This window comes from Pontixanthobacter gangjinensis, assembly GCF_009827545.1.
GTDB lineage: Bacteria > Pseudomonadota > Alphaproteobacteria > Sphingomonadales > Sphingomonadaceae > Pontixanthobacter > Pontixanthobacter gangjinensis.
In genome coordinates this window covers 2,549,526-2,607,196 of sequence record NZ_WTYS01000001.1, presented here as the reverse complement: position 1 = coordinate 2,607,196, position 57,671 = coordinate 2,549,526, and the positions used below count along the sequence as shown (strand labels likewise).

Annotated in this window: 53 protein-coding genes and 1 pseudogene (2 of these 54 cut by a window edge); 25 read left to right on the top strand and 29 right to left on the bottom strand. The window is 52.3% G+C overall.

The genetic code is table 11. The features are described from left to right. The 4 genes from GRI36_RS12385 to GRI36_RS12370 all read left to right on the top strand — a co-directional run. Window positions 1–613, top strand: partial view of a hypothetical protein gene (locus GRI36_RS12385; RefSeq protein WP_160598735.1) — the 3' portion only. The gene continues 11 nt to the left of window position 1, outside the view; only the last 613 of its 624 coding nucleotides appear in the window; its start codon lies off the left edge, out of view; its stop codon occupies window positions 611–613. Next, window positions 610–870, top strand: coding sequence for a helix-turn-helix transcriptional regulator (locus GRI36_RS12380; protein ID WP_160598734.1), 261 nt, complete (start codon window positions 610–612; stop codon window positions 868–870). The genes GRI36_RS12385 and GRI36_RS12380 overlap by 4 nt, the downstream gene beginning before the upstream one ends. Next, window positions 870–1,784 carry an acyl-CoA thioester hydrolase/BAAT C-terminal domain-containing protein gene (locus GRI36_RS12375; RefSeq protein ID WP_160598733.1) on the top strand — a complete coding sequence of 305 codons (915 nt, stop codon included), beginning with the start codon at window positions 870–872 and terminating at the stop codon, window positions 1,782–1,784. Before GRI36_RS12380 ends, GRI36_RS12375 begins: the two co-directional genes overlap by 1 nt. A gap of 68 nt (window positions 1,785–1,852) precedes the next feature. Beyond that, a complete protein-coding gene (locus GRI36_RS12370) occupies window positions 1,853–2,569 on the top strand; it encodes an IS6 family transposase (RefSeq protein ID WP_160598732.1) in 717 nt (238 codons plus the stop codon). A 112-nt stretch (window positions 2,570–2,681) separates the two neighbouring features. On the opposite strand, the gene GRI36_RS12365 is transcribed toward GRI36_RS12370, so the two are convergent. Next, the gene (locus GRI36_RS12365; RefSeq protein ID WP_160598731.1) at window positions 2,682–3,239 is read right to left on the bottom strand and encodes a TetR/AcrR family transcriptional regulator; all 558 of its coding nucleotides are present in this window, start codon (window positions 3,237–3,239) and stop codon (window positions 2,682–2,684) included. A 157-nt stretch (window positions 3,240–3,396) separates the two neighbouring features. Here GRI36_RS12365 and GRI36_RS12360 point away from each other — a divergent pair, with 157 nt between their 5' ends. The 5 genes from GRI36_RS12360 to GRI36_RS12340 all read left to right on the top strand — a co-directional run bounded on the left by GRI36_RS12360 (window position 3,397) and on the right by GRI36_RS12340 (window position 5,719). Further along, window positions 3,397–3,828: a hypothetical protein gene (locus tag GRI36_RS12360; protein WP_160598730.1), complete on the top strand. Its 432-nt coding sequence runs from the start codon at window positions 3,397–3,399 to the stop codon at window positions 3,826–3,828. Window positions 3,829–3,865: 37 nt separating this feature from the next. After that, complete coding sequence (locus tag GRI36_RS12355; protein ID WP_160598729.1) at window positions 3,866–4,345, top strand: hypothetical protein; 480 nt, start codon at window positions 3,866–3,868, stop codon at window positions 4,343–4,345. A gap of 105 nt (window positions 4,346–4,450) precedes the next feature. Continuing rightward, on the top strand, window positions 4,451–4,891 hold the full coding sequence (gloA, locus tag GRI36_RS12350) for a lactoylglutathione lyase (protein WP_160598728.1): 441 nt from the start codon (window positions 4,451–4,453) through the stop codon (window positions 4,889–4,891). Window positions 4,892–5,020: 129 nt separating this feature from the next. Next, entirely contained in the window at window positions 5,021–5,233 is a 213-nt protein-coding gene (locus tag GRI36_RS12345; protein ID WP_160598727.1) for a hypothetical protein, read from the top strand. A 69-nt stretch (window positions 5,234–5,302) separates the two neighbouring features. Further along, window positions 5,303–5,719, top strand: coding sequence for a GFA family protein (locus tag GRI36_RS12340; protein ID WP_235902480.1), 417 nt, complete (start codon window positions 5,303–5,305; stop codon window positions 5,717–5,719). A gap of 22 nt (window positions 5,720–5,741) precedes the next feature. Here the strand turns inward: GRI36_RS12340 and GRI36_RS12335 are convergent, their stop codons facing one another. Then, window positions 5,742–6,437 (bottom strand): glutathione S-transferase family protein, encoded by a 696-nt coding sequence (locus GRI36_RS12335; RefSeq protein WP_160598725.1) that lies wholly within the window; start codon window positions 6,435–6,437, stop codon window positions 5,742–5,744. Further along, on the bottom strand, window positions 6,434–6,847 hold the full coding sequence (locus GRI36_RS12330) for a hypothetical protein (RefSeq protein WP_160598724.1): 414 nt from the start codon (window positions 6,845–6,847) through the stop codon (window positions 6,434–6,436). Before GRI36_RS12330 ends, GRI36_RS12335 begins: the two co-directional genes overlap by 4 nt. A 73-nt stretch (window positions 6,848–6,920) precedes the next feature. Between GRI36_RS12330 and GRI36_RS12325 the strand changes: the two genes are divergently transcribed. Both GRI36_RS12325 and GRI36_RS12320 read left to right on the top strand, forming a co-directional pair. Next, window positions 6,921–7,526 (top strand): TetR/AcrR family transcriptional regulator, encoded by a 606-nt coding sequence (locus GRI36_RS12325; RefSeq protein WP_160598723.1) that lies wholly within the window; start codon window positions 6,921–6,923, stop codon window positions 7,524–7,526. 197 nt (window positions 7,527–7,723) lie between these two features. Next, a complete protein-coding gene (locus tag GRI36_RS12320; RefSeq protein WP_160598722.1) occupies window positions 7,724–8,440 on the top strand; it encodes an IS6 family transposase in 717 nt (238 codons plus the stop codon). Between the two features lie 286 nt (window positions 8,441–8,726). Here the strand turns inward: GRI36_RS12320 and GRI36_RS12315 are convergent, their stop codons facing one another. From GRI36_RS12315 to GRI36_RS12290, 7 genes are all read right to left on the bottom strand, one after another. Next, a complete protein-coding gene (locus GRI36_RS12315) occupies window positions 8,727–9,974 on the bottom strand; it encodes an RHS repeat domain-containing protein (protein ID WP_328598391.1) in 1,248 nt (415 codons plus the stop codon). Between the two features lie 97 nt (window positions 9,975–10,071). After that, window positions 10,072–10,260, bottom strand: a complete 189-nt coding sequence (locus tag GRI36_RS12310; protein ID WP_160598721.1) for a hypothetical protein — start codon at window positions 10,258–10,260, stop codon at window positions 10,072–10,074. Further along, the gene (locus GRI36_RS12305) at window positions 10,251–10,958 is read right to left on the bottom strand and encodes an RHS repeat-associated core domain-containing protein (RefSeq protein WP_235902259.1); all 708 of its coding nucleotides are present in this window, start codon (window positions 10,956–10,958) and stop codon (window positions 10,251–10,253) included. Before GRI36_RS12305 ends, GRI36_RS12310 begins: the two co-directional genes overlap by 10 nt. A gap of 208 nt (window positions 10,959–11,166) precedes the next feature. Then, window positions 11,167–11,295, bottom strand: a complete 129-nt coding sequence (locus tag GRI36_RS13975; RefSeq protein WP_268893859.1) for a hypothetical protein — start codon at window positions 11,293–11,295, stop codon at window positions 11,167–11,169. A gap of 303 nt (window positions 11,296–11,598) precedes the next feature. Continuing rightward, entirely contained in the window at window positions 11,599–12,555 is a 957-nt protein-coding gene (locus tag GRI36_RS12300; protein ID WP_328598390.1) for an RHS repeat-associated core domain-containing protein, read from the bottom strand. A gap of 127 nt (window positions 12,556–12,682) precedes the next feature. Next, a complete protein-coding gene (locus tag GRI36_RS12295) occupies window positions 12,683–13,210 on the bottom strand; it encodes a hypothetical protein (protein ID WP_160598720.1) in 528 nt (175 codons plus the stop codon). Next, the gene (locus GRI36_RS12290; RefSeq protein ID WP_202392170.1) at window positions 13,177–13,953 is read right to left on the bottom strand and encodes an RHS repeat-associated core domain-containing protein; all 777 of its coding nucleotides are present in this window, start codon (window positions 13,951–13,953) and stop codon (window positions 13,177–13,179) included. The genes GRI36_RS12295 and GRI36_RS12290 overlap by 34 nt, the downstream gene beginning before the upstream one ends. On the opposite strand from GRI36_RS12290, the gene GRI36_RS12285 reads away from it, so the two are divergent. Continuing rightward, a complete protein-coding gene (locus tag GRI36_RS12285; protein ID WP_160598719.1) occupies window positions 13,940–14,656 on the top strand; it encodes an IS6 family transposase in 717 nt (238 codons plus the stop codon). The genes GRI36_RS12290 and GRI36_RS12285 overlap by 14 nt on opposite strands. 1,163 nt (window positions 14,657–15,819) lie before the next feature. Further along, window positions 15,820–16,536 carry an IS6 family transposase gene (locus tag GRI36_RS12280; protein WP_160598718.1) on the top strand — a complete coding sequence of 239 codons (717 nt, stop codon included), beginning with the start codon at window positions 15,820–15,822 and terminating at the stop codon, window positions 16,534–16,536. 628 nt (window positions 16,537–17,164) lie between these two features. Here the strand turns inward: GRI36_RS12280 and GRI36_RS12275 are convergent. Beyond that, window positions 17,165–17,563 (bottom strand): VOC family protein, encoded by a 399-nt coding sequence (locus tag GRI36_RS12275; protein ID WP_160598717.1) that lies wholly within the window; start codon window positions 17,561–17,563, stop codon window positions 17,165–17,167. 993 nt (window positions 17,564–18,556) lie between these two features. After that, window positions 18,557–20,032, bottom strand: a complete 1,476-nt coding sequence (locus GRI36_RS12270) for an alpha/beta fold hydrolase (RefSeq protein WP_202392169.1) — start codon at window positions 20,030–20,032, stop codon at window positions 18,557–18,559. Between the two features lie 141 nt (window positions 20,033–20,173). On the opposite strand from GRI36_RS12270, the gene GRI36_RS12265 reads away from it, so the two are divergent. The 3 genes and pseudogenes from GRI36_RS12265 (at window position 20,174) to GRI36_RS12255 (ending at window position 23,885) form a co-directional block, all read left to right on the top strand. Beyond that, window positions 20,174–21,682: a LytTR family DNA-binding domain-containing protein gene (locus GRI36_RS12265; RefSeq protein ID WP_160598716.1), complete on the top strand. Its 1,509-nt coding sequence runs from the start codon at window positions 20,174–20,176 to the stop codon at window positions 21,680–21,682. A 61-nt stretch (window positions 21,683–21,743) separates the two neighbouring features. Further along, a pseudogene (locus GRI36_RS13900) lies at window positions 21,744–22,247 on the top strand (IS6 family transposase); the annotation flags it as partial. Window positions 22,248–22,364: 117 nt separating this feature from the next. Then, window positions 22,365–23,885 carry a tetratricopeptide repeat protein gene (locus GRI36_RS12255; RefSeq protein WP_160598715.1) on the top strand — a complete coding sequence of 507 codons (1,521 nt, stop codon included), beginning with the start codon at window positions 22,365–22,367 and terminating at the stop codon, window positions 23,883–23,885. A gap of 51 nt (window positions 23,886–23,936) precedes the next feature. Here GRI36_RS12255 and GRI36_RS12250 read toward each other — a convergent pair whose 3' ends face one another. The 6 genes from GRI36_RS12250 to GRI36_RS12225 all read right to left on the bottom strand — a co-directional run bounded on the left by GRI36_RS12250 (window position 23,937) and on the right by GRI36_RS12225 (window position 29,942). Continuing rightward, window positions 23,937–24,629 (bottom strand): cistern family PEP-CTERM protein, encoded by a 693-nt coding sequence (locus tag GRI36_RS12250; protein ID WP_160598714.1) that lies wholly within the window; start codon window positions 24,627–24,629, stop codon window positions 23,937–23,939. 320 nt (window positions 24,630–24,949) lie between these two features. Then, window positions 24,950–26,869, bottom strand: a complete 1,920-nt coding sequence (locus GRI36_RS12245) for an asparagine synthase-related protein (RefSeq protein WP_160598713.1) — start codon at window positions 26,867–26,869, stop codon at window positions 24,950–24,952. Then, a complete protein-coding gene (locus GRI36_RS12240) occupies window positions 26,866–27,831 on the bottom strand; it encodes a hypothetical protein (protein WP_160598712.1) in 966 nt (321 codons plus the stop codon). Before GRI36_RS12240 ends, GRI36_RS12245 begins: the two co-directional genes overlap by 4 nt. After that, window positions 27,828–28,721 (bottom strand): 2OG-Fe(II) oxygenase, encoded by an 894-nt coding sequence (locus GRI36_RS12235; RefSeq protein WP_160598711.1) that lies wholly within the window; start codon window positions 28,719–28,721, stop codon window positions 27,828–27,830. The genes GRI36_RS12240 and GRI36_RS12235 overlap by 4 nt, the downstream gene beginning before the upstream one ends. A 14-nt stretch (window positions 28,722–28,735) precedes the next feature. Then, entirely contained in the window at window positions 28,736–29,023 is a 288-nt protein-coding gene (locus GRI36_RS12230; RefSeq protein ID WP_160598710.1) for a PqqD family protein, read from the bottom strand. Window positions 29,024–29,036: 13 nt separating this feature from the next. Continuing rightward, window positions 29,037–29,942, bottom strand: coding sequence for a hypothetical protein (locus GRI36_RS12225; protein ID WP_160598709.1), 906 nt, complete (start codon window positions 29,940–29,942; stop codon window positions 29,037–29,039). Between the two features lie 156 nt (window positions 29,943–30,098). Here GRI36_RS12225 and GRI36_RS12220 point away from each other — a divergent pair, with 156 nt between their 5' ends. The 7 genes from GRI36_RS12220 to GRI36_RS12190 all read left to right on the top strand — a co-directional run bounded on the left by GRI36_RS12220 (window position 30,099) and on the right by GRI36_RS12190 (window position 39,364). Then, entirely contained in the window at window positions 30,099–30,248 is a 150-nt protein-coding gene (locus GRI36_RS12220; RefSeq protein ID WP_160598708.1) for a hypothetical protein, read from the top strand. A gap of 157 nt (window positions 30,249–30,405) precedes the next feature. Beyond that, window positions 30,406–33,702, top strand: a complete 3,297-nt coding sequence (locus tag GRI36_RS12215) for an FG-GAP-like repeat-containing protein (protein ID WP_160598707.1) — start codon at window positions 30,406–30,408, stop codon at window positions 33,700–33,702. 131 nt (window positions 33,703–33,833) lie between these two features. Beyond that, the gene (locus GRI36_RS12210) at window positions 33,834–35,048 is read left to right on the top strand and encodes an RHS repeat-associated core domain-containing protein (protein ID WP_328598389.1); all 1,215 of its coding nucleotides are present in this window, start codon (window positions 33,834–33,836) and stop codon (window positions 35,046–35,048) included. Between the two features lie 573 nt (window positions 35,049–35,621). Beyond that, window positions 35,622–36,662, top strand: coding sequence for an RHS repeat-associated core domain-containing protein (locus GRI36_RS12205; protein ID WP_235902257.1), 1,041 nt, complete (start codon window positions 35,622–35,624; stop codon window positions 36,660–36,662). Window positions 36,663–36,667: 5 nt separating this feature from the next. After that, window positions 36,668–37,126, top strand: coding sequence for a hypothetical protein (locus GRI36_RS12200; RefSeq protein WP_160598704.1), 459 nt, complete (start codon window positions 36,668–36,670; stop codon window positions 37,124–37,126). A 223-nt stretch (window positions 37,127–37,349) separates the two neighbouring features. Then, entirely contained in the window at window positions 37,350–38,222 is an 873-nt protein-coding gene (locus tag GRI36_RS12195; protein ID WP_235902255.1) for an RHS repeat-associated core domain-containing protein, read from the top strand. A gap of 947 nt (window positions 38,223–39,169) precedes the next feature. After that, window positions 39,170–39,364, top strand: coding sequence for a cyclic nucleotide-binding domain-containing protein (locus tag GRI36_RS12190; RefSeq protein WP_160598703.1), 195 nt, complete (start codon window positions 39,170–39,172; stop codon window positions 39,362–39,364). Window positions 39,365–39,439: 75 nt separating this feature from the next. On the opposite strand, the gene GRI36_RS12185 is transcribed toward GRI36_RS12190, so the two are convergent. Then, entirely contained in the window at window positions 39,440–40,567 is a 1,128-nt protein-coding gene (locus GRI36_RS12185; protein ID WP_160598702.1) for a site-2 protease family protein, read from the bottom strand. A gap of 229 nt (window positions 40,568–40,796) precedes the next feature. On the opposite strand from GRI36_RS12185, the gene GRI36_RS12180 reads away from it, so the two are divergent. Further along, window positions 40,797–41,153 carry a hypothetical protein gene (locus tag GRI36_RS12180; protein WP_160598701.1) on the top strand — a complete coding sequence of 119 codons (357 nt, stop codon included), beginning with the start codon at window positions 40,797–40,799 and terminating at the stop codon, window positions 41,151–41,153. Between the two features lie 210 nt (window positions 41,154–41,363). Here GRI36_RS12180 and GRI36_RS12175 read toward each other — a convergent pair whose 3' ends face one another. The 8 genes from GRI36_RS12175 to GRI36_RS12140 all read right to left on the bottom strand — a co-directional run bounded on the left by GRI36_RS12175 (window position 41,364) and on the right by GRI36_RS12140 (window position 48,165). Further along, window positions 41,364–42,722 (bottom strand): hypothetical protein, encoded by a 1,359-nt coding sequence (locus tag GRI36_RS12175; RefSeq protein WP_160598700.1) that lies wholly within the window; start codon window positions 42,720–42,722, stop codon window positions 41,364–41,366. Window positions 42,723–42,778: 56 nt separating this feature from the next. Further along, a complete protein-coding gene (locus GRI36_RS12170) occupies window positions 42,779–43,387 on the bottom strand; it encodes a peptidoglycan-binding domain-containing protein (protein WP_160598699.1) in 609 nt (202 codons plus the stop codon). A gap of 30 nt (window positions 43,388–43,417) precedes the next feature. Next, a complete protein-coding gene (locus tag GRI36_RS12165) occupies window positions 43,418–44,245 on the bottom strand; it encodes a hypothetical protein (RefSeq protein ID WP_160598698.1) in 828 nt (275 codons plus the stop codon). Between the two features lie 12 nt (window positions 44,246–44,257). Beyond that, window positions 44,258–44,995: a C39 family peptidase gene (locus GRI36_RS12160; RefSeq protein ID WP_160598697.1), complete on the bottom strand. Its 738-nt coding sequence runs from the start codon at window positions 44,993–44,995 to the stop codon at window positions 44,258–44,260. Window positions 44,996–45,090: 95 nt separating this feature from the next. Then, window positions 45,091–46,128, bottom strand: a complete 1,038-nt coding sequence (locus GRI36_RS12155) for a hypothetical protein (RefSeq protein ID WP_160598696.1) — start codon at window positions 46,126–46,128, stop codon at window positions 45,091–45,093. Between the two features lie 27 nt (window positions 46,129–46,155). Continuing rightward, on the bottom strand, window positions 46,156–46,779 hold the full coding sequence (locus tag GRI36_RS12150; RefSeq protein WP_160598695.1) for a hypothetical protein: 624 nt from the start codon (window positions 46,777–46,779) through the stop codon (window positions 46,156–46,158). Beyond that, window positions 46,776–47,315 (bottom strand): hypothetical protein, encoded by a 540-nt coding sequence (locus GRI36_RS12145; RefSeq protein WP_160598694.1) that lies wholly within the window; start codon window positions 47,313–47,315, stop codon window positions 46,776–46,778. Before GRI36_RS12145 ends, GRI36_RS12150 begins: the two co-directional genes overlap by 4 nt. 214 nt (window positions 47,316–47,529) lie before the next feature. After that, window positions 47,530–48,165, bottom strand: coding sequence for a helix-turn-helix transcriptional regulator (locus tag GRI36_RS12140; RefSeq protein WP_160598693.1), 636 nt, complete (start codon window positions 48,163–48,165; stop codon window positions 47,530–47,532). A gap of 803 nt (window positions 48,166–48,968) precedes the next feature. Here GRI36_RS12140 and GRI36_RS12135 point away from each other — a divergent pair. Further along, window positions 48,969–52,997 (top strand): chemotaxis protein CheB, encoded by a 4,029-nt coding sequence (locus GRI36_RS12135; protein WP_160598692.1) that lies wholly within the window; start codon window positions 48,969–48,971, stop codon window positions 52,995–52,997. A gap of 141 nt (window positions 52,998–53,138) precedes the next feature. Here GRI36_RS12135 and GRI36_RS12130 read toward each other — a convergent pair whose 3' ends face one another. Continuing rightward, entirely contained in the window at window positions 53,139–54,473 is a 1,335-nt protein-coding gene (locus GRI36_RS12130; protein ID WP_160598691.1) for a DUF11 domain-containing protein, read from the bottom strand. A gap of 80 nt (window positions 54,474–54,553) precedes the next feature. Then, window positions 54,554–57,671 carry the 3' portion of a hypothetical protein gene (locus tag GRI36_RS12125; protein ID WP_160598690.1) on the bottom strand. It continues 404 nt past the right edge of the window, so the window shows 3,118 of its 3,522 coding nt (coding positions 405–3,522); the start codon falls outside the window, past its right edge; its stop codon occupies window positions 54,554–54,556.

The window sequence follows — 57,671 nt, the reverse complement described above, 5'->3', positions numbered from 1 at the left end:
TATCATTGCCATATGCGGTGCGTTAGTAATCGGATCTCTGCTTGCACTAGCGTCCCTCCAGTTGAATTTCCCGACTGGCTGGATCGGCGCGCTGGTTCTCGTCGCATGGACTATGTGGGCATGGCGGCGATGGGCAAAACTAGAAAAAACAACCGGATTGGAGCCGAGTGCCCCTGAGAGAAATGTGCGTTTTTATGCTATTGGGACTGCGCTGCTTTTTGGGCATCAGGTCGTGACGCTCGCCTATCCGGACATAGACTTCCACGTCGGCCAAGGGACTTATCTCGCGATAGATTCATGGACAATACTAGCGGCGATGATTGGCGTGAGCTTTGTAGTGAGCAAGGCAGGCAGTAACCGCGATGAGCGCGACGAAACGATTATCGCGCGTGGGACAAAAGCGGGCTTTGTATCCTTGATCGCAGGTCTGGTCGTATTTTCGTTTGTTATGGGATTTCTCCCGCCAATTCAGGGAAAATCGCTGACACTCTTCATGGCCGCCAATATCCAGATTGCGATAATCGTCGCGTCTTTATTGATCAAATATGTAGTCCAATTGATTGAATATGCCCGAGATACCGATGCCAATAACGCCATAGGTCCTGTCGAATGACTACCCTTCAGATAGGCAATAACATTCGGCGGTGCCGCTTTGACCAAGCCGAAATGACCCAGGCGCAACTCGCCCAAATCGTGGGCGTCACACGCCAAACAATTGTGGCCCTAGAAACGGGCCGATATGCCCCATCTCTGGAACTGGCCATGAAATTGGCAGCTGCATTTGGATGTAGTGTCGATGAGCTGTTTTTCTGGAAAGATATGGAATTGGGTCACGCTGCTGCTCAGGCCCGAACCGAAAAGGATTCATGATGACCAAGTCAATCAAGTTGTTAAAATGGGTAGGTATTTCGATATCTGCGCTAGTCGTGCTGGCAATTGGTTCCTACGCCTATTTGCTGCTCAGCTTTGATGATCAGACGCTGCCAGAAAACCATGGCAAAGTTAATACAGAGCTCTTTCTGGGAGAGGGCGACAACCAACCTCTGATCGTCGGTTTCGGCGGGTCCGAAGGCGGCAATGCCTGGGCAAGCGACTTTTGGAAGGGGCAGCGCGACGAGTTCATCGCGCAGGGGTACTCATTCCTGTCGGTGGCGTATTTTGGTGAGACGGGGACGCCGCAAAACCTAGACCGCATCGCTTTGGAGGGCGTCCACCAAGCAATCCGGGAAGCCGCCAAAAATCCCAAGATTAACGGGAAATGCGTCGCACTGATTGGCGGTTCCAAGGGCGCAGAGTTGGCTCTGCTGCTTGGAAGCTACTATCCCGACATCGATGCTGTCGTGGCGATAGTGCCTGGAAATGCAGTGTATCCAGCACTCACCATTGCGATGAACACTCCTTCATTCACCTTGGACGGGAATAACCTGCCGTTTGTGCCAGTCCCGTCAAGCGCGACATGGCCGCTAATTAAGGGTGATCTAAGGGCCACTTGGGAAGAGATGCTAAAAGATCAAAAGGCCGTGGACAGAGCTTCGATCGCGGTCGAGAAAATCAATGGCCCGGTTTTTTTCTTATCGGCGACTAAAGATGAAGCTTGGCCTTCAACAGAGATGTCTGCCTCGATGGAGCAGCGCCTCCAGAAGAACGGATTTGCACACCATTTCGAACATCTTGCAATCGAAGGCGGGCATACTGCGCCGCTTGATCACTTCGATGCGGTCGAGCGTTTTCTTGCCACCAACTTTCTGCAAGGTAACTCAGCTGATTGTTCGAAATCGTCATAAGTCCCAAAGGCACTGTCAGAGCAAATGCACCGGCTAGCGTATCGCGCCTGATCAGCTAGGGCAGGGCGATGCCCAGACCCAAGAAGCCAGCGAGCCCATTTCGCTATTTCAACTCCTCGCCCGAGATTATCCGGTTGGTCGTGATGATGTACGTCCGTTTCCCGCTGAGCTTGCGGAATGTCGAGGATCTGTTGTCGGAGCGCGGTATCGACATCTGCCACGAGACGGTCCGGCATTGGTGGAACCGGTTCGGCCCTCTGTTCGCTGCCGATGTGAAGCGTCAACGGATCAGCCGAATGCGGGGTTTTCGCCAATGGAAATGGCACCTCGATGAGGTCTATGTGAAGATCAATGGTGAGATGCATTACCTGTGGCGAGCGGTCGACCAAGAGGGCGAGATCCTCGAGAGCTACGTCACCAAGAGACGAGACAAGAAGGCGGCGCTGCGCTTCCTGAGGAAGGCGATGAAGCGGCATGGTCAAGTGGAGCGGATCGTTACCGACGGGCTCAAATCATACCCTGCAGCGATGCGTGATCTTGGCAATCTCGATCGCCAAGAAGTAGGGCGGTGGAAGAACAACCGAGTCGAAAACTCGCACCAACCGTTTCGACGACGAGAGCGAGCGATGTTACGGTTTCGACAAATGAAATCGTTACAGAAGTTCGCTTCGCTCCACGCCAACCTCCACAACCACTTCGACTCGCAGCGCCACCTCGTCGATAGACAAACTTACAAGTCCGCCCGTTCAGCCGCCCTGGCTGAGTGGCAAAATCTTATGGCCTGATCCATGTCGGGGAAGGGGAGAGCTTTGCAAATCGGAGACAAGTTGCAGTTAGACTGACAGCACCATTTCACACCACCTGTCTTGAAATACAATTCGCCTTGCTAGGAGCTGCTCAAGTTCGCTTCGCAGCGTCCAATATTTTGTCTGATAATGAAGGGCTGTTCACAGCGCGTGCCAGTGTGACACCGCCAATCAAACTGCTGAGATAGGACCATGCATTTGCGAGTCGTTCCGGTTTGCTTGCCCCATCCATCTTATCCGCGACCAAACCAGCAATTGCTTGCATCTTCTGTTCGTAGAGCGCGCGTGTTTTTTCGCTAGCGCGAACAACTTCTGGAGAAAACGCTGCCATAGCGCATCCGCCGGACAGATTATCGCGGTGCGCTTTGCCAAGATAATAGTTTGAAAATTCCGTCGTCCAATCATCGCCATGCTTCAATTGAAACTCGGGAACGGCTGCAATGACTTCGTCAAGGCCAGCTATAAGCGCGGCCTCAAATGCCGCCGCCTTCGAGCCAAAGTGTGCGTAGAACGCCCCGGATGTAACGCCAGCCCCCTTTGCAAGCCCGTCAACTCCGATCCCATCGTATCCCTTACTGCGGAAACCACGACCTGCCGCGTCCAGGATCCGGCGCCTTGTTTCCAGCTTACGCTCATCCTGCTTCGTCAAACTCAATTCCTTATCGGTTCCAAAAATATATATAACGATCGTTATATATGTCTTGACGGCATAGCGATCGCTATATATCTGATCCTCACGGATTTTATATAACGATCATTATATAAATGCAAGGCTTAGGCGCTTTGCTGACCGATCAAGGAAAAATATGCCTTACCTTCAGATTATTACTTCACAAGATTCGCTGGACAAAACAGCGCAGGGAGCGCTGGTTTCTCGTATTTCCAATGCGATTCTAGAAGCCGAGTGCGCCGAAATTGATGATGCCGCTGCGCAAGCACTTGTCTGGGCGCATTACTTTGAGCTTCCGCAAGACGCTATTTATGTTGGTGGGAAAGTCATCGACGCACCGCCTTTACGCATCGCCATACACACTCCTGAAGGCGCGCTCACTGATATCACCCGAGGGAGGCTTATCAGCGCAATTGGCAAGATTGTCGATGATATCGTCGGGCCAGTGGAGGGGCGTCTGAACCACTGGACGATGCTCTACGAAATTACCGACGGCAACTGGGGGGCGGGGCAGGTTCTGCGTTTGCCCGATATCCAGTCTGCAATGAACATTAAGCAAGCCGCTTAATCCAAGCGGACTCTCACAAAGATAAAAAGGAAGACCAATGCTCAAGAAAACTACAATCGCACTAGTTGCCGCGTCCATTTTGGCTGCCAGCTTTACCTCAACCGCCCATGCAAAAAGCTGCATGGCTATTGGCGGCGTCGCGATCCCTCACTTCTACGCCGAAGGAGAAGGTAAACCGATGATTATTTCTGCTGCCCTTACAGGGAGTGTCCAAAATGCTGCTGGCAAAATTACGGCGCAAAGGGAGACAGCCACCGGCCTCGAAATGGATATGGAACATTATTTCGGCCGGGATGACGGCGGCGCGTTTCAGACCAAGGACTTGGGCGTGCTCACGGCCATTCCGGGAAAACCAGGTCGGTATATGATCGAGATTACCTACCATATCCAAGACGACGTAACCCGCGGAACGCTTGAGGGTTATACTGGCCAGTTCAGCAGTTACGGACTCGTCGATCTGCGAGACCCCGACAATCTCGTTGGTCTTGTCCGCTACACCGGCTCGATTTGTAAATAGCTCTGCTGGCCCGCCCACCCCCATTGGGCCACGTAGAAGCTATCGCTGGCGGGTGGCCTGGTGCCGCTCGCCAGTTTTTGGCCCCCTCGCACACTGAGAAAATTCATGAACACTTCAATCGAACCTTCCGCTCTCCCGTCATCAATCCTGTATACAATGGTCCGAGTCAGCGACTTAGACCAATCCATTGCGTTTTACCGGGATGCGCTTGGCATGCGCGAACTGCGGAGGGAAACGTTCACTAACGGCCGCTTCACATTGGTATTTATGGGGTACGCTAACGATTGCAATGGACCTATGATCGAGCTGACCTGGAATTGGGATGCCGAAGAATACTCCCATGGAAGCGGATTTGGGCATGTGGCTCTGGGGGTCGCTGACATTTATGGGGCCTGCGAACGGCTGAAGGGCATGGGAATTGCGATAACACGCGATGCCGGGCCCATGACGCACGCAGTGGATGAAACTGGATACCGCGAGGACATCGCATTTCTTGCAGACCCGGACGGATACAAGATCGAGTTAATAGGGATACCCGCTGCATAGCTAGTGGGCGGAGGCATCCACTGCTGCGCTCGCAGACAATCCGGTTCAAATGTTTGTACGCCCAGGGAAAGCACCCGTCCTAGATTTTCGCTCGTAAAGTCGCCGAAGTAGATATCGAAGGAGAGGCTGATGCGGTTTGATCTGGCTGACAAGCCCGTAACCGATTCACGTGGTTTTTCTTGGGAAAACGGCGGCAAAAAACCGCATTTCAGAGTGGTAAGTATAAATCACGAGGAAGGTCATATCGCCAAACGGCACCATACCCTCCTGGTTTTGCTTCATTGGATACTAGATCTAATGATTATCGCAGAGATTGGTCGGGTTCCAAATTTCTATCATTGACCCCTAGATGGCGATTGCAGGAATGGGCGTCAAAGTGATCGCCGATTTAGTGAATGGAGCCAATTGAATATGAACGATAAGTCGAACAAAATTAAAGGGAATTGTCTATGCGGGTCAATCTTGTTCGAGATCGTTAATGATTTTGCCAAACTTTATTTTTGCAACTGCAATCAGTGCAGAAAAATAACTGGTTCGGCTTTCGCATCGAACCTTTTCATTGATGTTGAAAGCTTCGATTGGCTGGCTGGTTCTGATGGTATCGCAATCTACAAAGTGCCGAACAGAGACATCGCGAAATCGTTTTGCCGAAAATGTGGTTCCGGTGTTCCGTGGCCCAGCAGTGACGGGGCAATGATGATCGTGCCAGCGGGCTGCCTCAATGGAGAGCCGGAGGTGAAGGGTAAGTTCAGGATATTCACAGCTGAAGAACCGCGTTGGTCAACAGATTTTGAACTGGCAAGGGCGCATCAGGAATTTCTCGATTAGATGCATCTTACCTTCTCAATATTTAAGCTGAACCATCAACCGATAACGATGACTTCAACTGACTTAACATGAATTTCAGATACCGACTTTCTTGGGAGGATAGAGCCTTTGACGTCTCTCGCGCCTTCATCTGGGAGTAGTGCCCCATCAAGTAGGGATAGCTCACTTGTTCTGGTAGTTGCCCAGCATGGTCGAGGTTGGCGAGTTGTGCGTAGACTGCAATATCTGCAACTGTCAGCCGGTTCTCAGAGAAATACTTTTTACCGGAGATCTCGCTTTCAAGATATTGGAATCGAACGGGCAGTTTGTTTCTGACCGCCTCTTCGATCATTTGAGTATCGATTGGCTCGCCGCGCATCTGATTGATAAATGTCGGTCGGAAAACACCTTGGCTAATGTCTCCAAACAGTGCGGTATCGGCATATTCCTCAATCCATAGGGCATAACCAAGTGCTTTCGGTTCGGTCGGAATAATTGTGCCGTTGGGACTAGGGAATGCCGCATCGAGATATGCTGCGATTGCGGAGCTATCGTTGAGCCGGAATGCACCATCTGTCAGAATCGGAATGCGTTTCAGCGGGCTTATCGATTCAAAATGATCCGGTGGATTGTAGGGGTTTATGTCCTTGCTCTCGAAAGAAATCCCTTTCTCCATTGCGACGAGTGTTACCTTGCGCGTGAAAGGTGACAGTGGCGATCCGTGAACAACCACACTCATTTTGATACGCCGCCATTCTGTGAAAGCGCACGCCATCCGAGCAGCAGAAGCCCTGCAATGATCGTAACTCCGACCACCACAACGCTTATGCCGCCAATTGTGAAATTGGTGCCGTCAGAATGAACCATCGACCCTCCATAAAGAGGCCCAGCAGCCCATGCGGTCAAGAAGGATGCGCTCAAAATCAATCCAAGGACAATCCCCAGCCGTGGAGCGATGCGTTTCCAAACCAATATAAATGCCAAGATGGAAATCGCAGCGTTCGCGATAAGTTGCCAAGCCTCATGAAGACGCGCGTGGCTAGGCCATTCGGGATTGAATAGATGCGAGTTACTGATTTCCATAAACGGTATCACGGCAGACAGCACGAATGCACAAAGAGCGACGGACAAGAGTGTGATCTTCGGCATTCGGTGGCCTCTTTTCGCTGTGACATTGACAGTGTCTATATTGACTATCGAATTGACGGCGTCAATATGAGTTATGCCTAAAGAGAAACCCTTCCATCACGGCGACCTGAAACGCGTTCTATTTGAAGTAGCCCTGAAGCTTCTTGACAGGGATGGAGTGGAAGGCGTGACTATCAGAGCGGTAGCTCGCGAAGCCGGGGTCTCCCATGGAGCTCCCGTCAATCATTATCGGGACCGGAGGGCGTTGTTGACTGCGCTTGCGCAGAGACAATTTGAAACAATCCGGAGCTCCGTTGAAGACGGTCTCACCGCGGCAACTGTAGGTTCCAATGCTTGGATTGAGGTGTTCGGCAATACATTATTGGATTTCGGCTTCGAATATCCACACCGCTACAAGCTGTTGTGGCGCGGTGATTTGATCGATCTAAACGATCCCGACCTTTCAAGAATTATGGATCAAATCTATGCCCAACTCTGTGATCAAATCGAGCGATCTATGCCACAGGTGGAGTTTGATCGGGACACCGTGGCTGTAGCCTTCTGGTCTATGATACATGGATATCTGGACATGAGGCTTTCAGGGATGTTCGTCCCGCTTGATGATAAAGTGACAGGCAAGCCGCGAGAAACAGCACTTCTCGACCTTTTTAAAATGCTCGCGCCTCGAAACGGCTCTTGATGCTTCCTTCGGGCACTGTCAGAGCAAATGCACTTAATTGACGGCTGAGGCACTTAGGGTAGGGCAGGGCATGCCTAGACCCTGGAAACCAGCCAGCCGGTTTCGTTATTTCAACTCTTCGCCGGAGATTATCCGCCGGTGCTGTCAAAGCAAATGCACCTGATTGAAAATCGCCGCTATTTGGGTAGGGCAGGGCGATGCCCAGACCCAACAAATCAGCCAGTCCGTTCCGCTATTTCAACTCTTCGCCAGAGATCATCCGGCTCGTAGTGATGATGTATGTCCGCTTTCCTCTGAGTTTGCGGAACGTTGAAGATCTACTCTTCGAGCGCGGGATTGACGTTTGCCACGAGACGGTGAGGCTGTGGTGGAACCGTTTTGGTCCGATGTTTGCTGCCGATATCCGGCGGCAACGGGTAAGCCGAATGAAAGGCTTTCGTCATTGGCGCTGGCACCTCGACGAGGTGTTTGTAAAGATCAATGGCGAAACCCATTACTTGTGGCGGGCGGTCGATCAAGAAGGCGAAATCATCGAAAGCTACGTCACGAAGAAGCGGGACAAGAAGGCGGCTCTGAAGTTCCTTCGCAAGGCGTTGAAGCGGCACGGTCAGGCGGAAAAGATCGTGACCGACGGGCTCAGATCCTACCCCGCTGCAATGCGAGATCTAGGAAATCTAGACCGGCGCGAGATGGGGAGATGGAAGAACAATCGGGTTGAGAACTCGCACCTACCATTTCGACGACGAGAACGAGCGATGCTGAGATTTCGGCAGATGAAATCGTTACAAAAGTTCGCATCGCTCCACGCCAACATCCACAATCACTTCAACTCGCAGCGCCACCTCATCGATAGACAAACTTACAAGACCGCTCGCTCAGCCGCATTGGCTGAGTGGCAAAACCTTATGGCCTGAAGAATGTTGGGGAAGGGGAGAGCTTTGCAAATTGGAGACAAGTTGCAGTTAGACTGACAGCACCGCTCCGGTGGTTGCCATGCCGCCGCAATCGCAGGACCTTGGGCCGAGGGAGGAATTGCCCCGGTCGGATTACAACCCCTATGGCGGGGCTTCGCTCAGGGATGATCGAGAGGGGCGTTAGCCCTGACATTCAGGATCCAATTAATACTACAACTTGCAACACGATCTATTTCTAAAAATCAAGCCATCCAATTTGACAAAATCTTTGTTCGTCATCATCCCGCTATTTTTTTGAAATCTCACCCATCAAGCGCCATACAACATTGGCAAGAATCATCACCATCATAAACCAAACAATTATATTTACAACTTTCTCATAATTATCAAATCCTCCGAATGTGAAGCAGATGAAACAGCCGTGGCTAATCGAATAAAGCAAAATGAAAGCGCCTACGGCCAAAATAAATAGATAAATAGTAGCTTTCATATTATTGCCCTTTTTGTGCCTTATTATACGCATCTCTAGACGGGCCATCAAAAAATGAGGGCGTACATGCGCCACTTGCAGGAGGGGGGCGCAGAGGCGAATTTCAAATCCCATGAGAATTAGTCCTGTTGCAAAAACCGGACCGAGCATGCCACAATACACGCTGAGTGGAAATTCTACGTTCTTTTGACATTCATTCCACAGATCTCCTGCCAATTTTGCATCACAGGCTTCCTTACTTTTATCAGACCTCGTGTAGCACTCGTCATGCTTTCTACACGCCTCAGCCCAAGCACCATCGGGAACCCACTCTGACCCTTTGGAACCACAATAATCTTTAGGGTTAGCGTCACCGCCTCCACCTCTTCCCAGTCCATCTCCTCCCAAACCAGCGAGCCCAGCAGCGTCATCCACGCCGCAACCAGCACTATACTCTACAAACTCGCTGCCAGGAATTTTCTCAATATCTCCGTTACTGTAGTGCCATTCCCAAAACCCCGTTTGTTTAGTGCACCCGGCCCCGCCAAGACCTGCCATCCCAGTCGGATCCACCATATTCACTGGATCATTGCCGACATAGGCATAGATATTCATCCCATTGGAATACCCAATCAGATCGGTCTGCATAAACCGGCCCAGCGTCGGTGAGTACATGCGGGCTTTGTAATAATACATTCCCAGCTCCGGTATCCAAGTCTGCCCTGTATAGCGGAACCGGCCAAGATTGTTAATTCCACTGCTTGAGCCCGGTATGCCGTAGGCATCGTAGCTGCCCAATGCAGTGACCGTGCCGTCGCGCTTCACCTCTTGCACAATCGAGCCAAGCCGGTCGGCATAGAGGTAATGCGCGTCGTTTCTGGCGGTGCTGCTGCCGGGATAGCGGATCAGCGGATCATCGCCTGCGCCGGGACCGTGGATGTAACGCTGCAGCTGAGTGCCGGTGGCATTGTATTCGCCAATCAGCGCATCGCCATCATATCGACGATACGTGAGCATCCGGGGGATGATTGCAAGCGAGGAGACAGCGAGTAATTTTGCTGCCACTGTCAGTCAATCAATCAAATAATCGTAATATTCGAATATTCATACCGAATTTCGAACATTGTTATTTTACAAATCAACTAAATCAATCTTCAAAGATTTAATCTAATTCTTTCTTTTGTATAAAATACAAAATTAAATTCATCACCGCAATCGCAACCATCCATATACGATAAACATCTATGGCAGGATCAAGGCTATAGCCCATCACATCGAACAAAACCAAAAGCATGCCTGGCAACGTCAGGCACAACAAAATCGCTAGATAGTTTCTTTGCTTCATTTGCATATATTTGCCTTTTTCAATTTTATGAATTCAAGGCGATCGTCAATGGCAGATACGTATTCAACATAATGCTGCTGCCACGCAGCAAGCGAAAAACCGACACCAATGTCACCCCCAATTATACCACTAATTGCCAATGCCGAGCCTCCAGATGCAAACCCAGCAACCGCAGTACCAAATGCAGCAAGTGGCACGCCAACACGAACCATGTCGTCAGCATTATTTTGATAGGTCCCACGATAAAGCTTTAGATTTGCTACATCATCCCAACCACCGCGATCAGACACCCTTCCAGGAAGCTTTCGCCTCGCAGCAGCTGATGCAGCCCTTTTCCTATTGCAATATTCTTCTTGTTCGGGAGAGATATACTCCCCACTAGTACCTTGCCCAGTTCCTGTCGGTTGCCTCCCATCCTGCAACCCTACGAAATCCGGCAAACAGATCTCAAGTTGGTGTCTATCTATTCGGTCTATTTTCTCTCCACTGTCATGCCTCCCATTACCATTGGAATCATAAATCCAGTAGATCTTGGTCGTGTGAGTTTTGCAGTTGGTCGCGATCGTCCCAGTCGGATCCACCATGTTCACAGGATCATTGCCCACATAGGCATAGATATTCATCCCGTCGGAATACCCAATCGGATCGGTCTGCATAAACCGGCCCAGCGTCGGTGAGTACATGCGGGCTTTGTAATAATACATTCCCAGCTCCGGTATCCAAGTCTGCCTGTATAGCGGAACCGGCCCTGATTGTTAATTCCGCTGCTTGCGCCGGGAATACCATAAGCATCGTAGCTGTTGATTGCGGTGACCGTGCCGTCACGCTTCACCTCTTGCACAATCGAGCCAAGCCGGTCGGCATAAAGGTAATGCGCATCATTTCTAGCTACGCTGCTGCCGGGATAGCGGATCAGTGGATCAGTGGATCATCGCCTGCGCCGGGGCCGTGGATGTAACGCTGCAGCTGGGTGCCGGAGGCATTGCCAGTCGCGCCTATGGTAAGCGCCGAAAGCCTATCAGCTATGCCCAAAATAGCCAATTGCCCGTCCGATAACGCGGAAGCAGTTGCTACACCTGCAGGCGGAATTGCAGTAGCAGCACTTAATCATCTTCCTGCCCTGCTCACGTCGCGACTCAAAGAAACTAATCAGCGTCAAGCATTCTCATTTCGATCGGGAATCGAGTAAATCGAGCCTCAGCGAAAAAGACAACAGCGCGACAAATGTGATTATAAAAAATATATCAGAACCACGAAAATTGCCATCCTCTAAGTACAAAAATATCAAACCTCCAAAATTCACCGTAGCCAACGAGATGATCGCGAATTTCAATTTTTCCATTATCATTCAACACTATGGGAGGCTGTACAGCCTCTAACTTGATACGATACTTGTGTTATTGCCGAGATTGCTGTCCACTTTCCAGAATCAAGGAGCAAGAACGGTCGTGCGGCTTTGACCACACTTGGTAGTTTTATGCTAGTTTTGGAAGAAATATCCAGGCCAAAAGCTGCCGCAGCTTCTGTCGCCGCGATTGCACTCGCGCCCGAAGACGCTTCAGCACTGGCGTCGCATTTTTCTTCTTCAGTAATCTGCTCCTGTAGGCATGCTCTGCCACCACAACCTGGCAACCCAGAATCAACTTTTGCTCTAGCTCGCGCTTTCAGCTCGTCAGCCCTACTCAAAAACCCTCCGTACCTTCTGTTCTTGTCGGACGCATTTAATGGGTCGTAAACGCACCTCCATTCTGTTCTAGAGATATTCTTACCTACCGTAACTCTAACTTTAAAACAGATGTGATCGCCCACTACTGTGCCAGCAAGGCCGCTCGGATCCACCATATTCAAAGGATCATTGCCAACATAGGTATAGATGTTCATCCCGTCGCTATACCCGATCGGATCGGTCTGCATAAACCGGCCCAGCGTCGGTGAGTACATGCGGGCTTTGTAATAATACATTCCCAGCTCCGGTATCCAGGTCTGCCCAGTATAACGGAACCGGCCCAGATTGTTAATCCCGCTGCTTGCGCCCGGTATGCCATAAGCATCGTAGGTGTTTATCGCGGTGACCGTGCCGTCGCGCTTCACCTCTTGCACGATCGAGCCAAGTCGGTCGGCATAAAGGTAATGCGCATCGGTTCTGGCGGTGCTGTTGCCGGGATAACGGATCAGCGGATCATCGCCTGCGCCGGGGCCGTGAATGTAACGCTGCAGCTGGTTGCCCGAAGCATTATATTCGCCAATCAGCGCGTCGCGATCATAATGGAAACGGGTGATGTTGCTGCCGCTGTCGGTCACCTGATACAGGCGGCCAAAGGGATCATAACGGCGGAATGCCAGAAAGAAGGAAACGAGCGAGACGGCTCACGCGAGCAATATCGTCAAAACGGCTAGCGGTGTCAAATTAGTTCACTGTCACGCTAATTCAATAATTCGCTGTCATCGTAGCCCCTGTTAATCGATCCAACTCAACGATATTTAGAGCTTTGTTTGACGATCGCCAATAAGAAATTTCGTAATCGGGGAATGGCGCGCCATCCATACTATCGCATTCAAATGATGACACGCCATTTAATTTGGGATCGTATGAAAATAGACAATCATATTCAGAATTTCTTGATTGTATCTTAAAATTCTCACCCAATTCTGTCGCGTTTTTCAATACCTTTCTACTAACTTCGAGAAAAAATGGACCCGCGAAGCAGATCTTATCGTGATTTGAACAGTTTACCAATTTCCCGTCAATCTCCGATTCTGCGTCCATATCATCCACCCAGTAAGATGCGTCACTGGTTCGAATACCTATGCCAAGTGATCCTCGCTTTGCCTCAAAAACAGTCCAGCCCTGATCGACTCGAGAATAAGACGTGCATCCCGATAATAATACAATACATGATACCGCAAATAAATTCAGCATAATCAACACTTCTTGAACACCATATATGCGATACATCCGTCGCCTCCTAACCCACCTTCTTTGAGCAATCCTTTAGCTTTACCGTCTAACCAAGAATGATTCCAATACAGGCGCCAGGGGGCGTTGCTCGCTCCCCAATAACTATAATTCGTATGTAACGATTCGTGTAGTATCAATCGAGCTGCGTCAGATGCGTTCTTCTTCCAAAATGAAAATTTAGTATTGAGCGCTATCCTACTGCCATCACTCCAAGCTGCAGGCTCGTCCTTCTTATAACCAACCCAAATCCCTTTCACTTTACTCCAATCATATCCCGCGTCAGAAAATACAGCGCCGGCGAATTGGCCAATTATGTAAGCCCAATTCCGAGAGTTTTCACTTCCCTGTCCGCTAGCAGGCTTTGCAAAGCCAGTGATATCTTTATGTCTAGTCCCGAGTATAAACCCACGAAAAGCTCTGCCCAATGCAATCTTATCGGCGCCGGAAATGTCGTCTTCGTCGGCGTCTCCATCCCCGTCTCCGTCAACCAAAATGCATTTCCGAATGCGGCTGCCCGGGGGAATAACACAGACTTTTGCCAAACCCGTTGGATCGTTAAAGTTTAATGGATCATTCCCGACATAAGCAAGTTGATTCATCCCATCAGAATACCCAATCGGATCGGTTTGCATAAACCGGCCCAGCGTCGGTGAGTACATGCGGGCTGGTGCTGTCAAAGCAAATGCACCTGATTGAAAATCGCCGCTATTTGGGTAGGGCAGGGCGATGCCCAGACCCAACAAATCAGCCAGTCCGTTCCGCTATTTCAACTCTTCGCCAGAGATCATCCGGCTCGTAGTGATGATGTATGTCCGCTTTCCTCTGAGTTTGCGGAACGTTGAAGATCTACTCTTCGAGCGCGGGATTGATGTATGCCACGAGACGGTGCGGCTTTGGTGGAACCGGTTCGGTCCGCTGTTCGCTGCAGACATTCGCCGACAACGGGTTAGCCGGATGAAGGGCTTCCGGAACTGGCGCTGGCACCTCGATGAGGTCTTTGTAAAGATCAACGGCGAGACGCATTACTTGTGGCGGGCGGTGGATCAGGAAGGCGAGATCCTCGAGAGCTACGTCACGAAGAAGCGAGATAAGAAGGCTGCATTGCGGTTTCTGAAGAAGGCACTGAAGCGGCATGGTCAGGCGGAGAAAATCGTGACCGACGGGCTTCGGTCCTATCCAGCTGCGATGCGTGATCTCGGGAATGAAAACCGCCGCGAGATGGGAAGATGGAAGAACAATCGGGTCGAGAACTCGCACTTACCGTTCCGGCGACGAGAGCGCGCAATGCTCAGATTTCGGCAGATGAAGTCGTTACAGAAGTTCGCTTCGCTCCACGCAAATGTTCACAACCATTTCAACTCCCAACGCCATCTAATCGACAGACAGACTTACAAGACCGCCCGCTCTGCCGCATTGGCTGAGTGGCAAAACCTTATGGCCTGAAATATGTTCGGGAAAGGGAAGTGCTATGCCAATCGGAGACAAGTTGCGATTAGACTGACAGCACCCGCATAATCATTCTCCTCAAAGAATGTCTGCTGCCGCCCATTCCCGCGCTGTGTCACATGGTGCGGAATTCCTGGAAGGACAACTCGGGGTAGACGGGCCATGAGCGATCTTTCAACACAATTGGTGAAGCTGCCACCATGAGTAGAAATTAGGGGTTAAGTAAAGTGTCACCGTAATTCCACCGTAATCCTTAATTTCTAAGGTTTTTTCGGCGCTGACTTAAGATAATATACGCTCCAATAATATTAGATGCATAAAGTCCCGCTAACGCAACAGAAAATAGAATGTCGCTCAAGAATGCATTAGCCATAAGTTGCGAAAGATTACTTGGATGACCTGCAGAAGACCAAATTTCATATACTCCGAAAGTGATTACGATAGATATTATCAAAGAACTTACAATGATATATAAAGGTCTTATTCTAGAGTTCACAAAAACTGATAAAATGAAAGCAACATACAAGAAAAGATACAAAACCACTCTATATGGATAACCGTTTTCGGGAATTCCTTCCCTGATTCTACCTATATACCCAAATATTGATACAGCAGCTATGGCGATAGATGCTAGATAGAATATGCGGAAAATAATTTTTATAGATGTGTTCAGCATAATGACCTTTAGTATGAAAACTCTTCCCAAGCAGATAACTTGTGCCCGCCTAAGTAACGCCTTTGGAAAAACACAAAACGGCCTCTTGATCCGCTTGCCCTTTTTGCTGCTTTATCCTCTGGACTAGCCTCGGACCTGAGCGGAGTGTAGCTTGGGCGGAGCCCAAGCAGCACTCGAGCTTCCGAGGCCATTGTATCATCAGCCCCCATTCCACTATGAGTATGCGCTGATCTATAATGAGTCATGCCGAATTTTTTAGATGTCATTTCAACCGACCCATGTTTCCCCTTGTGCACAAAGGCCCATATCGAGTCATCTTGATCTGAAAAAAATATGTTAGCGCCGAATTCTATCTCAAGGCCTGACTCGTCTGTTTTAGATTGAATCATTCGATCCGTTAGCTTTTCAATTGAAGCCACTTGATGGCATTGTCAGAGCAAATGCACCGGCTAGCGTATCGCGCCTGATCAGCTAGGTTAGGGCGATGGCCAGACCCAAGAAACCAGCTAGTCCGTTCCGATATTTCAACTCATCGCCTGAGATCATCCGCCTGGTCGTGATGATGTACGTCCGCTTCCCTCTGTCGCTGAGAAACGTGGAAGATCTGTTGTCCGAGCGTGGAATCGACATCTGCCACGAGACGGTCCGGAACTGGTGGAACCGATTTGGTCCGCTGTTCGCCGCCGATGTGAAACGCCAGCGGATCAGCCGGATGCGCGGTTTCCGCCAATGGAAATGGCACCTCGATGAGGTCTATGTGAAGATCAATGGTGAGATGCACTACCTGTGGCGAGCGGTCGACCAAGAGGGCGAGATCCTCGAGAGCTACGTCACCAAGAAACGAGATAAGAAGGCGGCGCTGCGCTTCATGAAGAAGGCGATGAAGCGCCACGGCTCGCCTGCTGAGATCGTCACCGACGGACTGCGTTCCTACAAAGCTGCGATGGATGATCTTGGTAATGACGATAAGCAGGAGATCGGCCGCTGGGCCAATAACAGGGTGGAGAATAGCCACCTGCCGTTTCGACGACGAGAGCGCGCGATGCTCAGATTCCGACAGATGAAATCGTTACAAAAGTTCGCTTCGGTTCACGCCAATGTCCACAACCACTTCAACTCCCAGCGCCACTTCGTCGACAGACAAACCTACAAGACCGCCCGCTCAGCCGCATTGGCCGAGTGGCAAAATCTAATGGCCTGACTATTGTTGGGGCAGGGGAGAGCTTTGCAAATCGGAGACAAGTTGCGATTAGACTGACAGCACCCTGCCACGCAACGCGAATGGAAAAATTCTCAAGAAAGATTTGAAGACAAAGTTCGAGTAGCACTGAAGGAGCAGCCTCACGCCAAAGCGTCTCCGATCGATCACGGTGACGCTTATAATTTGGTGAGAAACAGACGTTCACAAAATTATTTTGGGTCATTCGGGCCGGCCCTTAATTGACGCTTTCCATACGAGTGTCCACTTTGATTTTCGTTGGACTTAGCCTCAACTAGATGCTCGACTTCAATCTAAGAGGGCCTTTACATAAACCGCTTTACGATTATTGGTTGGCTGCTTTACGACCCAATCGAAGACATTTGGTGCCGTGCGCGAGACGCCCAATAGCGGACCGTTAGTAATCCAACTCCAAGCCGCTTTCTGAATGTCCGACTATGGGTCGTTAGCTGACCAGCCGCTTTTGTCTGAAACGTAGGGTTCGCCGCCGGTCCGCTTCTAGCAAAATCCTAGGCGCTCTGAATGTCAGCTTATGGGGTGGAAAGCGGACATTCGCGGGATCGCATGATCGAGGTCCGCTAGGTTTAGAAGCAGACCCGTGCCGGACGGATCAGGCAGGAAAATGAATTCCGCACAGTTTGTTGCCGTCGGGATCACGAAAATAGGCCAGTTCGATGGTGCCCATGGAGGCAGTTGCGCGCGGTCCTGGCGGAGCTTCGATCGAGGTTCCGCCAGCGGCAACGGCGGTATCGTGAAGCTGCTTCACCTGCTCGGACGAGTCGCAGGAAAAGGCGACTGTGCTGCCGTTGGCGACGCTTGCCGGTTCGTCGTTGATCGGCTGGCTGACGATGAAGTTGGTTCCGTTGCCGTTATTGTAGATCAGACGGGTATGGCCGCTGTCGGCGATGTTCCGCGTCCCTTCCCCTGCACCCAAGGTGCCGAGCACTGTGTCGTAGAAGCGCTTGGATCGTTCAATGTCGTTCGATCCGACCATGGTGTGAAAAAGCACGCATACTCTCCTGAAGGCTGATCGACTTCCGATCGCCATTACCGGTCTCACCTAACAGGCACGTAACCCGCAGTCACCCCCGGCCCTCGGAATGTCCGCAATTGGGTCGTTAGCAGAATGTCGGCTTTTATCTGAAACGTAGGGTTCGCCGCCAGTCCGCTTTTGACAAAATACAAGGTCGTGCTGAATGTCCGTTATTGGGGTGGGAAGCGGACATTAGCTTTTTCGCCTACTCCTCCAGTCATTGCAGACAGCTACAGTGGCACTGAGCGCAACCAACACAACGAAAAATAAAGTAAGCCGCCACCACTCCACCTCACCTGAAAATAGCATCGCTAAACGAGATGGACGGGTGGAAATAGCTGCGCCGAGACCGAGAATGGCCCATCCAAGCGTGGGGAATGCAATGCGATGAACTAGCGAGGGCGACACATCACGCGGGCGCGACGCTTTAGTTCTCCGCTTCTTCGACTTGCGAGGCATCCCCCATGTCTAGGTCAGCAATACAAAATCCGCAACTGGGTCATTGGCCGACGGGCCGCTCTCAGTGCCGAAACCTAACTAGCTGCCAGTCCGATAGCGGCACGCGCTATATGACCGTACAGCGGCTGTTTCTGGGGTGGAAAGCGGACTATTCCATCGGACCGAAAATAGCGCCAGTGCAGTAGCTACCTCTTGTTTCCCAGCGTCCGCCAGCGTCTAGGCATGCATCAATGTCTGACTGGCCTCTAAGCCACCATCCAACGTATACTGCGGCGATTGTTATGACCACAACCGCCAAATATTGTCTCATCCGCATACATAGAGATTACACGTAGAAGCAAAGGCCGCAAATGGGTCGTTAGCTGACCAGCCGCTTTTGTCTGAAAAGTCGGATTAACGGCCAGTCCGCTCTTGGTTCAATGTCCAGCGCTACTGAATAACTGCAATTTGAGTGGAAAGCGGACGCTTGACCTCCCGTCTCGTCAAGCGGCGACGGTAGCTGGCGCTCCGTTATCTCAGCATGCTGAAGCCAGCAGTCATTAGATCTGTAAGCGAGAAATCAATTTCGCAACCATCTACATTCTTGCCTCGCATAAACTCCTGAATGGTCTCGGTTACTTCAGGCGATGCCATAAACAGATTGTGGCCAACATTGTGAATTGTCACTGCTTGCGCGTTTGAAAACCCTGCCACAGCTTCGCGCTGACTTTCCAGATACGTGCGACCATCCAGAGTGCCACTCAATAGAAGGAGGGGCACGTCAGAAACGGGATTGGTACGAAATTCAGCTTCGAGAACGAGCGAAGGATCGACATCTTCGAGTTCGACCGGCTGGTTCAAAAATGGGCCCAGTAATGATGTTCTCGCTTGGGACTGGATTAGCGCCCGCCGGTTCGAATCTGTGCCAGACGCAATGTCCATGAGCACAGACATCGGTCGCATTGAAACCTGATCCGAGCTGTCAACGAAATATGGCGCCACCGCGCTGAGTATCGAAGTATCACCTTTGTCCAGTCCGGCGTAGATCTGCAAGAGCAGGCTAAGCGGGACCGGATCGGAAATGGCACCAGACGCAGCCTGCTGCATATCACGACGCTGCCACAAGTAGTCTTTCACCGTCCCATTACGCAGCGAGACTGAAAGCATGATCGGTTCGCGATCTAGCTGGTCGTGCACGCGGCGTATCATGGCGATGATGTCCGGAAATGCCTCGCGGGTCTGTGGTTGGGTGTTGATGGCCTGCTGCACGCGAGTAAAATATTCGTCGGTGCGTGCTGGCAGTTTGATGGTTTGATCGAGTCCCTCCGCGCTTGCGATTACGACTCTTTCGATGCGATCTTCCATCTCTTTGACCGCAGCCAGCGCTAAGTGGGATCCATAAGAAATGCCCCACAGAGTAAGCTTTTCCGCTCCAAGATGGACCCTGAGCGCTTTGAGATCTGCAACGCTCTCAAGAGTGTTGTAGCCGCCGACATCGACACCTTCTTCCGACCAAAAGCCCAAGCACTCCCGCAGTGCTGCTTTTTGAATCGTAAGGTAGGCTTCGTCCGGGATCACAGTCGTTGCAGGCAGCGTCTGCGAGGAAACACAAGTGGGCAGATCGTTGGACGCGCCTGTGCCACGTTGATCAAAGGCGATCACATCTCCAAATTCGAGCATGGCCATGAAGAGGTCGAACCTTCGACCTTTGGCAGTAGCGATACCTGATCCTCCGGGGCCACCAGCAAGATAGACGATCGGGGAACCCGGTTTGTCCCCTGTCGCCGCGAACCGAACATACCGCAGCGTCAATGTCCTGCTATCTGGGTCAGTACGGTTTTCTGGCACACTGAAACTGCCTTCTAACGCCTCAACAGTTTGCCCGGCATCGGATGTGAAACTTACGGCTTTCTCCTGAAGCGGGAAAGAGTGAGCATCAGACTGCGCCAAGAGCGGAGTTGAGCATCCAAGAAGAAGCATAGGCAAGAGCGCAGTCCTGAGTTTCATAATCACTACCAATTATTGTCAGAGAAGGTGCCAGAGATCTAAGGCCTTGGGCCAGCTTCCGCAGGGGGTTTCGCCTGAGTGGTCGCCTATTTCCCTTAAGCGGTTATGTGCGGCGGCGTGCACTTGTTCTATGGAGGGGTCATGCTGATCATGACCCTTCGAACGATCATTGCCGGAATTCTGTGTCTGAGCTTTCTCTCCGCGAGCGCTCATGCGAGATCCTTTATGGACTACGAGGAGGTCGCCGTTTGTCCGGCTCTTTCTGACGAACATTCCCCTCCCGATTTCTCAGGCCCCAATTGCGAAACAGTTTCGGCGTTCGAAGTCGATCCGCAAGAAGCACAGATTTGGATCAGGGGTAACATTCGGCTGGAGAATAGGACCGGTCCTGAAAACCAGCCACTCGCGCTGTTCGTATCGGGAAAAATGGCTAGCGAGGTTTACCTCAACGGCGAGTTCATTGGACGAAATGGCAGGCCAGGGATCGATGCCAATGACGAAATTCCGGGACTTATGGATGCGACCTTCTACCTGGATCAATCGCTACTGAGGGTGGGAAACAACGAGGTTTTGATCAAGGCGTCTTCACATCGAGGATACCTGCACCTTGAGAACCCCATTCACATGATCGCGATCGGAGTTTCGCGTCCGCTGACCGATGATTTTTTGCGGCATTACGTACCGTCTCTCCTGACGCTGGGAATTTTCATCCTTGGCGCGGTATTCTTCGGAGTTATGGGCCTAATCGGACCAGCGCGCAGACAAGCGATCACATTCAGTCTAATGTGCCTTTTTACCGCCGGGCAGCTGGTCGCAGAAGTGTACCGCGGGATTGATCCTTACCTATATCCGACTCACGATTTCCGCTTGGCAATGATTGTCCTGTTCTCCGCCAGTTTCGGCCTGACAGTAGCCTTTCATGTGCTTAGCACATTCAGGACAAGTTTCCTTTTCGGAGCACTCGTCGTGACCTCAGCGCTTACAACAATGACCGTCTACTTGGCGCCCGGATTTGACCAGAAGGCAGAGTTTGGCATGCTGGTCCCCATGATGGTTAGCCTGATTGCGACTGGCTTCTGGACATATCAGCGCATAAATCGAGCATTCGTTTACTTCCTGATTCTGGCCACTTTCGTGACAGCCATCCTGGTGTTCCCGTCGCTATTCCTTGATCGCATATTCTATTATCTTGTTGCTGCATTCCTGCTGTTGCTTTTTGTTGAAAAGGGCTTCGCACTGGCGCGCGAAACGCGCGAACACGCTTTGGAGGCGCGGCGTGCCGACCGGCTTGCGCTTGCGCTCGAGCAGGCAAATGAACGCGACGACGGCAGCGAGATCGCGGTTTCCAGCGCAGGCAGGATCGATCGTATTAAGACGAACGAAATTCTCTTCTGCCGGAGTGCTGGCGGCTATGCCGAAATGGTTTTGGTTGATGGTCGTGTGATCTTGCATTCCGCCACATTGTCGGAACTGGAAGAGACGTTGCCGCAGACATTTCTGCGCGTGCACCGGTCATTTTTGGTCAACTCCAAATTCGTGCAAAAGCTTGACCGCGACGCAGCAGGGACGGGGACGTTGACGCTGGAAGATGGCGCCGCAGTTCCGGTTAGCCGCCGCATAATGCCGCAAGTAAGGCAGGCCTTGAGTTGATGGCCGATGCGTTTCTCGAAAATGATGCGTCGGCCTTCTGTTCGCTGCCGATGTGAAACCCCAGCGGATCAGCCGCATGTGGGGTTTTCGCGAATGGAAATGGCACTTCGATGAGGTCTATGTGAAGATCAATGGTAAGATGCATTACCTTTGGCGAGCGGTCGACTAAGAGAGTGAGATCCTCGAGAGCTACGTCACGAAGAAGCGGGACAAAAAGGCGGCGCTAGGCTTTATGAAGAAGGCCCTGAAGCGGCATGGTCCAGTGGAGCGGATCGTTTCCGACGGGCTCAAATCATACCCTGCAGCAATGCGTGATCTTGGTAATCTCGATCGCCAGAAAGTAGGGCGGTGGAAGAACAATCGGGTCGAGAATTCGCACTTACCGTTTCGACGACGAGAGCGAGCGATGCTCAGATTTCGACAGATAAAATCGCTATAGAAGTTCGCTTCCGTCCACGCCAATGTCCATAAACACTTTAATTCCCAACGCCATCTAATCGACAGACAAACTTACAAGACCGCCCGCTCGGCTGCCCTGGCTGAGTGGCAAAACCTTATGGTCTGACGAATGTTGGGGAAGGGGAAAGATTTGCCAATCGGAGACAAGTTGCGGTTAGACTGACAGCAGCAGCAAAAGGCTAGCTTCACAGAATTTTTAGAGGCGCTTGGTATTAAGCAGCCTATGAAAAAGCAAATTCACTATTTCGCACCCTTGCTGGTGCTCGCTTCTCTGTCCGCTTGCGGTCTTGAGCCTCAGGAACGGTATGAGAGAGCTCAGGAGAGCTTTGCCCAAAGTAACTTTGAGGCAGCGCGTCTTGATCTTGTCTCGGCGCTTAAAGAACAGGCGGGAGATAGCAGATTACTGACGCTATTGGCCCGAACCCAAATTGCGATGGGAGACGGTGAGGGTGCGCTGCTCACACTTGATACCCTTGGAAAAAGCAGTTCGAAACCAGATGATTTTTTGGCGTTGCTCGCAGAAGCAGAGGTCCTGCGCGGACAATTTGATCAAGCCCTCGAAATAGTGGCTGGGGAGCAAAGCACATCTGCGTATAGGGCTGCGGCACTTGCCCATATCGGACTTAAGAACGTAGAATCGGCTCGGGAAGCAATCGATTCCGGTCTGGCGATCAACGCTGAAGATGCCGCGCTCTTGGCAACCAGCGCTCGGTTCGAACTGGCTACTGGTAACAGCGACTTGGCCCGTCAGCGCGCCGATCTCGCGCTGAAAGTTGCGCCAAGAATGCATGATGCGCTGTTGGTTGCGGCCCAAATTTCCGCATCCACCAACCGTCTATCGGCAGCTCTGGCCGCTTATGATCAAGGGCTGAAGGCCCACCCGGCAAGTATCGAGATACGGATGGGAAAAATTGCGACGCTGGGCGACCTTGACCGGATTGAGGAAGCATCGGGATTGCTTGACGAAACAGTCAAAATGGCTCCCGAGAATGACAAATTGCTATTCCTTCAGGCCCGCCTCGCAATCGAGAACTCCGATTGGAATAAAGCGCGCTCGCTTCTTCAAGACAAAGAGAGCCTCCTGCGAAATAATCCCAACATGCAGATTATCTATGCTCAGGCTCTGTTGGAACTGGGCCAAGTTGAACAGGCACGAACATGGCTTTTGCCAATTGTTCGTAGATATCCCGGCCAGCGATTTGCGCGCCAGTTGCTAGGCGATTCCCAATTACGCAGCGGGGACGCGAGGGATGCCTTTGCAACTCTCAGAATCTTGGCGCAGCGGCCCGATGCGTCACCACAAGAGTTAGGTCTTGCAGCTAAGGCGGCGCAATTGATCGGAGATCCGCTCGCAAAAGACTTTAGCGACCGCGCCAAACTTCCCGCACCCGAATGGTTTGGTGGCGAGATGGCTAAGGCCGACGCCGCGCTCCGCAATGGCAATTGGGCCCTCGCATCGAAAAGCTATCAACGCATTGCCGATCGTCTTGCGCGCCCAAATGCGATGGTGCTCAATAATCTCGCTTACGCCAAAGGTAAGCAAGGCAAGCAGCAAGAAGCCGTCAAACTCGCACTGCGCGCCGTCGCAGTTGACCCGGAGAATGCATCGGTACTCGATACTGCTGGCGTACTTTTGATTGAATCAGGAACCGATCGCCAGCGTGGGAAGGCATTTCTCATGAAGGCTGCAAACCTTGCACCGGAGAACCGCGCAATCGCGCGGCATCTCGCACAAGCACAATAGCTCTGGTGACAAAAAAGCCCCGCCAATTCAGGGCGAGGCTTCTCGATAATACTAGTTAGGTGTCAGGGCGTTACGGCGACGGCGACGTATCAAGCCAAGCCCCATGAGTGATGCTGCAAACAAGCCCAACATTCCCGGCTCTGGAACCGGAGTTCCGCCGCTGGTGGACGTGCTGGAGATCTGTTTGCCGCTTGCAGAACCAATCCCGTCAACGCCAGTAATTGACTGATAGCGAACGAAAAAGTCATCCAGTGTCAGGGAGCTAATTGGACCTGTGAATGAAAGGCTGAGCGAGCCTGTTCCGGTTCCGCCCGCGGTGACACCGCCTTGATTGCCTGCGCAAGAATTGCTTGCGCCTCCTTTGAAACAAACATCAACGGTACCGATACCATTCGGGTAAGTTGAATCTAGAACCGTAAAATTGTATGTTCCGCTCGACGAAGCGCCGATGATGTCAGGGTTGGTATTAAACGCGAAGCTCGAAATGCGTGAACCAACGGCCCCATCCGTGGTGTTATTGACGACATAGTCAAATGTATATGTGTCAGATGACGCGCCTGTGAGAGTGAAGGTCGTTGACGCTGTCAGATCGTCGATCACGATGCCGTCGGCGAAACCATCATAATCGATCGTAAAGCTTTCGCCGATGTCGTTTTCATCAAGCATGATCGGCTCGGCAAGAGCCGGGCTAGCCAAGGTAGCAGCCAAGGCGGCAAAGACGCTGAGTGCAAAGTTCTTCTTCATCGCAAACCCCGAGTGGAAAGACAAAAATTGGTTTACAGAAAATATAGCAATAGGTGTGCCAAGTGAGGTTTTCCGCAGGTGATGATGGTTAAGGTCGTTCCCAAGGTGCCGGCTTTGTAAGTTTTCCCGACACTCTCAAAGGCGCTGTCAGAGCAAATGCCTGTGCTGGCGGAGCGAGGTATCGTCATCTGCCACGAGACAGTGCGGCACTAGTGGAACCGGTTACAGACCCTCAAACCTAGAAAACCGCCCACTCAGCCGTACTGGCTGAGTGGCAATTTCTTGCTGCTGAACTCAGCTCAACCTTACCACACGACTTGCTAAACGGCCTTGTTTTCGTTCTCGTAACCAGAGCTCATGGCCGCGAGCATGCAGGTTCGGAGAATGAATTTAGGGGAAATAACGCGATGAGGAGGAGCGCTCAATTCCATATCAATCAAATGATCGCAAATTGGTTCTTTGTGAACGAACGAACCTAAAATGCCCTTGTCGAATGCCAAATTCAGATCATCGATCAATTCCATCCGGTCACGGAATATTTTTTGATGTATGGTCGGTACCGTGGCACCCGCTTTATCATGCCTGAGCCGGACGATATCAGGTAACAAGCCGATCATAGCTTGCCTTATCATGCGGCGCTCTGAACCGCCTCGCAGTTTCTGCTCGACTGGTAAATTCAAGCAAAACTGCAGTAGCCTGATATCCAGAAGAGGGTATCTATAATCTACGCCATAGCTCGCAGCGCCCACCGCTGAGTCTTCGAGCCTATAGACGACATGCGGAGACTGGATGACATCGAGCTCCCGCTCGGCAACAGTCCCCTTTAACTGTCTTGTCGGATTGACGAACGCTCGCTGCGGATATCCTGTTCGTCGCGCAAAATCACTTCTTAATCCAGATGCCATCAACGCGATTTTGCGGTTTGGCTTTGGTCGTCTGAAACCACTGATGATCCTGTCTAACAATCCCAATCTTTGCCTGAGATATGTTGCCCAACGTCTGGTAAGACTTGCTTTCCTTATCCAAATTTCGTGCCGTAAGGTCTGCCAATCTTTCTTAGCTTTGCAATCCTGCTCCCAGCCGCTGCCATGAGAGGTGACAAGTTGATCGCCGCCGAAGCCTGACAGCAGAACCCGAATATCGTTTGCTTTGAGAGCATCGAAGATTTCCTCGCTCCCCAAAGAGAGATCGCTTCGCGCTGGGCCGGAATGGACCTTCGATGCTCGCCGTAGGGAAGCGGCAATTCCCATTCCTCGCCCGTCAGCCCATCGGTGATTTATGAGAGGATTCATCTCACAAACACTACGGATAAAAGTGCTCTCGTCGGCATATGGGTAGGCTTGGCCAATATTGTCGGCTGGCATAACATGTGACCATGCCTCAATTTGATCACCGCTTGGCTCAACCAATTTCGAAGCGATCACAGCAATTGATGTCGAGTCTAGGCCTCCGCTCATCTCGGTTGCCAAGCCAGAAATCCTCCTCATACGGCAGCGCACGGCATCAAACAGAAGGTCACGAAACTCGGCTATATACTCTGCATCGGTCCGCTCGACATGTTCATGCTTCAGTTCCAATTGCCAATACCGCTGGGGTTCGTGGACATTGATTTCGATGGCCATCCAATGCGCCGCCGGAAGCATCGCTATCCCGCGATAGGCTGTGCTCGTAACGTCCACTTTGCAAGCCAGCAACGTGTCGGCGATCCACGTCTCATCGAGCGTTCTATCGACCCACGGCAACGCCAATAGAGCCGCTTGATTCGATGCGAAGGCGAAAAATTCCTGATTGGATGCGATGAACAGTGGACGGACGCCCATCTGGTCCCTGATCAAGTACAGGTGATTGGCGGAGCGGTCCAAAATCGCGATCGCAAAATCCCCGATCAGATGTTGCCCAAGTTCGGTTCTATACTCCGCGAATGCGCGAGAAATCAGATATTCATCGGTGGTATTCTCGTCCAAATCGATCGAGAGTTTCGATGCTAGGTCAAGGCGGTTGTCAATGCGGCCATCGAATATGACCAGTAAATTTTCATCGCTTGCGGAATTGAACGGCTGTTGCGCCAGAGGTGACTGTGGGACATTGAAGCGATGTTTGCAGCCTATCAGCCAGCGCTCATTCCAGATCGCTTTACATCTATCGTCCGGCCACAAACGGGTTGCTTCAATGATCGCTGACTCTGCCTCTTCCGGGACTGCCGTGTCTGACAAGGCTAGGATGCCGAAAAGAACACTCATTCAGAAGCGCCAAAACCGGATGGTTTGGATCTCATTCGTGAGTAAGATAGTTGAGCAACTGCTAGTACCTTTGAATGCTTCTGCGCAAATTCGTCAATTTGTGATTGTGGGGTGGGTTCATAGGCTTCGACAGAGCTTGTTTTGCTCTTAGCATAGGTGCTGCCGTCCCACGCAGGAAAGTTCTCTTTTTCTGCGGCACCAAAAAACGTCAGTATATGCGGAAACCGATCCACCAAGTCATTGAAATTAACGGTATTTATTTGCTCCATCCCACGGTTGCCAATCGAAAGTGTCAGGCAATATTGATTTGCCAAAGACAACTCTATCGTCCGGCTATCGAAAGCATCAAATTCCTTTAGCAGGGGCAGCCTGTGAATTAGGCCTGGATCGAGGACAAACGGCGGTTGTTTGCGCAGCAATGATTCCAGGACCGCTGCCGGATCACGGTATAGCAAAAGAAATTTTGCATCACGCAATGCTCGAGTAACGCTTTCGACGTGAACACTCATGAGGCTGTTGAACTTGATGACCAGCCTTTGTTGCTGGGTAGCGGCCCAATTTTGCCATTCTGCAACTGCTTTTGTGAAAGCTAATTCCGCCTCTTGTGATGAGATTGGCGCAAATTCCTGCTTGTCTAGAATGTGACAAAATGCTGGTTCGCTCAAGACGAGCATTTCCCCGAGTTTTTTTATGTTTTGGCACAGCAATGTTGAGCCGCAGCGAGCCACATGGAAAATGCACGCTGAACGATCAAACGAGCGGGTGCTAGCATCGAAAGACTCCAGCCAGTCCTGGAGTAAAACTATCTTATCTGCGGCGTGTTTGCTCGGGAGTGCTTGGCGGAAAAACGGGCGTGATAAATCTATCCGAGCGGGATTGATCAAACGGACAAATACCCGTCCGCCAACACATTTGAACGACACTGGCAGCAAGGTGCCTGACGATACCAAGGAGCTGCTCATCTTCCTGGCTTGCATGCCACTTTGCGGACATGGCCGGCAATCGCGAAACGCCCATCGGCAAATTTTTTGCTGGTTTGCCTGACTGGGACCACCGCGTGATAATACCAACTTGGAAATGCGACTAGCCGATTGGGCTTGGCCGCAATTTTCGTAAAGCTTTGTAGTTGGTATTCATCTTTTTCAATGTCGCTGTCGAACACAAGCAGATCACCGCCTGTAAAATTGCTCGGTACATTGCTGAAATAATATAGCCACGTAATGGCGCGACCGGCAGCTGCGAACTCGCTTCTATTGTCAGTATGGACCCGAAAGAAGCCACCTTCCACATGGTTTGTAATTTTGATTTCTTGAATATCGACTTGGAACTGTTCCAACCCCAGATCGCCGGTCATTTGTGCGATATTCTCTGAGATATGATTGATAAAATGATCGCGCATAAACTCGAACTTGTGAAAGACTAAGGTTTTGCGCTTGTCCGGATCATACTGCGGCTGCTTACTGTTTATGTTTGCATCGCGAAACGCCTCTTTGTTCGCGACCGCATAGTCCAGCAAGCCCTTCTGGTCTTTCGCGTCTAGAAAGCCATCAATCATAATGATCGGAGCAATCTTGGCTCCGTTGGCAGTCGGTACCTCGACTGGCGTTACGTTGTTCTGGGACATCCGACGGACGGCAGATCCGCCCGCCATGCGTTGATAGTTGAGAAAGGCTTCTCTCGCTTCTTTCAAGAAGCCGCCGCGACGACATAGATTTGCGCGGGCTAGCCAATGCTCTTGATTTTCAGAGGTCAATCGGATTTTTTCGTCAAGCTCTGTCAAAAATGCGCGTATGAATTTCGGATCACTTAATTGCTGCAAAATAGCAAATTCTGCTGCGGCTTTCGAATGCATCAGCTCGGCTCGAACTACTTGGTTAATTCTATCAGGGTTACTTCCTGCAAGCCGCTGAGAAAAGCATACAAATCTTGCTCGCATTCTTCCGGCGCAACATCATGTCGAGCACACAATATCTTGTGAATTTCGCCGGCATTACGGTTTCCATCAATCAAGCCCCAGATGGCGCTGCCTTGGCCGTTCAATTCGATGAATTTGCCATTGTCGGTCGACATCAAGATGGTCTTTTGCTCGACTTCTGTTTGGAGGACCGAATCCGGTTTTGCGAAAACAGATTCTTCGCGAATTTCTAACGTCATCAGGCTATCTCCCTTAGCCGTGAGTTCCGGCTAATGCGCCTTCAACGAGGCTGCAAACTTCGTCAATAGAGTTACCGGCACTGGGCCGTGTCAGATGATAGGCCGGGACTTGTTCAGCCAGTAAGCTCCATTTCCTCAGAGCTTCGGGTAAGCGGGCTTTGCCTATAAAACGCTTGCGAAACGTTTTCTTGTGCAAGAACCGCACTGTTTCCGCTGCATTCAACTTCCTGATCTGGGGGTGGATGGAGTCGGAAATAGTCAAGAATACAATCGCATCTAATCGCTTTGGTCTATCGCAATAGCTCTCTCCCAATTCTCGCGCAAATTTGTCCGGTTTCAGCCTTAATTCAGTTGCACCGTCTGTAGAGAGATTGAGCAGTTCCAGAGAGGACCGGAACAGCTTGCCTTGCGGATAAGAGGGAACAGCAATTGGTCCGTTATCTAAATTGATGAGAGTAACGTCGTCGCTTATGATGGAATAACCCTGCAGGACAAATGATGCGGCTGTCGTTGATTTGCCCGCACCGCTGGTGCCGCACAAAGTGAAAGTTGTCGCCCCACGCGTAACGCAACTGGCGTGAAGGACAGTTTCTTGGCGTTGGTGCAGGATTGCCGCTGCGCAACTGCCGAGCAAATGCAAATGAAGTGACTGCATGTCTGCGCCGGCAGCCGGCTCGACGGTAATCCGCTTTCCGTCGCATACATGGAAACGGCCGATGCCAGGAGCAGACAATAGCAACTCGTTTTCTGCAAATTCACCGCCCTGAAGGATAGCTTCTGGGTCGGTCAAATGGCTCGGTACAGCGCCTAGCGTAATTGACAGATCCACGTCATCATAGCTTTTCTGGGCAAGTTGCGGAAATTGGATTTCTGACGATATGCGCAAGCCATAGGCCATATAAGTTGTGCGCATTTTCATTAAATTGGTTATCCATCCACCCCTTCGATACTAGGCTCTTAGCTCTAGCAGTTTGCAACATCTAGGCAATTTTCGCTTGCAAGTTCTCGACTCTTCAGTCTTCTGTGCAAACACAGCCCGCATGACGGGCATGCTGAACGATTTGGGGGGTTCACTATGGTCGAGCAAAAAAAGAATGTTGCCGAGAAGACTGATACAAAGGCAGTCTGGGAAAAGCCAACTTTGACCGTCTTAGGCGGCACCGAGTCTATCAAGGGCGGTCCGGGAACCGATGATGAAGGCTTCGATTCCTTCACTGCTTCTTGATCACATTTTTTGATTTTTCCCGGCTTTAGCGCTCTTTTTCGAAAGGGGCTTTAGCCGTGTCAGATTGCTATTTACCTATCCTTGCGATGATCTGACGGATTCACCTGCGTCTATCTATGTTCGTAAAAATTCTTCAGGAATCTGGAGTCGATGATTCTTGCTTGACCTAGGCTACCTCAATCAACCTCAAGAACGAAACAAGCCGAATTATCGGCTGTGGGTTACACTTGCTTTTATCGCCTTTCTGGCGGCCAACTTCTGGTTGGGTTCCCGCTATCCCGCGTTGAACGAAAAAGCGATGATGGGCGGGGACACGCCGGTCGCGGGATTATCCTTTGATATTCTGTTCGAAGTTTTACCAAACAGCGGAATCCTCTGGGAATTCACGGCAAACGTCGTCAACTGGATCAACACTAATCTGAAAGGTATGGCATTCGGAGTATTGTTCGGCTCCGCAGTTCTGACCTTGCTTCCGCTTATCCAGCGCCGTTCGTTCGATAACGGTTTTGCAAACTCGGCCTTGGGTGTTGTTATTGGCGCCCCTTTGGGGGTGTGCGTGAATTGCGCCGCACCAATCGCCTTTGGTCTCCATGCAGGCCGGATGAGGCTGGAAACGACCCTGTCCGCTATGCTGGCGTCACCCACATTGAACGTCATCGTCGTGACAATGAGCTTCGCACTGCTGCCGTTTCATCTGGCAGTCATTAAGCTCGTTCTCGCGCTCGCGCTGGTCTTGCTGGTGGTTCCACTCTTGTGCAGATATATATTGAAGAGTGAAACCGACTCTACTCGCCATGATGCAGTCAAGGTTAGCAATGCAGCATCCCCAACCGGATTGACCGCATGGATCGCTAAAGTGTTGGCGCCGGCAGAGGTGGAAAGTGAGAAGCAAGGCTTCGTGAGTTCGATCCAATGGTTTGTAAAAACCTATGCCAGAAACCTGTTTTTCATTTTCATTGTCACAGTTCCGATGATGCTCGTCGCAGCGGCGCTTGGCGCAGTTGTGGCAACGCTTACTGATCCGGGCGAGCTTACTCGTGCGCTTCCAGGCAGAGGCGCATTTATGATTATATCAGCAATGATCCTGATCGTGTTGTGCGCCAGCTTCGTTCCCGCTCCGATCGCGCTCGATATCATCCTCGTAACGGTTTTGCTGCAAATCGGAATGCGAACCGAATATGCAATGGCCACATTAATCGCGCTGGGTTCATTTAGTGTCTATGCGTTCTTCATTCTCTGGAAAGCGATTTCCCTGAGAACGGGCATAGTTGTCTGGGCTGCAGTTATTGCACTGTCGATGGCCGGTGGAATCTTGGTGAAGGTCTCGCATTCAGACGTATTGCAATATTATCAGAACAAACAGATCGAAGCCATCCAGGCAGTCGATGGCATAGATTGGCCAACACTCCATGAGCTGCCACCAGCGGTTTCACTCGCGGATTTGAGACCGACGATAACAAGCCAGGCAATTCGTTCAAATTCAGTGCCTGCAAGCTTCCAGAGCAGCAACGGTAATTTGATTTCCCTTGCCAAGCTTGAATTATCAGATGGGGTTCGGACGACGGAAGCCGAAGGCCCAGCCTTTTCTCGCCTCGTGGGCACTCAGATTGGTTTGATGGAAAAGGGGGTGAACTCGCCAATGCGAGAGCTGGGTTACCAGGCAATGGGTGGCGCAATTGCCGCCGGTGACCTTCACGGAGATGGTTGGACTGATTTGGTCGTCACACGCCCTACGCATGGATTGGGTTTGTCGGTGTATGCCAACGTTGGTGGAAAATTCGTCAGGCAAGAGCACGACCTCGGCGTGGTCGATGACAGCGAAGTATTTAATCTGGCGCTGGCGGACCTAGATGGCGATGCCCAGTTGGATATGGTCGTTTCAACCATCAGAAACGGGGACTTCGTATTTTACAATGACGGCGGAAATTTCACTGCCGAGAAAATGACCGTCTTGAACGAACCTAGCCAAGCAACATTGGCCAGCATCTCCTTTGCCGACCTCGATAGTGATGGTGATGTTGACATCCTTAGCGGCCGTTGGGGGCCAAGAGGAGTAAGCGAAGGCTGGGGCCTGCGGCCCGAGCATAATCGTAATCAGATCTTCTGGAATCTCGGTGGAGAAGATTTTCGTGTTGAGGAGCTGCCTGGAGTAGCCGGGCAGACTCTTACAACCCTGATCAGCGATTTCGACCTCGACGGTCAGTTGGATATTTTCAGCGGAGACGATGCCGGTGCAACCGACTTGGTCACGTTTCTCGGAGAAGGGGGAGCAATCCGATCATTTGGCAGGGAAGAGCAACCATTCCCTTACTACACCAATAGCTCGATGAGCTATGCGCAGGGCGACTGGAATAACGATCTCATCATCGACTATTACGCGGTTCAAGTTGCCCAAAGCGATGGCGAGAGTCGCGATCGGAGTGCCGATAATCGTACACTCTTCAATATCTGCACGCAATTTGGCGAAGACATCGGATGGTCCGAAAGCGAGGTTCTGAAATGCGCTAGTGAATTGCTTTCAATTGATCAAATCCGCGATGGACGGAACATGCGAATGCTGCATGATTGCGGTACATCCAGTCTTGCCCGCGACCGAGCGATCTGTGGCGCTGCGTCTACGATCAGAAGTTTGGAAAACCGATTTCGCAATCCGAAAGGTGATCGACAGCGGTTTGAGAAATGTCATGCAGCCCTCCGTACGATCCCTGCACTTCAAATATACTGCGATTCTCTATTACTTCCGGCGGCTAAGCGCATGCCCAAAGAGGAGTTTGAGGAGCTTTATCGGCCATCATTTCAGAATGGAAACATGCTGATGATGCGCAAGACCCCTGATGGGGCTTTCGTTGATCTGGCGAAGGAAAAAGGCATTCGAAGCCCCGGCTGGGGATGGAACGGGCGTTTCATCGACCTCGATCAGGATGGCTGGAAGGATATTCTGGTGATGACTGGAATTTGGCAAAAAGCTGCGGGCTCGATGACTAACGTTTTCTATCGAAACGATGGACAGATGTTTGAAGATGCAACCGAGTCATATGGGTTCCAAGATGTTGTGCCCTCTTACAGCTATGTCTCGTTCGATTTTGATCGTGATGGCGATATCGATGTTTTCCGCGACAACAATGCAATGCGGATGATTGTGCATCGGAACGACAAGCCCGCCGGTCCAGCTCTTTGGGTGAACTTGCGCGACTCTCACGGGAACCGTCTGGGACTTGGGGCGCGGGTGACTATTTGTGTGGACGGAGAAACAACAGTCAGGCCCGGTCGATGCCAAATGCAATTGGTCGATGGTAGCGGAGGGTTCAAGTCTAGTAGGCCGACCGCAGTGCATTTCGGCTTGGGCAAGGCGCAGCAAGTCTCTCTTATCGAAATAAAGTGGTTGGATGGAGAGGTTTCAACGATCAAACCAACTAACCTCTTGGATGGCGAAATCACAATTTCCCGCAACTAGAAAGTCAATTCTAGCCAAGAAGGCGCTCAGGCGGCACGGTAGATAGAGCGTCACCGACGGCCATCGCTCTATCCCGCAGCTATGCGAGATCCAGCAAACCTATAAGCCTCCCACTTGGTTACCCCGGCTGAGTGGCAAAGCCTTATGGCCTGAGAAATGGTGGGAAGGATCAGAGCAATGCCTCGCTAATCACCCATGCGTTTTGGCAGGGCGGACAAACCTCGCGCAGAATGCGCGACAGCTCCGCCCCCGATGATTTCTTCTATCTCGATGCGGCCAAACGTCTGGACGAGATTTTCACCAACCACCCCACCGCCACTTATGATGTGCGGCGCAGCTGGACGCTTAATCCGGCGGGGCAGGTTGCCAATGAAACGATGAACAACAATTTGTTTGCCGATGATCCGTTGCCTGTGGCCGATGTGGCCTACACCCCCAACGGGCTCAACCAATATGCGCAGGTGAATGGCTTTGCCCAGACCTATGATCTGAACGGCAACCTCACTATCAGCCGACAGTCGGACGGGCAGGGCGGGACGCTTAGCACCAGCTTTGTGTATGACACAGAGAACCGCTTGGTCAGCGCATCGGGCCAGAACAATGTTGACCTGCGCTATGATCCGTTTGGCCGCCTGTATCAGGTGACCGACAGCGGCAGCAACATCACCCGCTTCCATTATGATGGCGACGCGCTGATTGGCGAATACAACGCCTCCGGCACTCAGCTGCAGCGTTACATCCACGGTCCCGGCGCAGGCGATGATCCGCTGATCCGCTATCCCGGCAGCAGCACCGCCAGAAACGACGCGCATTACCTTTATGCCGACCGGCTTGGCTCGATTGTGCAAGAGGTGAAGCGCGACGGCACGGTCACCGCCATCAACAGCTATGATGCATACGGCATACCGGGCGCAAGCAGCGGAATTAACAATCTGGGCCGGTTCCGCTATACAGGGCAGACTTGGATGCCGGAGCTGGGAATGTATTATTACAAAGCCCGCATGTACTCACCGACGCTGGGCCGGTTTATGCAAACCGATCCGATTGGGTATTCCGATGGGATGAATATCTACGCCTATGTTGGTAACGATCCGGTGAATGCGGTGGATCCGACTGGGTTGAGAGAATGTCTTGATGGCGACGGGAGCACAATAATTTGTGCCGATGCCCCAACTTGTGGCGCAGGTGAAGTGATGGTCTGGGCCACTGACGATAGCTATGGTTGTGCCAGCGCAAACGATCTAAAAACGCCTTTGGATCCCTTCACGGGGAACCCACTTGATGGCCCAGATTCAGGGGGGGCGGTGGAGATGACGATGAGGAGTCAGAAGCTTGTAAATCTCTAAGAGAGACAGCAGAAGCACTACGAGACGATGTGCCCGATTACCTTGACGGAAATGACAATTGGGAAGATATTCAATTGCTGATAGCTTACCGTGATCAGTTTGCTAGAGACGCAAGGAGCTTAGAATGGGCTGACGACTTTTCAACTGTTGCAACAGTATTTGAAGGTGGGGCGATAACAGCTGTAGCTGGTGGTGCGGCCATAGGTGCACTGGCTGGTGGAACTGCAAGCGGGCTCGCTTGGTTCGCAAGTGTTAAGCTAGAAACAAATAGAGCTCAAGTTAGGGCATTGAATGCACGACTAAAATATCTCGTAAGTTGTCCGTCATCAAGGTAGCGTTATGAAGTTTAATGAAACATATTCATCATTTAGAATGGCAACGTACTACTGGTCGCAAACCCTGTTTGTACTTTGCCTTACAATGTATTTAATATCCGGCGGGAATCCTCCTCATTTTTTCATTGAAAAACTGTACCTCCTTATAATTTTGACATTCCCCGTCGCGGCATTATGCGGTTTTTTGGCAAGTATTCTCAAGTCACGTGCCAATCGTAGCGTTTGAGGATATATGTACATGGCGGCGTCAGGGATCCTGCGCATTCCCTTAGGCCGCCTTTATGAAATTACCGAAAGCGGCAGCAATATCACCCGCTTCCATTATGATGGCGACGCGCTGATTGGCGAATACAACGCCTCCGGCACTCAGCTACAGCGTTACATTCACGGCCCCGGTGCAGGCGATGATCCGCTGATCCGCTATCCCGGCAGCAGCACCGCCAGAAACGACGCGCATTACCTTTATGCCGACCGGCTTGGCTCGATTGTGCAAGAGGTGAAGCGCGACGGCACGGTCACCGCCATCAACAGCTATGATGCATACGGCATACCGGGCGCAAGCAGCGGAATTAACAATCTGGGCCGGTTCCGCTATACAGGGCAGACTTGGATACCGGAGCTGGGAATGTATTATTACAAAGCCCGCATGTACTCACCGACGCTAGGCCGGTTTATGCAAACCGATCCGATTGGGTATAGCGACGGGATGAATATCTATGCCTATGTTGGCAATGATCCGGTGAATATGGTGGACCCGAGTGGGTTGCAGGGTAAGGGGTGCGTCGAAAGTCCAAATAGCAGGATTCGTGATTGTTCCGCTCGCGACACCGCGGAAGATTTTCTTGGCGAAGGTGCTGCTTTGGAGAAAGTGTTAGCGCTTACCGCGTACTTGTTGGGCGAAGCAAATCTAAGCGATACTGCGAATGCAGTGTCCGATGCTAGTGATCAATCTATTCTTGGGAATGACATCGATGATAGCCTAACAGAGATCATAGTTTTAGGAGAAATTGAGTCCCTAAAACTTGTTTCGCGGGAAGGCGAAGGTAGAAACGAGTGGATCGTTTTGCCAACGCTAAGTCGCGATGCGCTTTGGTATCAACTTAAGCTGCTTGGTGGTACCGAGCATAAGCCTAAAGAGGGCGTTTGGGTGTTGACCTTGACGCCAAACTTGAAAGTCATTTACAGGAATTCAACAAAGAAGAATAAGCCAAAAACACTGGAATTTCAACGAGGCACCAAGAATGATCGGCAGTTTGAAAAATTTAGATTCTCATATTGAGGTGAATGATGCTTTATCTGATTGAAAATTACGAACTTGCATCATATCCCGAACGTCATAATTTGCCAGCCTATAAATTCAATTCACTGTTTGGACCAAAATTCGCTCTAAAGTTTATCGCTGAGTCTTTAGGTAGTCCATTGAGCATAGAAATTCTTGACTTTGATGATGGGTCTGTTTCGACAATTAGCGACCCAATGGCTATAGATGGTTCAGGAGATTGCCTTTATATTATTTATAAGGATCCAGCTGATTGGATATATTTATACTCAAGTGACTTAGACTATGGCGTGTTATATTCAAACATAAATTTGGAGAAGGTGGTCTCGCCTAGAGAAATGCTCCGTGCCAGTGAAAACTTTGTGAAATCCAACGAGCGAAGGTTAACGCTTCAGCCGGAATATTATGATGCTTCAGTTCTTCGCAGTTGGGCACGTATTATGGGAGTAAACGGAGGCGATTGATGCCCAAATGGATGCAAGCATCAAGCCCATTACTTCAAAAAGATTAAAAATGGTCAATATATCACCATAAAATCAGATCTCGGGATAGCTATTAATTATTTAATATAGCTTACCGATCATCTCTCAGCGAAGCTCCGCCATATGGATTGTAATCCGACCGGGGCAATTCTTCCCTCGGTCCAAGGGCCTGCGACTGCAGCGGCACTGCAATAACCGGAGCGCTTTGCGACTGGCCCAGCCTCAGCAGCCCAGCCGCAATCACCGGCGCGCCAAAGATGATAAAGCACCCTGCAACAACCCGCACCCCCTGCCGCCACTCCAGCCGGCCAGCCAGTCGAACGGTCCCGGCGCAGGCGATGATCCGCTGATCCGCTACCCCGGCAGCAGCACCGCCAGAAACGATGCGCATTACCTCTATGCCGACCGGCTTGGCTCGATTGTGCAAGAGGTGAAGCGCGACGGCACGGTCACCGCAATCAACAGCTACGATGCTTATGGTATTCCCGGCGCAAGCAGCGGAATTAACAATCAGGGCCGGTTCCGCTATACAGGGCAGACATGGATACCGGAGCTGGGAATGTATTATTACAAAGCCCGCATGTACTCACCGACGCTGGGCCGGTTTATGCAGACCGATCCGATTGGGTATTCCGATGGGATGAACGTTCAAACATATGTTGGCAATGACCCCGTGAATGGCGTGGATCCGCTTGGGCTTTGCCGTTTTGAGTTATGGGGAATGGTTAGGCGAACCTATGATCAGGACGGTAACGAAATTGGGGAACCGGAAATACTCTATACCTATGCAAAACAGGTTTCAGAATGTGAAAGTTCTGGTCTTTTGGATAAAGCACTATTCAAAGAACTAGAACGGCATGATACATCTTACAGCAAAATTCGAGCTGTTGTTAGGCAAAACCCTGACGGCTACTCTGACCCAACGACTGTTACAATATGCACCATCGGAGGCACGGCAATACCAACTGGATTGGCAACGATTTATGGGGCAAATACCACGCTAGCGATTTACAATCGATTAAAGCCAGCTGGGCCTGGTACGCGTATATACGGTGATGGTAAGGGCTCGCGCATTTGACAAGTTCTAAAAGGTGCAGCCGGAAAAGTATCGAGACCAAGTCCAACTAAGGGTAACTGGGTCGGAGTGGTTTCGGGTTTGGCGGTTGGAGGGGCGGGAGCCCTTTTGATGGCACCTCATGTCGAAGAGGTATGCTCTGTGCTTTCAAACGGCCAGGCTTAGGAAGGGGTAACAAATGCACACTCATATTAGGTTCATGATTTTTTACCTTGCTGTAACCTCGTGTTGCTTTGTATCATTGATGTTTGAGCGTTATGTATTTGATAGCCTCAGAGTGTCTATAGCTGTAGGTGTTATATGCTCAATGCTCCCATATCTCTGGGTTACATTCTATTTGCGTGATATAATAAAACGATGATCACGCTTTTTTTCAGTTTAGCTTAATTCACTTTTTGATTAACTAGGATCAGCGAATTCTATCGCCCCTCCCGATCATCCCTAAGCGAAGCCCCGCCATAGGGGTTGTAATCCGACCGAGGCAGATCCTCCCTCGGCCCAAGGTCCGGCGATTGCGGCGGCACGGCAATAACCGGAGCGCTTTGCGACTGCCCCAGTCCCATTAGCCCAGCCGCAATCACCGGCGCGCCAAAGATGATAAAGCACCCGGCAATAACTCGAACCCCCTGCCGCCACTCCAGCCGCCCCGTCAGCATAACCTTATGGCCTGATCCATGTCGGGGAAGGGGAGAGCTACGCCAATCGGAGACAGGTTGCAGTCAGTCTGACAGTCTGACGCTGAAACAGTCGGCCCGCGGCAGCTTTTCCTATGATTCCAACCTTTCGATCAGTTTCATATTCCAGCTACCGCGGACCTATCTGAATGGGTCTTCGCTTCCGGTTCGCCAGCGTTGAAACCTCGGTTTCATTGCTTCGTTCCTTCTTCTTGCCATCCAGCAATTTCTTTATGACACGAGTCGCGCCGACCGACTTGACGATGCTCAAGCGTGATGCTCGAAAATCGACTTCATAGCTCCGTTCCGCAGGCGAATATCGCTTCATATTTCGCTTTAGCTGCCGAGACTGCGTGCCGGACGCTTCGGCAATTGCGCGAGCGCCATGTGTTCGCGATGCCCCGCAACAACCGGATCGTTGCTCAGAATGCCAAACTGCTGGCGATGATTGCCAAGGGAATGCAACCCTAGAAGTCTTAGGCGCAGTCGGAAATGCAGCATCCGCCGAATAATACGTTGGCGCATGGCATAATCTACGCTTTGAATTCACGCCTTAAGCTGTTCCTCGAAAGGCTTATGTGAGAGTGCGTCATGGTCTGGCCACATCGCGCTGTTTACGCCAAGCGCATCGAGCAGAGTCGATTTGGTGACAAGCCCTTCGAAGTGACCGTTGCGGTCGATAACTCCGACGGCAGAGGCACCCGCTTCGATCATGTCGGCCGCCTTGTCCGCCTGCGACTGGACCGCCATTTTGGGAACATCCTTCTGCATCGCTTGCCGAACTGTCGAAGCAGGACCGAATTGCACGATGGCGTCATCCAAGTCGGTCCTAAGCAGAAAGCCGGCCAGAGCACCGTCCATCTCGATAACCGGGATTTCTTCGTAATCTGAGTGAAGGATCAGATCGGCTGCATTCAGGAGGGGATCAGAAACCTTGAGTCTCGGCCGATCGGCGACCATAACCTGTCCAATCGAAACCCCGCCTATTGCGTTGCGCATCGCATCTATTCGCGCTTCCGACTGAGCGGCGAAAAAGATGAAAACTCCGATCACTGCAAGAATGGGATTGCCGGCGAACAGTCCCAGTCCAGCTATTAGGATAGCGATCGCTTGACCGATCCGGGCTGCAATCCATGTAGCACGAGGCCGAGGGAGGTTTACCGCGAGCATCGCGCGCAGGATCCGGCCACCGTCCATCGGGAATGCAGGGATCAGATTGAAAAGCCCCACGGCTAAATTGAAAACTGCAAGCTGCTCAACCAGATTGAATTGGTCCTGGTTGAACGTGGGAATTGCCTCCCAATCAGGCTGCCGCCCCAGAATGAGGATTAGGCCCGCGAAAAGAACGAAACTGACTAGCGGACCCGCCACCGCGATGGCGAGTTCCTCTTTTGGCTCTAAAGGAATACGCCGAAGCTTAGCCAGTCCGCCAATCGGAAGCAGCATGATCTCGGGAGTAGGGATGCCGAATAAGCGTGCCGCCGTGATGTGACCGAACTCGTGCAAGATGATGCATAGGAACATCGCGGTTATGAGCGCTAGCAGCGTGCCCGATGCTGCCGGGCCGCTTGTCAGCAGCGCCGCGACCAACGCAGCGCTGATGAATAGCACAAAGGTCCAGTGAAACCGGATTACTGTTCCACGAAGTGTGGCAACTGGGATGGATCTAGGCATTTGACGGTCTTTCCACGAGCGCGAGCGAATCGAACCTGAGTATGTTCACTTGGCCTGGCCAGATGCATCCGTAGATGTCCGCGGTGGCTCTTTCGTCCAGCCATTGCCCAACGGCATTTGCGAACAATTCTTGACCACATCATCGCGCGGTAAGGACCATTACTGGTTTTCCGACTTGAATACGCAAACCATGTTTGTCGAGATGTTCGACTCCCACTGGAATCAGGCTATGAAACGAATCCTTGCCGCGCTCTTTATTGGCCTTGCCGCCGCCATGCCCGCAGCTTGTGTCGATAATGTCTACGGCCGGGGGACGCTGGCATGGTCAAGCCATCCCTACCACGGCTGGTATAATGGTTATTATGGGCCTTTCTACGATGGCTACTGGGGCACAGACGGATATTTCTGGTTTCGTCTCGACCGCGTTGAGCGGCGTTACCGGCGCGACCGCGATCGTCACTTCCGCCGTGAAGCGGTTCGCAACGACCGACGCTTCAGGCGTTTCGAGCGCACCATGCGTCCACCTCCGCGCGGCACGAGAATGCCCCACTTCCCTCAAGACCGCCCGCCCGGCCATTCTGATTGAGTGGCAAAACCTTATGCGCTGAAGCATGTCTGGGAACGGAAGGGCTTTGCCAATCAACGACAAGTTGCTGTCAAACTGATGTCACCCTCCAGACATCTTCGCAGCCCTGAGATTCGGTTGGCCGATGCCTACGCGGCGTGTGAAACGTAGCGTAGGTCGGACATGCCACCATCCCAGTCCAGCGAGATCCGGCGCGAATTGTTTCTGTCCCTAGAAGCGATAGGGAATCCGCACGCTGATGGCCATATCGGGGCTGTCATCGGTCAGACCGATACCGGCATTGGTCACGATCGCGATATTTTCCCCCAAAGAGAAAGTCGCGCCAAGATTTAGGAGCGAAACGTTAGCCTGGCTACCCACTACGATCCGTGTATCCTGATCCAGAGGCGTCAGCCTGGTACGTTCGACGATACGTTGTGTGTAGGACATTGAAATGCTCGATTTATCATTCAGTGCGAAAGCCAGCCCGGCTCCGATTTGATAGGCATCACCCAGTTTGACACGCCCCGGCTGATCGCCCGGAATTTCGTCGATATCGTCAAAGCTCCGCTTGAAGTTATGGAAGTAGGTTGCGCTCCCGAAGACGATCATCGGGTCGAGCGTCTTGAGCAATGATACACCGAGCGAGGCGCCATAGACGCCGGTGCCGAAGGACAGTTCTGATGGTATCGAGAGATTCCCTTCGCTTCCCTCAACTTCGATGAATTCGATGCCAAACGGATCGCGTCCGGTGGGAAATTTGACGCGAGTGTTTATCACAACATCAGGCGCAGTGACGCTTTCCGGCATCACGCGATAGCTTAGCCCAAAGCTGGCATCGCCGATGCCCGTCCCACGCACGGTTTTTTCGACGAGGCCCGCAGCGGAACCGCCAGCTCCGCCTGACTGGAAGTTCGAGATCCGCGACAGCAGCGGCACGCTTGCATCGACGAACAGGCGATCGCTAAGGCCGATATTTACCCGAGGTTCGAGAGTAAAGATATCGGCGTTGATCCGGTCGACGCTGATCGAGCCGAGGAAGATCGCATCAAGCGCGAGAAACCCGTCGAGATTGATCCGGGCATTGTCGAAATGGGTGTAGGACATCGCGAGCTCGACACCGATATTCCGGCCAAATGCCCCTTGTTGCTGCTCGGTCACATCCTCCTGAGCGGCGGTGGGCGCGGGTGCCTTGAGGTCAGAAGTAGTGTCCGCACCGGCTCCGCCGTCTGGCGGATCTTGCATTGCAACCAAGCCGCTGCTTGTGGGAAAGGCACGGAATGCAGGATCCGATGGCCGGGCGAAACTTTGCTGTGCCGCAAACCGGCCACGCATACTCGCGCTATCGTCAAGCGATATGGGCTCAGCTTCAATCCGCTCGAGCCTCAAGAGCCTCGACTCGAGCGCCTCGACGCGTTCGCGTGCCGCTGCATCTCGCGCTTCCAGTTCGGCGACCTGGTCTCGCAAAGCCTGGATTTCTGAGGTGTCCGCAGTTTCCGCGATGTCTTGCGCTGCAGCAATGGCCGGGTATCCGGCCGCGAGCGCGGCCAAGGCGATGATCGAGGTTTGTGACAGGAAGTATTTACGCATGATACTTTCTCCGGTTATTCGCGCCGGGATGGCGCAGTATTCGGCTTCGGGGGTCGTCAGGGGTTGAGGAGGGTCCATAAGGTGGCGGGATCGGGTACCCCGGTGGTCATCAGGGAGCTTTGCTTTTGGAAAGATAACAAGGCATCGCGCAGCTCAGGCGAGAAGCGTCCATCTTCCTCGCCAGCATAAAAACCGCGCAGCTTGAGCGCTGCTTGCGTCCGCCGCAGAATTGTTTCGTAAACATAGGTCCGGTGCTTATCGTCCCCCACTTCAAGCATGGGGGAGTATTGCGCGACGCGAACCGGACGCAGCCCGGTGACCATGCGCTGGACGACGCTGACCAGCGTGTCACTCGAATGCTCGCTGCAGTGTGATTTTAGGATGATGTCTAGCGCGGCAGCGTTATGCCAAGGGGTCAGATCGAACGTATTGGGCTCATAACGGTTGGCGGCACTGAGATAGCCTTCCACAAATCCGATCATGCGCTGGTATTCAGCCGAGGAGCGGTCCTCTCGTGCGGCTGTAAATGCGGCGCAGTCAAGTGTACCGGCACCCTCAACTGCGAAGCTGCTATCGGCACCCTGCGCCGCAATTGGCGCGGAACCAAACCCTGTTACCGCCAGCGCTGCTCCGGCCAAAAAGGCGGTCATGTTCCAATTCTTCATACTAAACTCCCCAACGGCCAATCGGCCCGATTAGAAACCGTGACCCTTCATCGCGCTCAGCGCGTTCTCAGTCCGGATAAGACCTTCACGCTGTCCGAAATTATCCGCCGCCATGATGATCGAGGCGGAGTTGAAAATGGAATTTCCGTTGGTGCCCAAGATCGACTGCTGTAGCATCTGGCCGACATTGCCGCCGAGCGACTGGAGCGAGCTATCCAAGCCTTCGCCGCCGGTCATGACGATGCCAATCTGGTTATTCTCAACCATGAACTGCAATTGGTCACCATCGGCAAAACTCAGATCAGTCGTACCGTCCACGGATTGCAGCCCGGCTACTGACAGTGCCGGCATGGCGGATGCGGGAACGATCGCGATCTGCATATTGTTGCGGGCCAAATTATCGGCTCCGGTGATGATGTTGGCCTGCGCTGCGCCCTCATGGGTGCCGATGCCGCCGATGGGCAGGACGTTCGCAGCACTCATGATCGGCACGTATCCGGAATGCGTATCGGTCACGTCCATTGCAGGATCGCCGTCACGTTCCCACCCGATCATTAGCGATGGAATCGGTTTGCCGTCACCGCCGATATTCAGGAAATCGACACTGAAGACGAGCCGTGCATTGGTGGTAATGCCTTGATCGTCCTGCCAGCTGGTCAACAATGTTATGCCAAAGAATGAGACATTGTCCGGCCCCACGAATTTGCCGCGCATCTCCGACAATTCAGCGTCGGGCAAAGCCTCGCCGAAATCGGGCAGGGCACTACCCTGAGCAAAAGCGGGAACTACGGCTCCCAAACAGGCTGCACCAGCAAGGACAATGGCCAGAATGGCGCGCGATGAAGTTGATTTAAACATGTTTAATCTCCATCAAAATGAGAAACTGAAGGCCGCACGGTTGCCAAATTCGGCGGTTTCGGCGGCGGGTAAAACGGCATGAAGCGCCAGCAGGCGCTTGGCCGAAAGCGGTGAAGGTGGATCGATCAGCGCATTGTCAGGATCATAACCTTCACCGGCGACGACAAATGCAACCTCGTTCCAGGACTCTTCGAAATCGGCACGGCGCATTGTGCGGTTACCCAGTGCCGGGTCACCTACAGCTACGCGGTCGGCATATGCCTTGCGGATGATGACGAAGTGTTTGTAACCCTTGATATCCAGTAGCGCGATTACCGGAAGATTGAGCTCTCTAAGCTTGTCATAATCGAGCCGGTAGCCTTCGGCTTCCATCCCGATCGACAGCGCATAAGTCTTCATGTCGAGCAGCGAGAATCCCTTTTTCCGAACGATGTCGGGATCAGCGATCTTGAGCATATTGACGAGCACTTGCTGCTCGGTAGTGCTGCGGCCAAAGGCTTCGTTGAACAGGGTGGCCATAACCGCCGCACCGCAGCTGAAATCCGTCCGCTGGCGCACGAGTCCGATAAATTTGCGGTCATTCCAACTGGTCAGCGCAACCGGCGTAATTTGGGCACCTTCCGAAGTTTGTCCCAGCCATAGGGGCGCATTCTGGGCCGGAGCCGTCATGCAGCCGGATGACACTAGCGCGGGAGCCAGTGCGAGAACCGAAGTCAGTACTGGGCGCAATCGGGCCGGAAAGTAGGACATATTGGGAGCGGCTTTTCGGTTGAGGGTTAAAAAGAAGTTCGAGAAGAGAGAGCAGCTCGCGTATAAGCTGCCCTCTCCCCGAATACCGGGATGGCTTAGCTGGGGTCGCCGCCGTTACCATTTCCCGGATCGCTCGGCGTCGAGCCGCCTTGCGATGCCGCAATAGTCAGCGAATTCAGCTGCTGATTGCCGACACCGGAAGCCATGTTGACACCGATATTGCCGGAAGCACCTGCAATCGTCAGGCCGCTGACAAAGTTGATGCTGTCTTGCTGTTCGACAGATGCAAGCGTGGTCGCTTGAATGAGGCCCGAATTCGCCTCGGCAAGAGTAGCATCGTTAGCGACAGCCAGCGTCATCAGATTGGCCTGCTGGTTCAAACTACCGGCAGCCGCGTTGACACCGATGTTGCCCGACCCGGTAATGGTCGCAGCAAACACGCTGTTGCGGTCACGGAAGTTATTTTGTCCACCGCCTACTGATGGATCGTCCTCGCTGAGCGCATCGCCTTCTGTGTGGCGATGGGTCACTCCTAGCTGCGATTGCAGCGCTGTAGTCGAGGCTTCTGCCCAGCCACCCACTGCGTCGGGGTTGCTGTTGCTGGAAACTGCAATCGATGCAGCGTTCATCTGATCGTTGAAGTAGCCAGCGGCAAGGTTCACGCCGATATTGCCCGATCCTTCCACGTTGAAATTATCGACCGTATTGATAATCGGGGCAAAGAAGCCGGCACGGATTTGTGGTTGGAGCGTGCCATCAGGTAAGCCATCGTCAGGATCCTGACCATTTTCGGAAATGCCCGGACCAAAGACCGGATCGACAAAACCGTTCTCACCGTTCAGCTCGTTTTCTTCGCGGTAATTCACCACTACGCCTTGCGACAATTGCTTGGCGTCGGTGACCGCTACCGCGGAGCTGTCCACTGCAACCACACCCAGCACAATCGCGCCGCCTAACAGCGCTAGATTTTTGTTGTAAGTGACATCGGTGGTTACGCTGGTGTCGATGTTGTTGGCATAGCGAAGATCGACTTCGACCGAGCTTTCACCGTCGCCTCCATTGTCCTGCGCCATTGCTGGCGAGGCAATGATTGCCATCGTGGCCACTGTGGCCAATAGGATCTTTTTCATCATATTTCTCCTTGATTTTAGGGGGGTAGTTCAGGGTGATCCTTCGCCCGGGGTCGTAAGGGCAAAGGTGTTGGCGGAGGAATTACCCTCGCCGCCGATCAGGTTAACCTGGATTAGGCCACTGCCCTCGCCAAAGGCCGTGTCGCCGATGGCGATGCGGTCATTGGATGGCAGGGACCCTTCCTGGATGCCCCCGTTCGGTTCTATGGGCGCGCGCGACTGCTCCAAGAGCTGGTCGGACATTGCGCCGCTATTCCCAATCGCCAGCGCAGCCAGATTTGCCATCTGGTTCTGCGTTCCGGCGGTGATGTTAATGCTGGTGAGGCCGTTAACGCCCGCGAAAGCGCCGTCCCCTATGGTGATGCTGGTTGAGCGATCGGTCGGCGCGGGGCCGCTCATCCGCTGACTGACTGTTTCGGTCACCGATGCGATGTCGCCGATCGCAATTACGGCGTCGCCAACTTGCTGGTTATCGTTGCCGACTGCGATGTTCACGGCCAGCCTGCCAGTGGCACCTGCACCAGTGTCTTCCGCGACAACTACTTCATCGGTTGTTTGCGGCGCGTCTTGCGCGGACAGTGCCGGAACGTGTGTAAGGGCGGTTGCGGCAAGCGCGGTGAGCGCAGCGCGGCAAATGGTTGGGTCTCGCGTCATTGTCCGCCACCCAGAACACCGCGAACGTTTCCGAGCGCATTATGGATTGCCCCGGTTGCCTGACCAACTGCGCCGTTCACGACTGACCCTTGAACACTGCCGATTGACTGCGTCGAACTGTCCGCACCGGACATGTCAGCGAAACCGCCAACGCCCAGCGAAACCTGGCTGCCGATCAGCCCTACTTCCCGCGAAGAACGGGCTATAATCCCGGAGCTCTCGGTATCGCTGATTGGGTCAAGTCCTGCTGCTAGGCTGGACAGGATCAATGCAGACGGGCCAGTTTCAACCGAATGTTCCCGGCCTGGCGTTCGGTAGTCAACTGCCGAACCGTATGACACATCGCGGGAATAGATGACGCTGCCAGCGGCATTGGTATTTGCCGTGGGAGCATCCGTACTGGATTTGGAGGCGGTCGGTGCTGAAGTCACTTCCTGCGCCTGAGATGCTTGCGGCAGACCAATTCCGGACATCAGTGCAGCCAATGATCCGTAATATAAAGAGCGCTTAAGCGAAACAGATGAAACTATCAGCATCGAACTAACCTCTTTCCCTGAGACACAAGTGCTCTCTCGCTCCAAAGCAAGATGCTTCGAAGGTTGGTTTCAAAACCGAAGAGAATCGGTTTTTTTGATAAAAACTAAATTACAATTGTCTTCTACACTGATTCGCAAACTTGAAAATCACGCGAAATAATTAGTTAATATTGTGCGAACATTTATAACTACGTATTATTTCGTATTCATTATTTCACACTAACCGATAGGCGTTCAGTTTCCGCCACAGTTCCTCCCGGCACGTAACCCCCAGCTTGTCGTAACAGCGGCGAATATGTGCGCGGATCGTATGGATAGAATTGTCGTGATCTTCTGCGATTTGGGTCGGTGTGTGGCCAGCGAACAGGTTGAGCACGATCATTGCCTCGGTCTTCGTCAGATGAAACACTTGCTCCAGATCTGGCAATTCAGGTTCGATGATGCCGGTGGCGCGCTGTACGACAACGCAGACGAGATCATCTGAAATAGCGACGGCGCGCAGCAGCAAATGGCCATCGGGCATCCGGCAGCGAAGTGCCAAAGTCAGGACATCGGGACTATTCGCTTGGAGCAAGTGCTTCAGGCCATCGCGGTATTTCGGCTCGACGGTATCAATCACGCCATCGATCAGAACCAAATCCGATCCCGCGTTGATAATATTAGTCATTCTGGAACAGCCGGCAAGCCAGGTGCCATCGCGCCTCAGCAGCATCCGAGCCCGGCGATCAAGTGAACCGAAGCCATCGAGGATGGCTACTTTTTCGGCTGTGCTTGAGTCCTCACCGAAATCGATGGCGCTAGGTGTGTCGAAATGGCCGTTAGAGAGTTTGCCATCGGACAAGCGAATCACATGAGTCTTTCTTTCGGAAATCAGACTATCCTCGTGATTAGTGCTGCGTCTTGAGTATTGCATTCATCGGTCCCACTATTATTGACTAGTCAAAGTCAATTATATTAAAATGGATAATGACCCGCAAAATTTTTAACGTTATGTTATTATTTCAGATGGTTTGATTAACTGATTCGGTCGCGGCCTCCATAAGTAGACATCCATATAATCCGTATATAATGTGCATTTTCAGCGGTGGTTGTGGTGGATGAACCATACCGCACCTGCTCCTGCGGACACTTTCAGAGCACGTGCACCTGATTGAAAATTGACGCAGGTGGGTTTGGTGAGGTGTTCCCAGACTTCGCAAACCAGCCGATGCCTTTCGACAATTAAATTCACCGGTCGAGACTATCCGTCTGGTCGTGATGTTGCATGACCGCGCTGCGCTCGGCACTCGAAATATTGAGGGCCTTCTGTCCGAGGGCGGGATTGACGTTTGCCACGAGACAGTGAGGCTGTGGCAGAACCGTTTTGGACTGGTGCTTACGTCGGATATCCGGCTGCAATGCGCCAGCCGAATGAAAAGATTTCTTCATCAGCAGTTCGGCGGTTTTTGCAGAGACCACTGAAACGGACGGCCAGGCGGAGAAGATCGTGACCAACGGCCTGAAATATTTCGGGGAAGGGGAGCGCTATGCAATTCGGAGACAAGTTTCGATTAGGCTGGCAAAACCGCAAGCATAATTTGTGCTCATCACGGCCCTTGATACCTAACTAGATTCTAATTGGCTATGCAGATTGGTCTATGTAATACTGACGCAATGAAAGATAATTGTCCGATCATCGCAATAGGCGCTTCGGCTGGTGGGCTTGCCGCTCTTGAAGAATTTTTTGATGAGATTCCTGCTGATCTTGGGGCAGCATTTGTCATCATCCAGCATCTTGATCCCAAACACGATAGCATGATTGCCGAGATTTTGGCGCGGCACACGGCCATGCCTGTTAAGCAAATCGAACACGGCATGTTGGTCGAATCAGATAATGTCTATGTCATCCCGCCAAATTTCTATGCCGCGCTGAACAGCAATATCTTTGAATTGAGTGAGGCGGTACTTCAGCACGGTGTGCGGATGCCGATCGACAAGTTTTTTCGATCAATGGCTGAAGAACGAAGTCGGCAAGCTGTGGGCATCATCTTGTCTGGAACGGGGAGCGACGGAAGCCTCGGGTTGCGCGAGCTCAAGGCCGCAGGCGGGATCGTAATCGCCCAATCTCCCGACACTGCCCAATTTGATGGTATGCCGCGGGCTGCGATCGCAACCGGGCAAGTGGATATAATCAGTCCGGTCGTCGACATGATCCCCAAAATTCGCGACTATCTGAGCCACGATTATGTACAGTCAGTAGCCGATCCGAGCGTAGAAACCGATTTAATCGGAGATGAGGGCAAGCTCAATTCAATCATTGCAGTTTTGCACGCACAGCTAGGGGTCGATTTCCACGGCTATAAACAAGGGACTATTGGCCGCAGGATTGCGCGGCGCATGAGCCTTCGCAACATCTCCCAAGTTGCTGAATATTTGACATGCCTTCGGGAAGATCCCGGCGAGGCAAAGAGTTTGTATCAGGACTTGCTGATCAATGTCACATCGTTCTTTCGCGATCCTGAAGCATTCGAAACTCTTTACGAAAAGGCGATTATCGATCTGGTTCATAGCAAGCCTGCGAATGAAGAAATTCGGGTGTGGGTCCCCGGATCGGCGACGGGCGAAGAACCCTATTCAATTGCCATGTTGCTGATCGAAGAAGTCAAACGAACAGGCAAGGCCTGTCCGATTCAAATCTTCGCCACTGATCTCGACGACACGGCCCTGTCGGTCGGACGAGCAGGAGTCTATTCTGCCAGCCAGGTGGCCGATATTTCGTCCGACCGGCTGGAGCGGTTCTTCACGAGGCACGGAAAGGATTATCAAGTCACCAACGAGCTCCGCGAGACCGTTACCTTTGCGATGCAGAATGTTGTTTCTGACCCACCTTTTTCGCGGCTTGACCTGATCAGTTGCCGCAATTTGTTAATCTATCTCAGCGGAAAATTGCAAGACCGGATAATCGGCTATTTCCAATTCGCATTGCGCAAGGATGGCTATCTGTTTCTTGGACGGTCTGAAAGCATTGCCCATTTGGAAGGGCTGTTCGAAACGGTCGACAAGAAGTCACGGTTATACCGCCGGCTGCCAAATGCCCCACAACAATTGACCAGTTTTCCGGTCAATGGTGTGGTTTCGCGCGTGCCTTCGAACGGTATTACACCCGCGCCGAGGCCGAAAGAGACCGCTCGTTTGCGCGAATTGATGCAGCAACAATTGCTCCGGAATTATGCGCCCGCATCTGTGCTGACCAATGCCAAGCACCAGGTTCTTTATTTTATGGGGCCGACTTCAAACTATCTCGAACAACCATCGGGATTGCCGACGCAGGATTTGCTGACCCTTGCCCGTCCGGAACTTCGCAAAAAGCTGCGGGCCGGAATCAAACAGGCACTTGAAACGACAGAACCAGTCGTGCTTGATAAAATTTCGATCAAGAGCGGCGCAGCACGCAGGGACACACGGATATCAATCCGGCGGATGGCAGCGCCGGATCAGGCAGACGAGCTGTTGATCGTAACTTTTGATGAACTTGAACCATCTGCTCCGGCTGTCCTTACCAGTGCAGTCGATTCCCCAACCGACCAATCGACGATCGATGAGCTTGAGGGCAAACTTCGCGACGCGCAGGAAGATCTCCAGATAAATCTGGAAGAACTGGAATCAACCAACGAGGAGTTACAGGCATCCAACGAAGAGATGATGTCGGTCAACGAGGAGCTGCAATCCGCCAATGAGGAGCTGGAAACCTCAAAAGAAGAACTTCAGGCGATGAACGAAGAGCTAACGACGGTGAACAACCAGCTCAAGGACAAGGTGGAACAACTCGCAGAACTGAACGACGATCTGACCAATTTCGTTTCAAGCACCGGCATTGCCACTGTGCTACTGGATGCACAGCATATGCTCGGCCGTTTTACACCGGCGGCAAAACGGTTGTTCAACCTTATCGACACAGACATGGGCCGGCCGATCAGTGATATCAGGCAGAAATTTGACAGTGACGGGTTTCTTGCCGCCGTCGACTCCGTTTTCCAGACCTTCAAACCAATTGAGAAGGAAGTCACTGCAGAAGATGGCTCAACATATCTGATGCGGATTGCCCCTTACCGGGCAAATGAACAAAGGTCCGGCGGCGTGGTTGTGACATTTGTCGATATCAGTCAGCGTCTGCAAAACGAGCGGGAATTGCGTGAGAGCGAAGCCCGGTTCCGGATGCTCGTAGAAAATGCTCCCGATCCGTTGATTATGGTCGATGGCTCTGGCCAAGTTGTTCTGGCAAATGCGGAAGCGCCGCAACTCTTCGGATATGACCGGAAAGAATTCATCGGGATGAAAGTCGAACAATTGATTCCGTCAGATCTACGGAAACTGCACGTTGCTCACCGCAAACAATATGCTCAAAACCCAAAAGTCCGGGTAATGGGTTCTGGAGTGACCTTGCAGGCCCGTATGAAAAACGGCGATAGAATCCCCGTCGAAGTCAGTTTGAGTCCGGTTTCGATGGAAGGTGACGAAATGTTTTGTGCCTCGATCCGGGATACACGCGAGCACCAGCACGCAATGGAGGCGGTCAAGGAAGCGCAGGAACAAGCCGTGTCTGCGCTGGAAGCAAAATCAAGGTTTCTGGCCACGGCCAGCCATGATTTGCGCCAACCATTGCAGTCACTCGCTATGATTAATGAATCGCTCCAACTCAAGATTGATGATCCCGAATTGGCCGAACTCGTTGAGCGCGAACGTGTGTCGCTTGCGCATATGCGCAGCCTGCTAAACTCTTTACTTGATATATCCAAACTCGATGCTGGCGCAATGACAGTGAAGAGCCAGGACGTTGATCTGCGTAGCGCGATCACCAAAATCTGCGAGGATTTTCAAGCAGAAGCAGATTCCAAAGATGTAAAGCTGGTAGTTGCTGTACAAGATCGCATAGTGCGCTCTGATTCCGACTTGCTGCAGCAGGTTTTCCGAAATTTGATCGGGAATGCCATTCGTTACACCAACGAGGGCAGCGTTACGGTCCAATCGCACACTTCAGGCGCGTCGATAATCGTCGAGGTCGTGGACACCGGAGTGGGCATCCCTACTGATCAGGTCCCTCACATCTTCGAGGAGTTCTATCAGATCGACAGAGATCCCCAGAAGGGCGATGCCGGGCTTGGTTTAGGGCTTTCCATCGCGAGCCGTATCGTTGAGCAGTTGGGCAGCAAGATTGAGGTTAAGTCAGTGCCTGGCAAAGGATCGACTTTCTCGCTCGAACTGCCATTGAGTGATATGTTGTTGCCCGATCAGAAGCCTGAAAAGGCCAAGGGAGATGTGAAGCCTCCCAAGAGTGGCATCATTTTGTTGGTCGATGATGATCCAGCTGTACTTAATTCTACCAAATTTCTGCTGAAGGCGCGTTTTGGCAAGGGTATTCATACAGCCCAGTCCCCGAAAGAGGCGGAAAAGGTGCTCGCACAGCTTTCCTCCAATGAACCTGATATCATTGTGACCGACCATCATCTCGGCGCATCTAAGAACGGAATAGACTTGATCGAATATGTGCGTCAAAATCGTGACCACTACATTCCCGCGATCCTTATTTCGGGCGACAGTGGTTTGGACAGCGCTGATTTGAAGAACAGGGGTATAATATTGATCCTGAAGCCCTCTCGCGGCAACGAGCTGGTTTCAACAATAGGGCATCTAATTGCGACCTGAGGTTGTTCTCGTTGGCGACATCGTGTCGGGAAATTGGCTTTAAGCCTGCAACTTGCGATTAGACTGAGAGCACCTCGAGCGCATCTTCAGAGCCGCAGAATTCCCGCATCTCTTAATTCCCGCAGGTTATCCAACCAACTTTCAATTCACTTGGCAAGCATACGTCAACGTTGTTGATTGACCATTGGCGAGTGCGCCCAACGTGATGCCTGATCCGGTCAGATCGGCGAAGGTGAAGCTGCCCGCTGGCACGCCGTCTCCTGCTATTGTGACTGTATTTGCTGCCGGACAGGTGATGCCCGGTCCAGGTATGTCTTTTACCACGGCGCCGAGTGCAGCGTCAGGACGATTGTTGGTTACTGTAACGACGTAGGTGGTTGTGCTTCCAGGGTTGACTTCAGTGACGCCATTAGTCTTCGAAATCGAAAAATCTACAGACGGACTGACCGTAACCGTGGCGTCGGCGACCTTGCAATTAGTGGAATTTCCAGCTTCGCATATCAAATATTTGAATGTGTAGGTTCCGGCTGCGGTTCCCGCGGTAACACCGACACTGCCTGTCGCCGCGTTGAATGTCAGACCCGCTGGGACGCTCGATCCCGAAGCGACACTCAGTACTGCGTTAGATGTAGTGGCTGCCGCGCCGCCAAGCGTGTCGCCGGCGAACACATTCAAGGCGGTGGTCGTGCCAGCCACACCATTGATGCCCGAGATGCTGTCACTAGTCGCTACGATCGGGACCACAGTGGGGATGTAGATTCCGAAGATCATTCCTTGGCGCGAGTTTGCGGTGTAGCCAAAATCCAGCTGGGAGAAATTTTTAGTCTCGAAGATATATGCCCCTGGATTTCCGCTAGCATTTGTAAACGACACATTTTGTGTTCCAGCCCCGCTCAATGTCGGGAAGGTGCCAGTCCCATTAAAGGGCGCAATTTGACCTATCGTTGTCCACGCGCTGCCATTGGTGATGCCAAACACAGTTTCACCAGCTCTGGTTCCTTCTCCATCTGTGAACACCAAGCGAATATTGGGCGCGACAGATTGATCCGCCGGGGGAGTGACGGTGAACGCCGAGAAGGTGAAACTTTCTGTGCCTCCACCATAGAGAGAGGGCCGTCCGGGTATTCCGATAAAGCCGGAGTTGCCGACAGGGGCACCGCCCCATGTCGGTGTGGGCTGCGCACTAGACCCTGCTGTCGCTTTGATATTGAAAGTGACGGTGGAACCGTCAGGAAGTGTGAATGACAAGGTCTGGCCGGACGCAGATCGCGCCGTCGTGCTATTGTAAGCCGAAAAATCCATCCAGCAATATTGAGCCCAATCAGCAGGCCCGCCAGCACCCTGAGATGCGGCAACATTGCAGCCAGTCGCCTGTGCCTGAGGGCCAAAGGAGCATGAAGCCAGGGCGATGATCGCAGCGATTAGGCGAACCAACAGGCTCTGCGATGCATTCATAGAATCTAATCTGTTAAACATCTCAACCTCCTCTCATTTGGCCCAGCGGTGTCATACTACTCTATGAAAACCACTTTTTTGATCGCTGCTTACTCAGACACCTAAAATTTTCCGAGGATGTTCAAGAACGGCCCGTGGCTGGTGTAGCTTTGATCAGTCAAATCATCGGAGAAATCAGAGAACGAATAGCCGACGCCGACTTTCACATTATTGCCGAGATGGCGATAGATTGCCCCCAGCGCGCCAAGGCGTTTGTCATCGGCCAAGGTAACCCACAGAGCGCGGCCTTCCAGCAATACGTCCCATTCCTTATTCACGTGGTAGTCCGCACGGATAACACCCAGATGCGCCTCTGAATTGACAAATGTGTCGCTGTCGCGGCTGATTGAAACACGGCCACTGCGGTACCCGTATTTGCCGCCAATAGTCAGCTTTTTGCTCAGATCATAATTGGCATCTAAGCTAATTATCGTGCTTTCCTGTTTCGGACTTTGCGTTTGGCCGGAACCGGTGATTTGGCCCGCAGGCCCAAGATCCTCGAAATAGCTGAACCGGGCTAGCGCATTAAATCGTTCATTATTGACCGGGCGGAAGGCAAGACCTGCCATCGCTTCGGTAAACTCGGCGGCTTTCACCGATGGACTGTCGAAATCAGCCTGAGCAATATTCAAACGGCCAAGTGCGGTCCAGCTTGGATTGACAGAATAACTGAAATCATTTCGCAACAGCCAGACAGTTACATCGCGCCCCTGACCATCTTCATGGCGCATTTCGATGGAGCTGCCGATGCGCACGTCATCGGCTGTGTACCCGACACCCATGCTCACTGCGGTTCGTTTGAACAAGCCGGTGGTCGCGTCGTCTATTTGCCCGTTCTCGAAACTTCCGGTGAAGCTGAGCTTCTCGGTCGGTGCGAACTGCAAACCGAAGCTGCGGGTAAGCGATGGTGCAACACCGCCAATACCAACCCGGTTTTCACCATAGACCGACAGGCTGTCGCTAAACCGTTGGCGGGCCCCAAGCGTCAGCGAACCACGGTTCGAACGTGTGAAAATGTTTTGGCTGTCCAGTCCGGTGTCGGTTCGGTCCGCAAACAGCGAATATCCAACATACGCTTCGCGCCCATCACCCAACCGGTGGTTGAGCTGGATATCGGCACCGAGGCCGCCATCACCGCCGGACAATTCACCCGCAATCGACAATTGCTCGGTCAGCTGTGCCTTGATACCGCCACCGACGCGGGAATTACCCTGCCGACTTGGATCACGACCGACTGTTGCCTGACCGAATGCGTGGACCGCCAAATTCTTGGAGGGCGCATATTCCAGTTCCAATGCGGCGTCGGTGCGGCTGCCATCTTGGACGCTGTTGAACAGCAGCCCGGGCGTCCGGTCTTCGTAACGAAGGCCAGCTTTGGCAGTGAGCGTTGCTGTGCCCATCGAAAACTTGTTGGTCAGATCGAGCGAACCAGTCTTGCTATCACCGGTATTACCCGATGAAAGTTCGTCATATTTCGCGGTTACAGCGGCAGCGGATCCAAGCGGCAGATTGACCGCCGCACCCCAGCGCACTGTATCTGCGGGCGACAGGCGTCCGGCAGAGGCAAATCCTTGATCGTAGCTTTCGTAATATGCCGATGCTGCCCCTGAATCGATGGCATTGCCCGCCAATTCAGCAAAATCAACAGCCGCTTCTGTACGCCAGGCCTGCGCCTTTACGCCTGCGCCAGGACTTGCAATGTCGGTAAAAGACAGGCCACCATCGACAGAGTTGGATTGGCCAAATCCTGGCCCGTCGGTTTGCGCGATCTCGGCCTTCAAATAAGTCCCGGCAGTCAGGCGGAAGATTGCGTCCGCGCCGATCAGTGTTTGCGCAGCATCTTCCACGGTGTCGCGCTGGACGGTCATGCCAAGGCGCAGATTTTCGCCAAGCCAGGCTGAACCACGACCGCCGACTGTGTAGCCGTCGAGATCGCCGACAAGCGGTGAATACTCATAGCGCACCACCAGTACCGGCACATTTCCAGTGGAGGCGCCTTCGCGCACAACTCCGCCATTTGCGACGGTGGATGCAAGCGGTTTCAGCAAAGTGATCCGGCCCTGGAAGGGGTCGAAATCATAGTCCTGTTGAGCGAACAGGTCGCGGCTTTCGAGAACCAACCCGGTTTCCCGGTCACGCACTTCGATACGCACGCGTTCCGAGCCAATCGATACATCCTGACGCTTAAGGAAATACAGTGAGCCGCCTGTGCCGCGAAACTCCTCCCGGCCAGGGACCGTTCCGGGATCGGATGCAAATGCAGTCACCTGCACCTTGCGTTCGCCAAATTCGGTGGTTTGCTTGCTGTTATAATCCGCCAATGCGCCAAACAGGCCGCGGTCGAGTTGAGCCAACTCTGCGCCGTTCACTGTCGTAACAAAATTGCCAACCACAAGCTGGCTCTCGTCCTTCGCAACTCGCAGATAGAAGCGCCCTTGCGTCGGCGCATCTTCGACCAGTGTCGAATCATCACCATATGTGGGGTAGTATTGCTCGCGGTTCAGACGGCGGAGCAATTGCCGCGGATCTTTCCGGTCGAGATTGCTGAACAAATCCTTCACCAATGTCTCGCCCGTATCGAGCGAGGCCGTCACGCGGACATCATCGCCGACAATGCCTTTGGCATAGAACGCTGCCCGGCCAGCCGCGTAATTGCCGCTGGCAAGCGTATCGCCCGCAACGTCCTGCAATGGCCCGCTGTCATAGCTGCGGCCAAGCGTAAGATCGCCTTGGCCGACAATAAACCAATCATCCTTTGGCACAGCAAAGCTTTGCTCGGCCTGCTTGATGATTTTTCCATCCCGTTTGATGACGACTTCCATCGCACCATCTTTGCGCGATACGATTTGCTGGGAGGCGAACTTGCCGTCCAGATCAACCGGAACCGCCTGACCCGATACGAAGACCGTGTCGGAACTTGGGTCCGCATGACCTGTGACAGTCGCCATTAGGCCCGAAACATCAATGGTACGGCGCGCGGCTTCATCGATCGCACCGAAATTCGGGCGCTCGACCGGCTGTCTGCTCATTGACTGGGAAACAGCAGTGTCGACAATGGTCAATTCTTCAGGGCTTGTTTCGTCAAATTTTCCGTCTTTTGAATAGACGCGGTAGACGTAAAACAGTGCTGATGGCCCTGTTGAAGGGACAGTCCAGCCTGCGCCACCCGCTGCATCAACT

Excerpts from the sequence above, each read along its gene's own strand:
- GRI36_RS12380 (WP_160598734.1), top strand. The coding sequence starts at position 610 with ATGACTACCCTTCAGATAGGCAATAACATTCGGCGGTGCCGCTTTGAC.
- GRI36_RS12375 (WP_160598733.1), top strand. The coding sequence starts at position 870 with ATGACCAAGTCAATCAAGTTGTTAAAATGGGTAGGTATTTCGATATCT.
- GRI36_RS12370 (WP_160598732.1), top strand. The coding sequence starts at position 1,853 with ATGCCCAGACCCAAGAAGCCAGCGAGCCCATTTCGCTATTTCAACTCC.
- GRI36_RS12360 (WP_160598730.1), top strand. The coding sequence starts at position 3,397 with ATGCCTTACCTTCAGATTATTACTTCACAAGATTCGCTGGACAAAACA.
- GRI36_RS12355 (WP_160598729.1), top strand. The coding sequence starts at position 3,866 with ATGCTCAAGAAAACTACAATCGCACTAGTTGCCGCGTCCATTTTGGCT.
- gloA (WP_160598728.1), top strand. The coding sequence starts at position 4,451 with ATGAACACTTCAATCGAACCTTCCGCTCTCCCGTCATCAATCCTGTAT.
- GRI36_RS12345 (WP_160598727.1), top strand. The coding sequence starts at position 5,021 with ATGCGGTTTGATCTGGCTGACAAGCCCGTAACCGATTCACGTGGTTTT.
- GRI36_RS12340 (WP_235902480.1), top strand. The coding sequence starts at position 5,303 with ATGAACGATAAGTCGAACAAAATTAAAGGGAATTGTCTATGCGGGTCA.
- GRI36_RS12335 (WP_160598725.1), bottom strand. The coding sequence starts at position 6,437 with ATGAGTGTGGTTGTTCACGGATCGCCACTGTCACCTTTCACGCGCAAG.
- GRI36_RS12330 (WP_160598724.1), bottom strand. The coding sequence starts at position 6,847 with ATGCCGAAGATCACACTCTTGTCCGTCGCTCTTTGTGCATTCGTGCTG.
- GRI36_RS12325 (WP_160598723.1), top strand. The coding sequence starts at position 6,921 with ATGCCTAAAGAGAAACCCTTCCATCACGGCGACCTGAAACGCGTTCTA.
- GRI36_RS12320 (WP_160598722.1), top strand. The coding sequence starts at position 7,724 with ATGCCCAGACCCAACAAATCAGCCAGTCCGTTCCGCTATTTCAACTCT.
- GRI36_RS12310 (WP_160598721.1), bottom strand. The coding sequence starts at position 10,260 with ATGCAAATGAAGCAAAGAAACTATCTAGCGATTTTGTTGTGCCTGACG.
- GRI36_RS12305 (WP_235902259.1), bottom strand. The coding sequence starts at position 10,958 with ATGTATTATTACAAAGCCCGCATGTACTCACCGACGCTGGGCCGGTTT.
- GRI36_RS12295 (WP_160598720.1), bottom strand. The coding sequence starts at position 13,210 with ATGTATCGCATATATGGTGTTCAAGAAGTGTTGATTATGCTGAATTTA.
- GRI36_RS12285 (WP_160598719.1), top strand. The coding sequence starts at position 13,940 with ATGCCCAGACCCAACAAATCAGCCAGTCCGTTCCGCTATTTCAACTCT.
- GRI36_RS12280 (WP_160598718.1), top strand. The coding sequence starts at position 15,820 with ATGGCCAGACCCAAGAAACCAGCTAGTCCGTTCCGATATTTCAACTCA.
- GRI36_RS12270 (WP_202392169.1), bottom strand. The coding sequence starts at position 20,032 with ATGAAACTCAGGACTGCGCTCTTGCCTATGCTTCTTCTTGGATGCTCA.
- GRI36_RS12265 (WP_160598716.1), top strand. The coding sequence starts at position 20,174 with ATGCTGATCATGACCCTTCGAACGATCATTGCCGGAATTCTGTGTCTG.
- GRI36_RS12255 (WP_160598715.1), top strand. The coding sequence starts at position 22,365 with ATGAAAAAGCAAATTCACTATTTCGCACCCTTGCTGGTGCTCGCTTCT.
- GRI36_RS12250 (WP_160598714.1), bottom strand. The coding sequence starts at position 24,629 with ATGAAGAAGAACTTTGCACTCAGCGTCTTTGCCGCCTTGGCTGCTACC.
- GRI36_RS12245 (WP_160598713.1), bottom strand. The coding sequence starts at position 26,869 with ATGAGTGTTCTTTTCGGCATCCTAGCCTTGTCAGACACGGCAGTCCCG.
- GRI36_RS12240 (WP_160598712.1), bottom strand. The coding sequence starts at position 27,831 with ATGAGCAGCTCCTTGGTATCGTCAGGCACCTTGCTGCCAGTGTCGTTC.
- GRI36_RS12235 (WP_160598711.1), bottom strand. The coding sequence starts at position 28,721 with ATGCATTCGAAAGCCGCAGCAGAATTTGCTATTTTGCAGCAATTAAGT.
- GRI36_RS12230 (WP_160598710.1), bottom strand. The coding sequence starts at position 29,023 with ATGACGTTAGAAATTCGCGAAGAATCTGTTTTCGCAAAACCGGATTCG.
- GRI36_RS12225 (WP_160598709.1), bottom strand. The coding sequence starts at position 29,942 with ATGAAAATGCGCACAACTTATATGGCCTATGGCTTGCGCATATCGTCA.
- GRI36_RS12220 (WP_160598708.1), top strand. The coding sequence starts at position 30,099 with ATGGTCGAGCAAAAAAAGAATGTTGCCGAGAAGACTGATACAAAGGCA.
- GRI36_RS12205 (WP_235902257.1), top strand. The coding sequence starts at position 35,622 with ATGGCGGCGTCAGGGATCCTGCGCATTCCCTTAGGCCGCCTTTATGAA.
- GRI36_RS12200 (WP_160598704.1), top strand. The coding sequence starts at position 36,668 with ATGATGCTTTATCTGATTGAAAATTACGAACTTGCATCATATCCCGAA.
- GRI36_RS12190 (WP_160598703.1), top strand. The coding sequence starts at position 39,170 with ATGCTCGAAAATCGACTTCATAGCTCCGTTCCGCAGGCGAATATCGCT.
- GRI36_RS12185 (WP_160598702.1), bottom strand. The coding sequence starts at position 40,567 with ATGCCTAGATCCATCCCAGTTGCCACACTTCGTGGAACAGTAATCCGG.
- GRI36_RS12180 (WP_160598701.1), top strand. The coding sequence starts at position 40,797 with ATGAAACGAATCCTTGCCGCGCTCTTTATTGGCCTTGCCGCCGCCATG.
- GRI36_RS12175 (WP_160598700.1), bottom strand. The coding sequence starts at position 42,722 with ATGCGTAAATACTTCCTGTCACAAACCTCGATCATCGCCTTGGCCGCG.
- GRI36_RS12170 (WP_160598699.1), bottom strand. The coding sequence starts at position 43,387 with ATGAAGAATTGGAACATGACCGCCTTTTTGGCCGGAGCAGCGCTGGCG.
- GRI36_RS12165 (WP_160598698.1), bottom strand. The coding sequence starts at position 44,245 with ATGTTTAAATCAACTTCATCGCGCGCCATTCTGGCCATTGTCCTTGCT.
- GRI36_RS12160 (WP_160598697.1), bottom strand. The coding sequence starts at position 44,995 with ATGTCCTACTTTCCGGCCCGATTGCGCCCAGTACTGACTTCGGTTCTC.
- GRI36_RS12155 (WP_160598696.1), bottom strand. The coding sequence starts at position 46,128 with ATGATGAAAAAGATCCTATTGGCCACAGTGGCCACGATGGCAATCATT.
- GRI36_RS12150 (WP_160598695.1), bottom strand. The coding sequence starts at position 46,779 with ATGACGCGAGACCCAACCATTTGCCGCGCTGCGCTCACCGCGCTTGCC.
- GRI36_RS12145 (WP_160598694.1), bottom strand. The coding sequence starts at position 47,315 with ATGCTGATAGTTTCATCTGTTTCGCTTAAGCGCTCTTTATATTACGGA.
- GRI36_RS12135 (WP_160598692.1), top strand. The coding sequence starts at position 48,969 with ATGAAAGATAATTGTCCGATCATCGCAATAGGCGCTTCGGCTGGTGGG.
- GRI36_RS12130 (WP_160598691.1), bottom strand. The coding sequence starts at position 54,473 with ATGTTTAACAGATTAGATTCTATGAATGCATCGCAGAGCCTGTTGGTT.